This is a genomic window from Pseudomonas sp. SHLD1 (assembly GCF_028640935.1).
GTDB classification, from domain to species: domain Bacteria; phylum Pseudomonadota; class Gammaproteobacteria; order Pseudomonadales; family Pseudomonadaceae; genus Chryseomonas; species Chryseomonas aestiva.
Genome location: NZ_JAQZAD010000027.1, coordinates 1 through 54846, shown reverse-complemented (window position 1 = coordinate 54846; position 54846 = coordinate 1). Strand labels below are relative to the sequence as shown.

The following is a 54846-nucleotide window of genomic DNA, read 5'->3' as shown; positions in this document are numbered from 1 at the left end:
CTGTCAGACGATACCGGCGCCACATTGGAGCCCGCTCGGCCGGATGGCTGGGACCTGGTGCTGCAGCGCGTCTGCAACCTCACCGATGCGTCGATGCCGAAATGGCGTGATGCCCTGGTTACCCTGGGCGTTATGCCGCGGCCGATGGATCTTTCGAGCCTTGTGGTCGCCGATACGGCTGCTTCAGGCGAGACGTCCTTCTGCTTTTAAACCACCCTGGCGGGGCCATCCCGCTGGGGTGGCCTCCGTCCCTTACGATGGAGCGATGCAATGCAACTGAACCTCACCAAGTCGATCGAGCTGTCCAATGCCCACGTCACGCAGGAAGACTTCCTGCTGCTGGACCGGATGGCCGCCGACTATCGCGACACCCTCAAGACCAACGACACGCTCGTGCCAGCGGTGCTCGAGACCCGCGATGGCTATGTCATCTGCATCGGCAGCGTGACTATCGAAGGTCTCATCGAAGCCGGCGCATCGAAAGCCTTCAAGGACATCCTGGACTACTGCCAGAATGCCCATGACGGCGCGATCATGTACCTGGCGTTCGACCGCGACGCTGAAGTCGAGGACGATCTGCCCACGTTTGACTGGTGAATAGGGGCCTTCGGGCCCCGTTCTCTGAGCCCGATTTGCTATAGTCGGCTATAGCAAATCCGGTTCTCGGCCGCCTCCATGTGGAGGCAGCTGCGAAGTGCCAGCTGGGCACTCAAAACACCAGCAGCTCATCTCAAACCCAATGGGGGTCTCTCCCCATCGGGGAAGACTCCCGCCCAAACCGGAGTCTTCACCATGCAAACTGCTCAACCCATCAAGGAAATCGAAACCCTCAGCAAGCTCTTGCTGGTAGGTCTCGACGTCAACATCTGGTCCGGCCGCAAAAAGCTCCGTATCGAGGACCTCGGTCCTGGTGTGGATCTGCCGCCGGCGGAGCTCGCATCGCTGGGAAGCAAGCGGATCATGGATCCCGAGCAGATCAAGCGGTTCGACAACCTCAAGCGCCGCGCCCATCGCCTCCTCGAGAGCGAAGGCGTGCGCTTCCTGGGCGGCTACGGCATCCCGAACGACGCGGCTCCGGCCATCGCGAAGGAGCTCGACGACATCCAGCGCGAGTTCGGCCTTGAGATCAAATCCTTCCTCGACAACTACGACTCGAACTTCGACGCGTGGGCGCAAAAGTGGGATCAGGATCCGAAGTGGCAAGCTGCGATCGAGAAGGCCAAGACCCCGAAAGAGGTCGTGGCCCAACGTTTGGGCTTCCGCTACACCCTGGTGCGCGTGGTGCCCGACAAGTCCGATCCGGCCCTGAGCAAGGGGCTGGAGCAGGAAGTGGAGGGTCTTTCCGGACAGCTGTTCCGGGAGATCGCGGACGCGGCCGAGGACCTGGTGGATGGCAGTTTCGCCAACAAGTCCTCTGTCAGCCGCAAGGCGGTCAGCGCGATCCTGAAGATTCACCGCAAGCTCACCTCGCTTGCGTTCTTGAATCCTGGGATTCATCTGGTCGCCGAGCACATGATGTCCGTTATCGAGCAGCTCCCCAAAAAGGGGCCGTACGAGGGTGGGCATTTCCAAACGCTGCAGACACTCATGCTGTCCTTGAGTGACGAGCGCAACATCTCGAAGCTGGCCACGTCCTTCGCGGCATCTGCTGCGCAGACTGCCGCCACCGGTGGCGTGCCGGCGGCGAGTGTCGTGATCGAACAGGCCCCGGCAGCTGCTGGTGCCGTCGTAGCTTCTGCTGCCGTGATCGACCAGTCGCCGTCCCCTGCGGACGACGGCGGCATGTCCGTTGGCGAGCTGCTCGATGAGATCGCCGGTCAGCAGGCAGCACCTGGTCTTCAAGATCTGAGCTCGGTAGCTGCAGAGCTGCAGGCCCGGGCCATTGACGGGCAGGTGATCGATACCCAGATGTCGGCGTTGGGCGTTGCTACGTCTATTGCCAACATCCCAATGCCGACTACCCAGGACGCCTTGGACTTCTGCATGTAAACCAACCCCCCGGGGGCACCTGCCCCCTTTGGGGGTGGTGTGTCCTCCACTACTGGAGTGACAGCTATGCAACGTTCTCTGAGCAACGCCTTCCCGATCATCGCGCGCTACTTCTGCGACGACCTGGGGGTGCGCATCGAGTTTGGTGGAAACCAGCCGGCAACAAAGGACAAGGTGATCTACCTGCCGGTGCTCAAAGATGAGTCGCCTCGCATGGTCAACGTCTCCCTCGGGTGGACGGCCCATGAGTCGGCGCACATCAAGTACACGGACGATGAGCCCTATGAGCTGGCTAATGCAGAAAGCCCCTTCATGGGTCGCTTTCTGAACCTGCTCGAAGATCTGCGGATCGAGAAACGCATGATGGAAGACCATTACTGCGCCATCGAGCCACTGCGGGTGACTGCCCAGGAGGTGTTCCAGAAGCCTTGGAGCGCCGACGGGAAATCCGAAGCGGTGGTTTTGCACGACGCCTGCCTGATCATCGGCCGGGCGCGCTTGCTCAATCAGCCGATCGAAGAGGTCGCCGTTGTCCTGGATGCTGCGTTGGCCAACACCTTTGGTGCCGGCCGACGCGCGAAAATCCTTGGGCTACTGTCCACGGTCACCGGCTTGCCCGATACCGCGGGGGTGTATCAGCTCGCCCATCGGATACTCGATGTCTTAAACGAAGAGGAGCCTCAGCAGCCCGACGCTGGCGCGGATCCTGATCCTGCGCCGCAAGGTCAGGACCAGGGCCCGCAACAGGGCCAGGATCAAGGCGCTCAGCAAGGCCAGGATCAACCTGGTCAGGGTGAGCAGGGCAACTCCAGCAAGGGCGATCAGGCAGGTCAAGGCGACGCGCAAGCGGCGTCCGGCCAGCCTGGCGCCGATCAGCAGGGCGCTCAGCCAAGCCTGAAGCAGCGGGTGGTAAAGGCTGACTCGCAGGCCATGCAGGATGCGCTTGGGGACGTTTCATCCCAAGCCGCTACCCTGATCGGCGCCAACGCCGGCGGCACAAGCTCCACGCCGAGTTCGGTACTGGCGCACGCTGTCGGTTCACAGGCTCTGCAGCAGGACGTTGTCATCAACGGGCGCGCCGCCTCCATGGGGCTGCGCCAGGTGCTCAACGGCCTCATTCAGGGCAGCCAGAACGCACGGGTCACCGTGCGCAAAACGGGTAATCGTCTGGATACAGCGAGCCTTGCACGGGTGAGGGTTGGGGAAAACCGGATCTTCCGGAAACAGGAACCCGTGCAGCGCACCAATGCTGCTATCCAGCTGTTGCTCGATGGCTCCGGCTCTATGGGTGTGAAGACCGGCGGGCGCAAGCCTATCCAGGTTGCGGAGGAGGCGTGCTTTGCGATGCTTACGGCATTGGAGGGTATTGCCGGCGTTACCAGTGGTGCGATGGTCTTCCCTCGGGGGGATCGGGAGCAGGTCGGTGTTTTGAAACGGCACGGCCAGAACCTGGCCAGCGCAGTGGCAGAACAGCGCTTCGGCCTGACCGCTTCCGGCGGAACACCGTTGGCCAGCGCCATATGGCCGGCCGCCGGCGACCTGTTGCGCGCCAAGGGACAGCGCAAGGTGCTGATCATCAGCACCGACGGCGACCCGCGGAACGTGACCGACGTGATCGATATGGTCGCCCGGTGTCGCGCTTCAGGAATCGAGGTGTTCGCGATCGCCTATGGCGAGGCGAAGGCCACGAACCTGCAGCTGATGTTTGGCACCGGTCACTGGCAGCTGCTGGATGACCTCGGGCAGTTGCGCAGCGCCCTCCAGGCGCTCGTGCAGCGTGTGTTGACCCAGGCCGCCTAACCGCGGCCGCTGATCTACCAACCGCCTAACGGCGGACAACCCACCAGGGGACATACCCCCCTGGTGGGGGGTGTGTCTCCTCCTAACCGGAGGCATACCATGCAACTTGCGCTTTCTTTCACTGAAAGCTCGTTTTGCGAATTTCCCTTACCGCAGGGCTTGCCCAGGCCGCGGGTCAAACGGGCGCCTCGCAAGACGAACACTGCGGTTGATATCGAGCAGCTGTATTTCGACCTGCTGGCCATTCCGGACAGCGAGGTCGACACCTACGTCTGGACTGACGCAGACATCGATCGCGTTCGCGAATACATGCTGCATCACGCGCTGGGCGTTCTGCTGGACCGGCGCAATTCGCTGGCATCTCGGCAGGAGCATTGGGCTTGGGTGATGGACGAGGAAGACTTCGGTCCCTTCTCGTTCAAAACCCTGGCCTACTTCGCCGGCGTCGACAGTGAGTTGCTGCGCGAGGGGTTGGTTCGAACCCTCACCAAGCACCAGGTCCTTGAGCAACTGACGGCTTGATTGCTTGACACCTCCCCCCTCACCGGGGGAGGCTTTTTCTCGAGTCTTATGGGCAGAGCGCCTGGCTGCGCCGATCAGATTCTCCTCGACCTCTGGTGGTCGAGAGATACCCAGCTGGAGGTTTCCAGCACCTATCGTTCCGGTCCGTCCGGAGCATCACACCCTTGGGGGCACGTTCCCCCTCGGGGTGACGTGTCTCCTCTCTACGAGGAGTTCACCATGCGTTATCAACCCACCCAGTCACCTGTGGTCGATGCACTGCTGTTTCCCTATCGTGCTCCGGAGGCTTATCGCACCCGGGCGGATTACGAGCAGCTTGATCGGCTTCAGCGTGAAGCACTGCAGGACCGGCAGCGCGAATTCGCGCAGCGCCTTCACGGGGTCATGCAAGACGGGCCGTGCTCGCTGCGAAGCTTCCCTTCGCCAGCAGCCGATACCACCTGGCAGGATTTGCCGCGGTTCCATCACGCTGCGCAGTTCATCCCGTTTGAAAGGTCGACCCCGGCTGCCGGGCAGGACTATTTCGCGGCGCCGCCGGCGAGCCTTGCTGACTATGAGGGCTTCGACGTCGGCGAGGATCTGCCGGTACCCGCTGAGTCACCTGCTGTCCCGCTCAAGGCGGAGCGGCGGGCGACGGCATCGGCGGCGTCCTCGGACGTCATCGACTGGTCCGACGCAAAGGAAGGGGTAGTCAAGCGGCATGGCCGCTATCGCTATCGGTTCGAAAGGAATTCCTCATTCTCCTACCTGGTTCGCTTGAATACTGGTGGGGACGTGTGGGGAATCGAGCTGCAGCAAGTCGTCAATGAGCTGAACATCGAGGTTGGTGATCGGGTGCAGCTCAAGCGCATGGGAAAGGAAACTGTCGAAGTCGACGAGAAAATCCTCGACGCCGATGGCAACCCGACCGGCACACGCAAGAAGCACGTCACGCGCACCATCTGGCGTGGCCGCATCCTGCAAAAGCACGCCTGATCGCCGCCGGCGACTCCGGCATCAACCTATCCTGAGCGGGCCACTCCCGCGGGGGAGGGGCCGCTCTCTTCATAGGAGCTTCCCCATGACGACTACCCAAACCGTGCCTTCTACTGAGCTCGCGCGAACCATGCTCAACCTTCGGGTGCGCTGGCGCTCGAGCTACCAAGGCCGCCATTCGTTCGACTGCGTTTTGGACGGCGCATCTTGCCGGTTTGAGGTTCAGACCGAGCGCAGGATCCGCGATACTTACTCGAACCTGTCACCTGAAGAATTCGAGCGAGACGTCAACGGGTCGGTCGGCCTGGTGCACTGCGGTTTACCGCTGTCGCTCGAAGCCGTTGCCGGGTTCAACCGGTCACGCTACGACGAATACAAGGCGCAGATCGATCTGATCCTGGCCCAGCCGGAGAAGTATGGCGACTACACGCCGGAGCCTTTTCGGATTTACCTCGGCGGGGTGTGGAGTAAGGAGGCCGGCTGGTCTCGCCTCCACACGTTCAATGAGGTGCTAGCGCTCAGCGGTATCCCAGCTAGTGAAGCGGTAGACGGTACGCAACATCCTTAACCCACTGCGGGATCACCCCGCACTGGGATGGTCCCGCTCCCACCCAGGAGCAAAACCATGAATACCCATCAAGCCCTGCTGGTCTGTCAGCTGCTACTCAAGCGTGCAGGTTCGCGCGTGCGCCTACGGCAGCCCTCGCATTGCGGGACCGATTTCTGGTCCTTCACCGTCGTCGGCCGTGGTCGCCTCGGCAACCGCATCGTGGTCCCGTTCGTTCATAGCTTCCAAGCTATCGGATCCTGGGAATCCTCGATCAGACGGGCCGCAACGCTCGTTGGGGCGGCCTTGGCCAGGCGCTCACCGGATGCCGCCAGCTGGCGCACTACGGTGACATCGGCCAAGTGGTCGTCCGTTTCGGACAGCCTACGCTGCTCAAGGAGTATCACCTGGGCTCGCCCGAGGTGATCCCCAGGCTGTCGCCGACGCTGCGCAAGCTGCTCACGACGGCGCCCGCGGCCGATCAGCTGATCGTGCGGGACCGCAACACCGGTGACGACCTGGTCACCAGCACACTGCCCGGGGAGGACGTCGCTCAGCTGCTGAGCAGCTGCCTCGCCGGCGCCGCGGTTGCAGCGCCTGGGAACGCCTCCCAGCTGATCGCTGAGTATGGTTCGGACCTGTGCTTAGGCACCGGGACTGATCGCGGGATGCTGCTATCCCGAGAGACGCTGCGGCGGACGCGTTCCGCCCTGCTGACTGTTGCGTGACACACCTGCCCCCACCCCGGGGGCAGGCCTTCTACCGAGTCTTTTGAGCAAGCCAAGGCTTGCTGAGCAGACTTCTCCGTCATCGATGTCGGTGCCGCGAAAGCCAACTGGCGCCTGGTTGGCGTAACACTAACCCTTCAATCCGCAGGGGGCGGCCCAGCACATTTCAATGTGCGTTTCGGACTCGCCTATGCGTAGAAATCCCAAGCGCTCATACAACCTGCGTGCGGATGGGTTTGTACGAAAAACACTGAGCATCAATGGCACCTTACGGGCGGAAGCATGCGATTGAAGCTGTCGCAACAGTTCGGTGCCGATGCCTCGACCTTGAAAGGCTTCTGATAGAGCAATGTTCTGTATGTAAACCTGATCATCTTCATCCAGGACCTGAGTGTATCCCGCTATAACGCCGTCCTCCTCAACGACGGATGTGTCGGCGTTTTCGCATTCGGATGAAAAATTTTGACGTTGCCAGGCTTCATTCCAGCCCCACAATTTTTCGATGTGGCACCGAAAGACTGACCTGTGTATATCGAAGAGTGCTGGCTGATCACCGGTAGTTGCCTGTCGAACATTCATGAATACGAATATCCTATTCTGGTGAAGCTTTTTTATCATAATGCAGGCGGGCATCAGCGTCCGTTACGGCCTTGTGTTTATCCAGGAGTTTAAATGGCTATCCGTTGAGTTTGGTTTCGGGCCTTTGCTTAGGGACCGGGACCGACCGCGGGATGCTGCTATCCCGAGAGACGCTGCGGCGGACGCGTTCCGCCCTGCTGACCGTTGCGTGACACACCTGCCCCCACCCGGGGGCGGGCCTCCTACCGAGTCTTTTGAGCAAGCAAGGGCTTGCTGAGCAGACTTCGCCGGTATCGATGTCGATAGCGGGAAAGCCAGCTGACGCCTAGTCAGCACACCACCAACCCAGCGCGGGGCTACATGATCCCGCGTGGGGATCATGGCCTCGCTCCAAGGAGCAGACCATGAACGATCGTACCCTTCACACCCTCATCGCCGCTCTGCGTCTCTGGCAGCTGCACGAGGGCCAGCATCCATCGCCTTTGGTTGATGTGGCCAGCAACGACGGTGAGGTCGACCCGCTCTCCTCGAAGGAGATCGATGACCTCATCGAGAATCGCCTGAATGTCGGCGGCGCCGACCAGGATTCCTGGTTGAGCGTAAAAAGGGAGGGATTTGGTGTCGCTGTCCTCTTGGACGATGGCAAGCCGACCCTCATCCAAGCCACCGGCCTGCCGGCGGGTGCGCGCGTGCAGGTTTTCAACGAGGTCAACCTCGAGCACCTGAGCCTGTATGGCCCTGAGGAGTTGAGCACGCTCGTGTTGCCCACCGGCAACAACCGCATCTACGTCAAAGACGTCACGCCTGAGCTGGAACAGATAGGCAGCGTCGACGACCTGATGCATCTCGCAACGCGCTAGGTCTGGCGCGCCTATGCGCGTGCAGGAGGCCTTGCCTCTCATGCGTAGCGCCGGCTGCAGCTACACCCAATACCCCGATCGCGTGATGAGCGTGATCGGCTAATTCAGCGCGTCCTCTCCGGCGTGTTCTGAGAGTCAACCCTAGCGGGCATTCATGCCCGCTAGGGGCGTGCGTGCCCGCCTCTTTCGAGGTGCATGCATGACCATCATTCTTCAAGCTGCAAGGCTATTGGGACCACGCCAAATCGGCCGACGCGCAAGCGTCACCACCGATACGATGAAGATCCTGCTCTGGGAGCTTTCGGACGGTGCGGTTCTGGAGCTTCACCGCGAGGTGGTCCCCGGAAAGCGGCCGCGCTTCACCCTGGTCCGAGAGCGCGGCGATGGCTTCGACGCCCTGCTGGTGTATTACGAACGCGGGCACGCCCGGGTATTCAGCCCCAACCGCTACGCAGCTGCGTAGACCTTTCCCCTCTGGCCGCCTCGGCGTCCAGAGGGGGCTTTGCTGGCATTGGCCCAGCCGCTTCGCTATAGTCGGAGCGCGCATCGACGCCTGAGCTGGCAGCCCAGCACCCTTCCTGATCCGTTCGAGATGGCTTTCCCAAGCCCAGCTTGCGAAAGCGATCTTTTCTGTCCCCGCATGTGCGGTGGCAGATTCCTCAGCTGACCTGGTCAGCACCTCACCCACCTGCGGGGCTACTGGCCCTGCAGGGCCATAGCCTCGCTTCACTCTGGAGCGATCGGCATGAACCTCTACCACTGCACGTTTGAAATGGCTGATTACCGGGTGACCGCCCAGGTAGCTGGTCTGAGCACGGTCGACGCGGCAAGGCGCTTCGTCGTGTCTCCCTTCGGCAAGCGGCTATTTCGCCACATTGCACCGCGAGCATCGGCGGCCGGCGCCATCATCGGTTTCTTCGATGGTAGCCGGTACGTGATGGCCTTGCCGCTGTGGCGCACCGCGGCGCGTGATCAGTTCGGCAAGCCTCGGTGCCTCGTCTCGGCCTGGAGCCTCACGACTCAGGCCGTCGACGACCTCTGCTTCGATGCTTCGGCGGTTGCCCGTCGCAGCGTCTGTGTTTCCTAACCCCCTGGGTGGCCACGTCCCCCTCGGGGCATGGCCACCTCCTACTCCTGGAGATAGTCATGAACAAAAAGTTTTGCTGTGCCATTTACTCGAAAGGCCTGACCGTGATGGACGAGGTCCTAGCTGCCAACCCGCGGGCTGCTGCGTCCCGCTTTCTGAGCGATGAGCTCGGTAAGTTGGCCGCCGGGCGTGTAGCTATGGGAAATGTGGTTCTTGAGCGTATCCCAGACGATCCAGCCGCAGAGTGGGCGTTCGTGTGGGGTCCTTGTAAATCACCTGCCTCTTCAGAGGCCACTTGGTTTTTCAAGGTTGTCGCTGCAGACGTACCGCTGCGGACCAATGTGGTAGTTCGTCACACTAAGAATGGCGAGGTACTGCTTGAGGCTGACAATCCAGTCGACCTCTATTTTCTAGAAGACGGAGACAGTAACTGGTGTGGCGAATCCAGCCCAGACAGCTGTGTCTCTATAGATGACCGTGATCTCTATGTCAGACGCATGATGTGTGAGGCCACTGACATTACCGACCTACTGGAGGCCCTCGACCACGTGCCTTCCCGCAACTAATCAACAACTCAACCCTATCGGGGCATTACCCCCGATAGGGGGTGTGCCTCCTACAAACGGAGCACATCATGAAATTCCCAAACTCGATCCTGTCTTTCCCGGACCGTGGACCCTGGGGCAACAGCCGCTACCGCGGTAACTGCAGCGGCCACGTCATCCAAGGCTTCTTCGCCACCTATCACCGGCGCAAGGACGGCCTGGCGTTCGATCCCAGCATTGGCGGGGGCACCTCGGTCAAGGTGGCTCAGGAGATGGGGCTGCGTTTCAAAGGTACCGACCTGCACCAGGGCTTCAACCTGCTGCTGGATGATCTGCAGACGTTCCTGGGCGAGCAGGCACATTCGTGCTTCTGGCACCCGGCGTACCTGGACATGATCCAGTACAGCGGGAACGTCTGGGGTGAACCCAATCGGTGGGACATGAGCCGTATGGCGATGAGGGAGTTCGTTGAGGCGCTGGAGCTGGCCTTGATGAACATCCACGACGCGATGGAGCGCGGCGGTACCTACGGCATCTTGATGGGCAATCTGCGCCGGCAGGGGGAGTACTTCAATCTCTCCTCGCTGGTGGAGCGGGTCGCGCCCGGCAAGCTGATCGACGAGCTGATCAAGGCGCAGCACAACTGCGTCTCGGACCGGCGAACCTACAGCGGCAACGTCGTACGCATCGCGCACGAGAAGCTGCTGGTCTTTCGCAAGGAGCGCGGTTCACTGCACTTCCTGGCCAAGATCCAGCAGCGCGCTCAGGCCATGCAGGGCATCACCTGGCGCGCCGCGGTGCGTCGGTTGTTGCAGGGCGGAAAGACGCTGCACCTCAAGGAGATCAACACGCAGCTCGAGGCCTACGCGGCTACCCGGGCGAATAACCACTGGGAGGCCAAGATTCGGCAGGTCGTCCAGGACGAGCGCTATTTCGAGCGCGTCGCGCATGGCACCTATCGACTCGCGGCATGACGATCTAGCCCCCTTCAGCCTGGCTGAAGGGGGCAGAGACCGCTTCGGCAAGAGCAGCTTGCTCAAGCGGTTTCAGGCAGACCCATGGTGGTCTGTTTTGAAAAGCTGGTACCACCAGCACTTACTAAACCGACGGGGTTTAACAACCCCGTCAGGGCGTTGTTATCCCGTCACAACCGGAGATAACAATGTTGAAAAAAATAGGTCTATTGGGCGCATTCGTCGCTCATGTGCTCGTAGGGGTGCTCTTCTTTCTGATACTGGCTTCGGCCGCTCTGCTGCTCGCTTGGTTTACTCACCAGGTCGGCACATTGGAATACGGAAGACCGCTCGTCCCTATCCTTACAGTGCTCGAAAAAGCGGTTCTCTATGGTGACTGTGCGTTTTTTCTGTGGTGGGTGATAAAATCCACTATCAAAGCGTGCAAGAACCTAGACTAAGATCAGTTGATGGGTTGCCTAGCAGCCCTTTAATAGGACATCACCAGAGGAAACAGCTATGAGTGAGTTCATTCGTGGCTTCAAGCGCGGCGCAAGAGAGACCATGTACGGCTATTGGGCGCCCGCCGTGGCTTTGTGGAGACTGCTGTCGAGCACGACGGACGATCTGATCCGGAAGGCTAACCAGGCAGAGAAATAGAGCTTTCCTTCTACATCGGCGGCGGTCCAGGCTTGCCTGCGCCGCTGCACCCGTTCCTGTTGCTGGGAACGCCGATGTCGATCTAGGGCCCTCGTGGCTCTGGATCGGCGGATCGGAAACCGTTTCGCAAAGCAGGCCTTTGCAAAGCGGTTTCAGCGTGGCCAGTGGTGGTCGCGTCGAAAGGCAGCTGATCCTCTATCAGCACACCGATAAACCCTGGCGGGAGCTCTCCCGCGGGGGACTGGTCTCGCCCTCTACCGGAGAGACCATGGAAGTTACCGCTCCCCACCTTGCGAACTATCTCTACTCAGGCTTCGTCTCGACGTTTTCCGACGTCGAGCGTGAACGGCTCTGCCAGGTGTATCCCTGGGCCAGAATCAACTTTGCCGAGGGTGAGGTGGATGTCCACACGAGCTTTCGCGCCCGCCTCACGGATGGGCGCACGTTGCTGTGTCTGTTCCCTGAGGCCCTTGGCGATCACGTGCTGATCGTCGACACCCCGATGGAGCTGCTCAAGCAGACCCTGATACCGCTCGTGTCCATCGAACGCATCATCTACTCATAACCCCACCCAGCCGGGCCTAGTCCCGGTAGGGACGCGGCCTGGCTCTACCAAGGAGCTAGACCATGAATCACGAAAACGCGGTACGTCCCTGCGCTGAAGCGGATGCCCTCAAGCTCGTGCAGTCGCTGCGCGCGCTCGACGCCAAACAGCTGCTGCAGGCCGCCATCGAACGAGGGCTGACCTTCGGTGACTGCATCAACGCTTTCGGTATGACGCCTGAGGAAAGCGTGTTCGTGAGCGCTGCGCAGGCAATGCCGGATGACGACGTCGAGTTCGATGACAGAACCGTTGTGTCGCGTAGCGAGCGGGGTGCATTCGTGCATTGCTGGCACTTCGTGTCGAATGCTGCGGCCGGTATTCCGGAGCCGTCGGAGATGCTGGAGGAGTTGCTTCGCTTCGCTTCCAGCATTGAACAGCCTCAAAGCATGCGATTGCAGATGTTGAGAGGAGCGATGGCGCAAGTCATGGAAGTCCTGGAAGACCAGCTCGACGAGCTTGAGGGCGTACCGTGTGAGGTCTCGCCCATGCGCATTGAGTTTGGCCCCTACGCTTTGGACACTCTCCCCTCGGCGCTCGTCATCGAGTTGGTGAGTGGTGCCAAACCCCAGGGATTCTCTCCGGTTCTCGCGGAGGCGCTGCTCAACTGGATCGAGCACCAGGGCAACCTGCTCGATCAGCTGGCGGCTGAGATGTTCGTAGCAGCGGCCTGAAGCCAGGCCGCGCTGTAAGAATCTTTCACGCGATCATGCGATCGGTGAAGACGATGTAGCTGAGCATCTTCCTTCAGCACTTCAACCCACCGCGGGGATCTCTGTCCCCGTGGGGCAGGGGTCTCTGCATTTTAGATGGAGGCCTGTTATGGGAGACCATAGCAAGAAAGACCCTGCTGTCCGCGTTCCCTGGTACCACCCACTGATGCACTTTGCCGGCCATAGCCTGGTCGGTACCGGCATCTTCCTCATCGTCGCCATGCCGGCGGTGCTGCTGGGATACCTGGTGCACAAGCTGCGGGAGTACAACGTCGCTGAGTTTACGCTCACGGTGCTGTTCTTCCTCGAGCACACCATCCTGGTGGTCGATGCTTTGCTGTTCCTGTCCTACCTGGGCTTCACGTCCTGGAAGGCATTCAAGGAGATCAAAGATGATCACTGAAGGCTCGAAGGTAAGAAGAGCGGTAGCGGAGTTCATCACGGCGGCTCGCGAGGCACCGCGCATCTACTTCGCTCCGTTACGCGGGGCTATAACCGGTGTCACCTTGCAGTGGCGACAGCTGCAAAACTGCCACCAAAACAGTGGCACAAAGCCGTTGTGATGGCACCAGCCCGGGCGTATGCTCGGGACATGTACTGGCGAGGAGCCGACCATGTTCCGACATCACCTGGTGCGTTTCTTCAAAACCTTCGCTGCTGAGTTCGTCAGCGCTGCCAAGCAGGCGCCGGCGATCTACTTCGCACCCCTGCGGGGCGCGATCAATGCGGTGAAGGCGCAAGCTCGTAAGGCTTGAGCGTAATTTTGGCCAGCCTCCCTTCCGGAAGGCTGAGCTTTCACCGATAGACGTATCAGCGGGCCGCAAGGCCTTTCCTCACGGGACTTCTGCTCCCGATGGGGGCAGGGTCCCTCCCAACCAGGAGGTGCACCATGGCCGAGATCATCAATCTGGTGATTGTCGTTCTCGATCTGCTTCTCTGAAGCGATCGCTCAAGCGAGTCCCCGCCCATGCGGCGGGGCTTGCCTTGAGTCTACTGCGGAGTGCCCCTCAGGCAGCCCACAGTAGATTCTCGATGGCGCCATGGTGCGCCTTCGTGATGCAGCAGCTGAGCTCTTCAGCACCGGCCTTTCGTTCTGATTGGCCAACCCCTAACCCGCGCGGGATTCCTCCCCGTCGGGGCTGGATTCCGTGCTTGCCGGAGATCCAGAAATGTCTATTCGCTCTATCCTGATCCACTGATGGGCCACTGGCGTTTTGCTGGTGCCTGTCACCTTGAGTCGGCTAGGTCTGCATAGCTCCTCTCACAACCCGCCCGGGGTCCATCCCCGTCGGGGCCGGATTCCGTGCTTGCCGGAGATCCAGAAATGTCCATTCGCTCTAACCCGATCCATTAGTGGTCCGCCGGCGCTCTGCTGACAACCATCACCTTTGAGTTTGCTGCGCTTGTGCAGCACCTCTTTTCAACCCGCGCGGGCTTCGTCCCCGTCGGGGCCGGACTCCGCGCTTACCGGAGATCCAGGAATGTCTATCAACACCGCGCTTACCACCATGATGGCTCGCCAGCTCGAAAAGCTTGGCTACCCGTCCGACGACGTGCGCTTTTCCCTCGGCTACTGCCAGGGCGATGGCGCAAGCTTCACCGGTACGCTCGACATCGAAAAGCTTGGCCCGCGCCTGGTACCGGAGATCCTTCCGGCGATCTGGAGCGAGCTCAAGGAAAACGCTGATCAGGATGAGGAGCTCACGCTGTCTCGAGGTCCAGATCACTATGTACACGAGCGATCAACGTCCTTGAGTGAGTCTGCGCGCAGCGTCGAAGGCACTGCCGCGGACGTCTATGGCAGCCCGACGCACAAGGTGGCCTTCTACCGCTTTATGAAGGCGCTGGAGGAGGATGTCGTGTCCACCGGAGCGATGCTAGCGCGCATGGGCTATTCGCTCTCTGAGTGCTACATCGAGGAAACCGAGGATTTGCGGATCTTCAAGCTCGATCGCTTTCGCGTGGAGCTCAGCGCCTTCAAGGACCCGTCCTACGATCCTTTCGAGTCGGAAACGACGAATGAGGAGCTCGATGAGCGGATTACGCAGGTCCTGAAAGGAGATCTGCGCTTCTGTGCACTCGAGGCCAGAGTCTATCTGGTCACGAGCGACGGGGAGGGTGGCGACATCCTTCTCGCCGGCAAGCACGTCTACGGCGTGGAGCTTCCGGAGGGTCGGCGCGTTTGCAGCGCCGGCCGCGAGGTCATTCACGAAGCTATCGATACTGCCCGTCAGTATCTCAACTCGCTGTCCCTACCGCGCCTGCGGCAGGCAGCCTGATCCAACCAACCCCAGGGGGGCTTATCCCCCTCTGGGGGCGAAGTCTCTCTGGACCACTCCCCAGCGCCGGGGCTTCCCCAAGCTCCCGTCTCGGGGGGTTCGGGAAGCCCCGGTGCTGGGCTTTACCTGGAGGTCCATGATGAGAAATTTGAAAGCGAGTGTGGTGCGTGACGCGGCAAAGGTGCGGGGCTGGGATTCCATCTTGGAGGATCTGTGCCCTGAGATCGATGCACGCGCATTCAGCAAGGTGGGGCGCCATGTCGCCTGTCCTGTGCACGGCAAGACCGGACGCAAGGGGGATGGCTTCCGCTTCTTCCGCAAGGATTTTCACGAGTCCGGCGGCGGGATCTGCAACAGCTGCGGTGCGTTCCCGGACGGGTTCGCGCTGCTGCAGTGGCTCAAGGGTATCGACTTCGCCGATGCGGTATCGCTGGTGGGTGACCGCCTGGATATCCGCTCTACCGACGACGAGAACGTGCAGGAGCGTGTCAATCGCCAGAGTCTGCCTCAGCTTCAAGCCCGGCGCGAGGCCGCGGCGGCGAAGCAGGCGGAGGAGGACACGATGCTGCGCAACCGGCTGAACAAGATGTGGGCGGAGACCATCCCGCTGACTCATCCTGATGCCGAACCCGCGCGGCTGTACCTGGCCAGCCGCAAGATCCTGATCTGGGATCGCAGCGGCCTCGAAGGCACGGTGCGGTTTCACCGGGGCCTGGCCAGCCACAATGAAGATGGGCGCTTTGAAGGCGAGTACCCGGCGATCGTCGCCAAGGTCTCGAAGGCGAAGATGCCAATCACCCTGCACCGGCACTTTCTCACCGCCCGCGGCGAGAAAGCGCCAGTGGAGAACCCGAAGAAGATGTGCGCCTATCCCAGTGATCGTCAGGTCACCGGTGGCGCCATCTGCACCGGGCAATGGGATGCTCAGGTCGTCGACCTGTGCGAAGGCCTGGAGACCGCGTTTGCGATCGAAACAGGGATGGATCTTGCGGTTCGGGTTTACCCGGCGGTGAGCGCCACCTTGCTGGAAGCGTTTGAGCCTGGGCCGTCGACCAAGCTCGTCCGCATCTGGATCGACAAGGACCGGTCAGGTCGTGGAGAGGAAGCTGCCAAGGTACTGCGAAAGCGGCTTTGGGAGCGGAACATCCAGCTGCAGGTCTTCGTGCCGCCGCTGCCCATTCCGGACGGCGCCAAGGGCGTCGACTGGAATGATGTGCTGTTGCAGCTGGGGCGGATGGGCTTTCCGCAGTGGGCGAGGAGGGCAGTTGCGTGAGCAATTACCTCTTCGATCCGCGGATCGTGCCCACGGCGCCAGGCAGCCACGGTATCGACCCCTTTGCGCCGCCGGCGACGTTTGCCGGCGGCCCGGGGGAGTACCGCGCGCTGGTCAGGGAGCGGTACCGGGAGCATTACGGCCGGTACCGGATCCTGCTGCACGTAAGGGCCGCAGAGGAGGGTGCTGTATTGACCTTCCTCGGACCCTACGCCGCCGAGGCGCAGCTCATCATAAACACCTTGTTCGGTCAGACCGAGCACCCTGAAAGGGTCAGCGCACGCTGACCCTTTTTTTTCGCCTGGCGATCGGCCCAGGTGCCTTTCTATCTAAGAGGGAAAGGGTCCGCGATGGCAGCAGGCGCGATTAAAAGGACCGTATCACGCTCGCAATCAGGCGGTTGAAACCTGACGGCATGTAAAAAAGCCCATCCGACTGAGCGGTGCGAGCAATAACCCGTCGGCCCAAGGGGATTGTGTTCGGTCTGGTTCATAGCTGCTCGGAGACAGCGGAATCGAAGGACTCACAGTCTTTAAGGCAAGAAGTAGCTGTCCGTTGAAAGGAACTCATAAACGAGTTGCTACCACATAGGGCAAATCTACCGCTGCGACGACCTCACTGTGCGTGCTTGCCTTCTACGTAAATCGCTGAACTTCAAATGTCATCAGCTTATTTGCTGGATTCTGGCGGTTTTAGCGCTGACCGGTTGTCAGCATTCTACCGGCCCCGTGTCAAAAAGCTTCACTGGTCCGATTTGGACGCAAACGGTAAGGGAGCCTGCGAAGCTATCCAATGCTGCGCCAGACGAATCCGTTCGTGGCCCAAGCGGCGAAAGCTTGTGGCCTCGACTGCGTGATGGCTTCAAGCTTACGTCCTTGCGCCGGGACAACGACCGCATCGTGCGTCAGAGTCGCTGGCTCGACAGCAACCCTGGCTTCGTTCGCAGTGCCAGCCAGCAGGGCAGTCGCTATCTTTACTACATCGTCGAGCAGCTCGAGCAGCGAGGCATGCCTACCGAGCTGGCGTTGCTGCCGATGATCGAAAGCGGCTACAACCCTCAGGCTCTATCGCCCGCCCATGCCGCAGGGCTGTGGCAATTCATTCCATCCACCGGGGCGCATTTCGCGCTCACCCAGACGGCACTGTACGACGGGCGCCGCGATGTCACGGCTTCGACTCGGGCGGCGCTGGACTATCTATCGCGCCTGCACGGGCAATTTGGTGACTGGCTACTGGCCCTAGCTGCTTACAACGCGGGAGAGGGGCGGATTGCGAAGGCTATCCAGGCTAACCGCAGCAGAGGCTTGCCCAGTGATTACTGGAGTCTGTCGCTACCCAAGGAAACCCAGGACTACGTTCCACGTCTGCTGGCACTTGCGAATCTGATTGAGAAGCCGCTGGCCAGTACCGAGTTGCTCGCTGCGGTGCCAAACCGGCCGTACTTTACCCAGGTCCACGTCGAACCGGGGCTCGACTTGGCTGGTTTCGCCGCACGTGCTGGGGTAGCGGAAAAAGAATTGCACCAGCTGAACCCCGCCTATGTTTGGCACTTGGGGGTAGCGCCTCCGGCGACCTTACTCGTGCCCTCCACCCAGGGGGGGGCGTTGGTCGAGGTTACACATGAAGCGTTGCCGACCCTGGCCATGAAGCGAGACGTACCTGCGCTAGCCCCCTTGATTAAAATTTTCCCGCTCGACGGCGATGCTCCGGCACAGGTGGCCAGTCGGTAGCGGAGCCTGCCTCGACCTTGTCCGGGTGGGCAAGGGGCGCTTCCCGCCGCCATCCGCGGGATTCATCAACCTGGAGATGCTTATGGACGTCAACAGTCTGATCGGCAGCAACCTCAACACTGGCGCCATGTCGCTGTATGAGCAACCCAACGGCCAGGGTAATCAGGGCCTCAAGTTCGCCGTGTCCGACACCAACAACGGCTCTTCGCCGATCCGCTTCGGCGAAGCAGGCGCAGGCCTGCTGAACAATAGCGCGAGCTTCAATTCAGGAAACAGCGGACCAGGTAGCAACTCGCTGGATATCGGCAGCTTCATCGGCGACTTTCAGAAATCCATGGCCAGCTTGGCGGTCCAGGCCTTCCGGGCGATTGGCATGACCGATGACAAGATTGCCAACATGCTCGGTGTACAGGCTCTCCAGGATGCTGGGCCTGCTCAGAAGCCCCAGACCTACGATGTCTCCTCGCTGGCCAACAGCGGGCTCGACCAAGGGACGATGAAACAGCTCAACGATTTCATATAGCGCCTGGGTCGCCTCAGGCGTTGTCGATGGTTTCACCGACAACGCCTGAGCCGTTCAGCCCGCCATAAGGGCGTGCTCCTGCTCGGCTGCCTGCGGCTCCAGCGGGAGGCCGTAGAGCACCACGTCACGCCGCTGTTCCCCAAAGCGGGCAATGTCTGGGAATCGACCCCATAAGGTACCGCCGAGGCCCTGGGCGGTGCGGCGGCTGGCGTCGTTGTGCTCGATCACCCAACCAACTAGGGTTTCGAAGCCGTAGCGCTCGGCCAATACCACTGCGGCCCTTCCCATACGCAGGCCGAGCCCGGATCCCACGAGGTCGCTACGAACGTAGATAGACGCCTCGCCAGTCAGCCGACAGGCCTGACCGCCCCAGCTGAAGCGATTAACGCTCAACCAAGCGACCACTTCGCCGCCGCGCTCGCAGACATACACCGGTCCGCCCTCTTTAACGTAAAAGCTCACGAAGAAGGTCATTTCCTCCAGATTGAGGGGCCGCACGACCGGTGAGCTAACCCCGCTGAGGGCGGTCTCGTTGAATATTTCAGTCATCGTCGGCAGGTCGGCGGACGTGTAGGGGCGCAGGCCGCGAGGCAGTGCCAGATGGGTAATCGAGCGCTTCATACCCTGAGCTCTCCATAGACGTCACGTTTGAGTTGTTCGCGGGCTCGTGACAGGCGCGAGCGCACGGTGCCTATCGGCACGCCAAGGTACTCGGCGGTCTCTTGATAGCTGCCCTCGGACTCAATCGCGCGATGAAGGGTTTCTCGCATGTTGAACGGCAAGTCTTCCATGGCATCCAGGGTGCGGTTCAGAAGACAAAGATGTTCGCATTGCTGGCTGACATCCAAATCGTCGTTCCAGTGCAGAACGTCTTCCAACGGGCTGAGCTGAGGCTGGGCATAGAAGCGGCGAAAATGGTTGCGGATAAGGTTCAGCGCGATGCCGCACAGCCAGGTCTCCGGACGGGCCAGACCTGAGAACTTTTCGCGGTTGCGCCAGGCCTCTAGATAGGTCGACTGGACGATATCATCCGCGTCGGCCGCATTGAGGACGCGCTTGTGCACGAACGCGCGCAGTTTTTGGCGGTGCTCTGCAGCAAGCTGCTGGATCACAATAGTGGGCGATTCGCCGGAAGTGAAAGAAGGCGGAAGGCTGCTCACGAGAAATATCCTTTTTTGGCTCAGGAAGACCGAATTTCGCGGTCATCCCCCTAGAGCAGACGCCGTGCCAAACTGGATTGAATGTTCAAGCCATTGATTCATAAAAAAATTTCTATCGTTCAGTGCGTCGGACGTTGCAGGTCTCTGCAACAAGACACGATTGGCCCGTGCAGCATCCTGCACCTCAGCGTTAACCGGTTCACAGCGCGTGGGCGGGTTCTGGTCGCGGCCTGATACGGTCTTGAGAGCGGCCTTGGAACCGATGCGTCGCTTGCAACCACGCAGTGACGACTTCGGCCATTCCTGCCCGCGACCATGAAGATCGACTCTTCCTATAACGCACGTCTACTCGCTTCCCTAGCCGCGCAATCTGGCCAGGCCCTTGCCGACCTGGCTACGCCCAAGGCACAGGACAGCCGCAGCGCGGGGTTGGAGGAGATCGGCATGGGCTTCAGTCATCACGTCGAGCGCAGCAGCAAGGCGCTCAAGCAGCGCCAGATCCGTACCGCCGCGCGCAACGACCAGGGCGAAGCGAGGATTGCCGAGCGCGATCGCCTGGACGAGGAATACGATCAGCTAGGGCATCCGGGGGAGGAGAGTCTGGGTGAACTCGCCGCACGCACAGGAGCCTGGCTAGGAGAGCAGCCCGAACTTGACGCCCTGGTGGCCCGGACTGGCGGAGACCCGGCTCGCACTGACGTGGTATTACGCCAGGCAGAATCGCTTGCCGAGCGCGCCGGGCGGCGTCAGGAGGCCGAGCGCGCCGCCGCCTACCTGCGGCGCTTGCGCGAGCGCTTCGGACCACAGATTCGGGCTGGTCTGAACATCGCGGGCGCGCTGCGACTTGCCGGGGGCGATCCCGCCCTGCGGCAGGCGGTGCGGCAGCTGTACTACGACACCGTTGTACTCAAGCAGTCTTTGCCTGGAATGCTGCAGGCTCTGCTGGGCCTGTTCGGCGAGGCGCGCTTCGACGAGGGTCTGGCGACACTGCGTCTGGCGTTGGCAGACGATATCGCGGCCGAGCGTCCTTCTCGACCAACTCCTCGTCTGCGCATCCTGCTGCGCGGGCTTGGGCTTTCAGGACAGCTCGGCGCCGTATTACAAGAATGCCGGGCCGCGCTGCAACGTTTGGCCACACGAGGGCCGCAGGAGCAATTGGATGCGGTAGCGCTGCTGCAGCGCCTTTTGGGCTTCGCCGCCGGTGGCCTGACCGCGCTCGAAGCTCGACGCGTGGGCCGTGAGCTGGGCGGAGCGGAGGACGAAACGCAGCTGGTCTCGCTCAATGTGCTCTACCGGCTGGTGCAACACCTGCCATTGCCATTGTGGCAGGACGACAAGCATCGACAGACAGCGTTGGCCAACCTGCTGGCATTGCTGGATGAGCGCAGTCGAGGCGGCCTGCCGGCGCGTACCTCCGATCCGCTGGCAGGGGTGCATCCATGATCCTTATGTCCGGGCTCAATCGCCTGGCGTTCCAGGCGGTAAAGCGCACCGAGGTGGTCGCTGCGAGCATTGTGCTGGGCATTGTGTTTATGCTGATCATGCCGCTGCCGACGCCGCTGGTTGATGTGCTGATCGCGGTGAACATCGGCGTCTCTTGCTTGCTCATCGTCCTGTCGCTCTATCTGCCGCGGCCCTTGGCTTTTTCGTCCTTTCCAGCGGTCCTGCTGCTGACCACCCTGTTCCGCCTGGCACTATCGGTGGCCACCACCCGACTGATTCTGCTGCAGGGGGATGCCGGACACATCGTCGAAGCCTTCGGTAATTTCGTGGTGGGCGGCAACCTCGCGGTGGGCCTGGTCATATTCCTTATCCTGACGGTGGTCAACTTTTTGGTTATCACCAAGGGATCTGAGCGGGTCGCCGAGGTAGCGGCGCGCTTCACTCTGGATGCTCTGCCAGGCAAGCAGATGTCCATCGACAGCGATCTCCGCGCTAACCTCATTGATGTAACCGAGGCTCGACGGCGTCGCGACGAGTTGGGCAAGGAAAGCCAGCTGTTTGGTGCCATGGACGGGGCCATGAAGTTCGTCAAGGGCGATGCCATCGCTGGCTTAGTGATCGTCGTGATCAACCTCATCGGTGGCTTCTCGGTCGGTATGCTGCAGCACGATCTGGGTGCTGGCGAATCCATGCGGCTGTATTCGGTGCTGACCATCGGCGATGGTCTGATCGCGCAGATCCCGGCGCTGCTGATTTCGCTGACCGCCGGCATGATCATCACCCGCGTGTCGCCGGAGAACCAGGCAGCTGGTAGCAACATCGGTCGGGAAATTGCCGCCCAGCTCGGCGCCGAGCCAAAGGCCTGGATCATCGCTTCGGTCGGCATGCTTGGCTTTGCGACCTTGCCGGGTATGCCCACCCTGGTTTTCCTGATAATGGCCTTGCTCACCGGTAGCGGTGGCCTGTTGCAGCTGTATCTGCGTCGTCGACCACCTCAAGAGGCAGCCTCCCAGGCCCCGTTAGCGCCGGAACTCAACGGCCAAGAAGATCTGCGTAGCTTCGAACCAACCCGCGCCTACCTGTTGCAATTCCACCCCGACCGCCGAGACCAACCGGATGTATTGGCTCTTGTGCGGGCGCTACGCCAACGACGCAACAGTCTGGTCACCGGCTTCGGCTTGACCCTGCCTCCGTTCGAGATCGAGTACGCCGTGCAGGTCGAGCCTGACGAGTTCCGCTTCTGTGTGCACGAGGTACCCGTGCTGCGTGCCACCTTCGGCGAGCGGGTGGCGGTGGCTCGCGGGCCCTTGCCCCAGGAGCCGCGTGAGGCTCAACTTGGGCGTGCGGAGCGCGACGAACGCGACTGGATGTGGCTGCTGCCCGATGATCCCTTGCTGCAAGACGAACGAGTGGAAGCGGTCAACGCCACCGAACTGGTTGTGGAGCGCATGGCCCGCGCCCTGTTCGCCACTGGGCCGCAATTTCTCGGCCTGCAGGAGAGCAAGTCGATTCTTGGCTGGCTCGAGGCCGGCCAACCCGAACTGGTACAGGAGCTGCAGCGCACGATGCCGTTGGCTCGCTTCGCTGCGGTACTGCAACGCCTGGCCGGAGAAGGGGTACCTCTGCGTGCTGTCCGGCTGATTGCCGAGGCGCTCATTGAACACGGGCAGCACGAGCGCGACGTGGCTGCATTGACCGACTATGCGCGAATTGCCCTTAAGGCCCAGATCTATCACCAGTACCGCGAGGCGGACGGCTTGCACGTCTGGTTGCTGACGGCAGAAACCGAAGGCCTGTTGCGTGAGGCCTTAAGACAGACCCAGACCGAGACGTTCTTTGCACTGGAGACGCGCCATACCCAGGTGCTGGTTGGTCTGCTGCGGCGTCATTTTCCGCTACGCAACAAGCGGCGCTCGGTCTTGCTAGTGGCCCAGGACCTCCGGGCACCGCTCCGCACGCTGCTCCAAGACGAATTTAACCATGTGCCAGTGCTGTCCTTCGCCGAGTTACAGGGCAGTGCGCAAGTCGAGGTGCTGGGGCGGTTCGATTTGCTTGAGGACGCCGATCGAGAGGAAGACGTAGCGTGAAGGGGATGAGCGAGGCCGGTAGGCTGCAGGAGGGGATCATGTTCGAGTTACGGGTGCTCAGCGGCTTGCAGCAGGGGGCGGCCTTGCCCCTGGTGGACGGTGAATGGCGGATCGGGGCGGCGGACGATGCCGATCTGGCGCTGTACGATCCCGGTGTGCAGGGACGCCATGCGCTGTTGCAGGTGGCAGGCGATCAGTGGACCCTTGCCGCTCTCGCCGGCGCGGCCCTGCACGATGCCGACGGCTGTCCGCAGATGCAGCTGGCCTTGTTGCCGGACGTACCCTTTGCCGTGGCAGGCATTTGGTTGTGCCTGGCGGCAGCGGGCTCGGATTGGCCGGTTGCAGAGCCCCTCCCGGCCCCTTCGCCGCGGATTACCGCTGGTGCGGCGCCGCGTCCCTCCTGGGCTAAGCGCTTGGTGATCGGGATCGCCGTAGTGACTGTGGCTTCGAGCGCCTGGGCGCTGAGTGCACGCAATCCTCCCGCGCCTGAGGCAGAATCCTCGGCGGCTTTGCGCCAACTCGCTGATATCAAGACTACGGCCAACGATGCGCAAAGCGTCCAGGTGGCGTTGCAGCGCTGGTTGCGTGAGCGTGAACTCGCGGCAGGGGTCGTTCTTCAGCCAGGTACCCAGGAGGTGACCCTCAACGGGCGCCTATCACCAGAGCGTCTGGCTGCAGTGCGCCAGGCCGTGGCGCGTTTCCAGGCGCAGCAGCAAGGCCCGGTGACATTGATCGATCGGCTCTCGGCCCGGGACGAGCAGCTCCCGTTTCGCATCGTGCAGATCGTCGGGGGCAAGCAGGGACATGTGGTGACGGCCGACGGGCGCCGGCTGTTCCTCGGTGATCAGCTTGATGGCCTACGCCTGACGGCTATCGAGGCGGGCAAGGTGACCTTCGACGGCGAACGGCGTTTTGAGGTGAGCTGGTGAGCGCGCGGCAGCGACTCACCGATTGGAGCCTGCGGCGACGCGAAGGCTTGCGACACTATCAGCCTGTGCAGGTGCTGGGGCGGGTGCAGCGGGTGAACGGTATTCTGCTGCAGTGCCGCTTGCCCGAAGCCCGCATCGGTGACCTGTGCCGCATCGTTCGTAATGCAGGCCAGCCAGCGCTGTTGGCCGAGATCGTCGGTTTCGATCGCCAGGATGCCCTGCTCAGCGCGCTAGGTGGATTGGAAGGTATTGGCGTCGGCGCAGCTGTGGAGCCGCTCGGCGTCCCCCATCGGTTGCGTACGGGAGAGGATCTGCTGGGTCAGGTCCTGGACGGTTTCGGGCGACCTCTCGATGGCAGCGGGCCTTCGGCCTTCGCCGGCCCCCAGGAGCAGAACGCCGTCACGGTCCTCGGAGAGGTAGTACCGGCCACGGCGCGGCCGCGTATCAGCCGAGCACTCAACACTGGCATCCGCGCCATCGACGCCCTGCTGAGCGTGGGCGAAGGCCAGCGACTCGGCCTGTTTGCAGGAGCCGGCTGCGGGAAGACCACGCTGCTGGCAGAGCTGGCGCGCAACCTGGACTGTGACGTCATCGTCTTCGGCCTCATCGGCGAGCGGGGCCGCGAATTGCGGGAATTTCTCGACCACGAACTGGATGCTGGCTTGCGCGCTCGCGCGGTGCTGGTGTGCGCCACCTCGGATCGGTCCAGCATGGAGCGTGCCCGTGCGGCCTTCACTGCGACTGCCCTGGCCGAAGGGTTCCGACGCCAGGGTCGACGCGTGCTGCTATTGCTGGATTCCCTTACGAGGTTCGCTCGGGCACAACGCGAGATTGGTCTGGCCCTAGGAGAGCCGCTCGGCCGCGGAGGCCTGCCACCATCTGTCTATACACTGTTGCCGCGCTTAGTAGAGCGAGCCGGACTGGCCGAGCAGGGAGCCATCACCGCGCTCTACACGGTGCTCGTAGAACAGGACTCGCTCAACGATCCGGTGGCCGATGAAGTGCGTTCGCTTCTCGACGGCCATCTGGTGCTCTCGCGTAAGCTTGCTGAGCGCGGGCACTACCCTGCGCTCGATGTTTTGGGCAGCCTATCGCGGACCTTCGGTAACGTGGCCGATGCGGCCCAAATCCGCTGTGCTGCAGCGTTACGTAGGCTGCTGTCGGCCTACGACCAGATCGAGCTGCTGCTACGACTAGGTGAGTATCGTCCCGGTCACGATGCCTTGACCGACTTGGCGGTGGAGCGACGTGGCGCCATCCAGTCCTTCCTGCAACAGGAGCTGCGGCACCCGGTAGCCTTCGACGACACCTGGGATGCCTTGATGGAGCTGACCGCCGATGTCCCAGAATGAGCTGCTGGAGCTCCGACCTGTGCGCAGTCAACGCGAGCGCCAGGCCGAGCGTGCGTGGCGTGAGGCCAGTGCGGCGGTCGACCGTGAGCGCCAGGCGCTGGAGACGATCAGTGCGACGCTGACGGCACGGCGTAAGGCCTACCGGCAGGAGCGGGCAGCCTGGCTCGCGGACCAGCGCGAGCGCACCGTGAGCCTGCGCGACGTTCAGCGCCGCGAAGAGTGTGAGCGTGCAGTGTTGCTTGAGCTGCAACACCTGGAGGCACAGCTGGCTGAGCAGCACGAACGTCTGGCACAAGGGCAGCGCGACTGTGAGCAGGCGCAGGTCTCCTTGACGAGTCGACGACGGGCGCTTGAGCGCCTCGACGCCCTGCTCGATCACATGGCGAAGGGGACAGCATGACGCGTAGCACCCCCTCTCCGGTTACCCGTACTGCGTCCACGCCGCATTTGCCACAACGACCGCCCGCCAATGGTCGATCGAACGCAGCGGAACGAGCCGTCTCGGCCAGCCGCTATCGGTCCCAGGAGCTGCGGCAAGAGGTCGACAGCAGCTGGGGTGGCGGCTGGCCCCTTGTCGCACAGGGATTTCGCCGCTTGCTGGACAGCTTCAATGAAGATCCGCGTAGCGACTGCCAAGCCCAGGCTGCAGGATTTGAGGTCGTGCCCGAAGCCTCGTTGGAGGCCTTAGTGGAGCAACTCGAACCACGGCTTGCGCTGGATCGGGCGCCGCGGCTGGAATTTTTGCTGTATCTGCCCAATCTCGGTCGGCTGCGGATCAACGCCGAACGGCGACAAGGTGCGGGCTGGTGGCTGGCACTGACTTGCGACAGCGAACACGCGTGCCGCTTCTTACAGCGGCATGCCGACGACTGCGCGGCGCGCTTGAGTCAGGGGTTGGATGAGCCGGTGGCTCTGGATGTCGACTTGGAGCCCGAGCTTTGACTTCACCTCTAATACTGCCCACGCGTACGGCCTTGGAGTTGGAGGCGCGGCAACGTCTGGGGCGCGGACGCAGCCTGGCTTATGGGCTGGCCAGCGAAGCTGGCCATCTGATCCTCGCGGCGGAGGCCGACGCCACTGTTGACGCAGGTTTCATCCTGGACACCCGTGTGGGTCCGCTGTGGCTTGAGCGCCCGGGCGAACTGCTCAGCCTCCTGGGTGACTGTCCGGTCGTGCCAGAGAACGCCGAGGAAAACGCGGAATGGTACTGGGCGCTGATCAGCGTAACCCTGGCCACGGAACTGGCTGAGCTGTTTGGGGATTTGCGACCTGGCCGCGCGCTGCCGGAAGACGGTGCCCGGCTGGTGCTCCGCCTGACCGCAGTGCGCGGCCCAAGCCGTGCCAGCACGCGTCTGGCGCTAACAGCAGCGACCCTGCTGCGGCTGCTAGCCGCGACGCCCTGGTCCCCTCTGCCGGCGCCAGCGCTGCCAGCTTGGCCACTGCGGCTACCCCTGGTACTGGCTCACCTGGAGCTGTCGCGCCGACAACTCGGGCAACTGGCAGTCGGGGATCTACTGCGGCCTGCAGACACCCTGTTCCAGCCGGACGGCAGTGGTGTTCTGGATCTGGGCCGCTGGCGCGTAGCGGTTCGCCTCGTCCGACTGCACGGCCTAACCGAGCTCGACATTCTATCCATCGAGGAATCAATCATGGATCCCTATGCCACCTCTGATCCACTCGGCCAAGACGATGATCGACCCCTGACGCTACCGGAGGTAGAGGCTGAGCCGTTCGATGACCTGCCGCTACCTTTCACCCTGCGCTGCGGAAATCTGCGTCTCAGCTTGGGTGCGCTACGCGACCTGGCGCCGGGCATGTTGCTGTCGGTACCCGAGGCGACGCCGGGTCAAGCCAGCCTATGCTACGGCGAACGCCCCGTAGCCCAGGGGGAGTTGGTGGAGGTGGAAGGGCGGCTGGCCCTGCAGATCACCCGAGTGGATCTTGCCGGATGAACATCCAGGGTATAGATCCCTTCCTGCTGGCGCTGTTTATCGGCGGTCTTTCGTTGGTACCGTTGCTGCTGATCATCTGTAGCGCCTTCCTCAAGATCGCCATTGTGCTGATGATCACCCGCAATGCCATCGGTGTGCAGCAGGTGCCCCCAAACATGGCGCTCTACGGTATCGCCCTGGCCGCGACCCTGTTCGTCATGGCGCCGGTCGGCCAACAGGTCGCCACAGCACTCAAACAGCATCCGCTGCAGTTCTCGAGCACCGACGCGCTGCAGCGCACGGCCCTGGGTGCGCTGCAGCCATTGCAGGCCTTCATGTCACGTAACGCCGATCCGGACGTGGTCACCCACCTGCTGGAGAACACGCGGCGGATGTGGCCTAAGGAACAGGCCGAGCAGGCCAGCCGCGACGATCTCATTCTGCTCATCCCAGGCTTCATGCTGTCGGAGCTGCAGTCGGCCTTCCAGATCGGTTTCCTGATCTACGTGCCCTTCATCGTCATCGACTTGATCGTCTCCAACCTGTTGCTGGCATTGGGCATGCAGATGGTGGCGCCCATGACCATTTCCCTGCCACTCAAGCTACTGATCTTTGTCTTGGTCCAGGGCTGGACTCGGCTGCTTGACGGTCTGTTCTACTCCTATCTCTGAGGACAACCCGTGGATGTGCTGACACTGTTCAAGCAAGGCATGATCCTGGTGGTGATCCTTTCGGCACCACCGCTGATCGTTGCCGTCGTGGTCGGGGTGCTGACGTCCCTGCTACAGGCCCTGATGCAGATCCAGGATCAGACGCTGCCGTTCGGCATCAAGCTGGTGGCAGTGGGATTCACCCTGTTGCTTACTGGACGCTGGATCGGTGTCGAGTTGCTACAGCTCATGACCCAGGCTTTCGATCTGATTGCCGTGCGGGGCGGTTGAGCCATGAGTTTGACTCTTGAAGCCACCCAGCTGGACTGGTTTGCGGCAGTCGCCATAGGCATGGCGCGCCTGTACCCGGTGGCCTACCTGGTGCCACTGTTCTGCTTCCAGCACGTACGTGGCCTGCCGCGACATGCCATCGTCCTGGCGCTGAGCCTGGTACCGGCTCCGGGCATTCACGTGGGGCTCGGGTTAATGGATGGAAGCTGGTCGCTGTTGGTTGGGCTGCTACTCAAGGAAGTCCTGCTCGGGTTACTGCTCGGGTTGCTGCTCGCCATGCCGTTCTGGCTCTATGAATCCGTGGGTGCGCTGCTGGATAATCAGCGTGGCGCCTTGACCGGCGGTCAGCTCAACCCGGCGCTCGGCAGTGATGCGACGCCCTTGGGACACCTGTTCAAGGAGCTTACGGTGCTGGTTCTCGTAGCCAGCGTCGGCCTGGGCAGCCTGCTGCAGGTGATCTGGGACAGCTATCTAATCTGGCCGCCGATCCAATGGCTACCAGACCTGAGCGCGACCGGTTTTTCCATCTACCTGACACAGCTGGGCGATACCTTTTCCCACCTGGTGCTCTATGCGGCGCCCTTCATCGCGCTGCTGCTGCTCATCGAGTTCGGCCTGGCGTTGCTGAGTCTGTACAGTCCACAGCTGCAAGTTTTCATCCTGGCCATGCCGGCCAAAAGCCTGCTCGGACTGGGCTTCCTGGTGCTGTATCTACCCACGCTGCAAATGGCCATGGCCGAAAGGCTACAGGGACTCGCAGACCTCGGTAAGCTGCTGCGCCTGCTCGTAGGGGTACCACAATGAGCGATGACAGCGGCGAGAAGAGTCATCAGGCGACCCCCAAAAAGCGCCGCGAGGCGCGCCGCAAGGGCCAGGTCAGTCAGAGCCACGACCTAAGCAGCTTGCTGGTTCTGGCGGTAGTGGCCGAGGCAGCGACCTTGATGGCTGACGATAGCTTGCAACGGCTGGGCCGCCTAATGCTGTTTCCTCTGGGCCGGTTGAGACAGCCCTTCACGGCGACCCTGATGGAGACGCTGGTGCAGGCTGGACAGGTGTTACTGGCCTTCTCCCTGATGACAGTGGGGGTTGCGATGGCCATGCGGGTGCTGGCGGCCTGGCTGCAAATTGGCTTTCTCTTCGCGCCCGAGGCGCTCAAGCCGGACTTCAACCGTCTCAACCCGCTCAGTCAAGCTCGGCAGATGTTTTCCGGCCAGGCCTTGATGAACCTGCTCATGGGCCTGCTAAAGGCGGTCTTTCTAGGTGTGGTGATCTACAGCGTAACCCGGCCTGCCTTGGGCGCGCTGATTGCGCTAACGGGTACCGATCTGCCTTCCTATTGGCAGGGTCTAACCAGCTTGTTCCGCCGCATCCTCCATAACTGCCTGGGCGTGCTGTTGGTGCTGGCCATGGTCGACTTCGGCTTGCAGCGCTATTTTTTCGCTCGCCGGCTACGCATGACCGAGCAGGAGGTACGCAAGGAATTCAAGGAGATGGAAGGCGACCCCCACGTCAAGTTGCATCGGCGGCAGCTGGCCCGCAGCCTGGTTGAGCAGGCGCCAACGGCGCAGCGTGAGGTAGAGAAGGCTGACCTTTTGGTCGTGAACCCGACGCACTATGCGGTAGCCCTGTTCTACAGGCCTGAGCAAACGCCGCTTCCCGTCTTGGTCGACAAAGGTACTGACGCTCAGGCAAGACGTCTTATCGCCCGCGCACAGGCAGCGCAGGTACCTGTGATCCAATGCGTCTGGCTCGCGCGGACCCTACATCGCGAACCACTAGGCCACTACATCCCGCGTGACACCCTACAGGCTGTGGCGCAGCTGTACCGCCTGCTGCGTGAGCTAGATGCTAAAGCGCTGAGTGAGGTAATTCAGGCGCCCGATCTTGGACGCTGAAACGGAACCGGGGGCTTCATGAACGCCACCTAGAAGGCCGTACACAGCAGAGGATTACCCTATGCACCCCATCTCGCTTTCCCATACTCGCGGTACCGCGGCACCAACAGCCAGCGGTTCAGTCCAAGGTCCCGGGCTGAGCCAGCGGCCGACACGGCCGCGCCAGGCGGGAGGCCCGCATCTGTTGCAGCGTGGTGCGCGAGCGGCCCGCGGCGCAAAGGTACATAGCGCAGGAACGGCCCATACGGAAGCCAAGGCCCATGCCGAAGCCAACGGCGGAACTCAGACCCATTCGACATATTGGGAACAAGAGCGCCTGCAGGCGCAACTCGCCAGCCATCATGCTCTAAGCGAAAGCTTGCAACGCGCCCAAGAAGGCCTGGTGGACTCCGTGGGGCGTCAGCTGGAAACGATGAAGATCCTGCAACGCTGAAGATGCTGGCTTCGAACAGCCAGGAGTCTGTAGCACTGCGGTGCTGCGGGCTCCTCTCAGCAGGTTCTGATTCATGCCTGGCGAGCGCTACGGACCGGCTGTAACCGATCACGTACTTCGGATACCTGAGCCATGAATCCCAGCACCCAGTCGCAGAAGCGCCGCTCATCGAGCAGTTCCTGCGCGCACAGCGCGCACAGGCGAATGCAGCCCTCCGGGTCCTGAGCGAGCCAGCAGCCGCCAAGCACGTCGGCGCGGAAATTCATCTCGAGCAGCGTGATTGCATCGACAGGGCGCGCCAGGCGCAGGTCACAGTGCAGGATGATGCTATCGCTGTGCTCCGGGCATTCCAGCACCAAGGCTTCCCGTTGCTGGGCGTCATAAAGGGCGCAGACGCCCTGATCCAGGGTCAGGGGCGTGCGCAGACGCGCAGCCAGAGCATCCAGTAAGGGGGCTAGGGTGTTCATGTGCAAGGTCTCACGATGGCGGAGGAAGGGGCGGGTGCCAGGCATTCGAGGCCGGCGAGGGACAGCGCGGCGGTTTCCAGGGACTCGAGCACGGCTGAGTCAGGATTCGGGGGTAGGGCCTGCCATATCACCAGTGCACGCTCGGGATCGAGGAACAGATAGCAGCATGCAAAGTCTTGCGGCCGCTCGAAGCGCAATTCCAGCGCGCGATAGAGCTGGGACCGGCTGACCGCTTGGGGTTCCAGACGCAAGGCGATGCCCTGGGCCTGGGCTTCCTCTTGGACCCGGAACTGGATGCCCGGATGGAGCATCCAGTTAGCCGAGGCTCCGGCGATGACATTGGCCTGGAAGGCCTGGCGGCTGTTGACAATCAACGGCGTGGACAAGGTTCATTCCTCCACCGGTAGTAGGCTGTGGTCATCGGGGTTTTCTGGATTGCCGAGACCGCTGCGCAGGCCTGGTGCCCACCACACAGACAATCGGTCTGGCTGGGATTCTGGCCGTGTGCAAGCGGCGCCTTGGCAGCCGGTTTGGCTCGCGCAGCCACTCAGCCAGAGGGAGGCAAGAAGCAGGATGATGTTTCGGCACTTCATGGCGCTCTTCCTCCTTCGAGCAGCGAGGTCCGCGCCCGGGTGGTAGCGGACGGCGGACGCATGGCGACGAACACCTCAGTTTCCTCACCGGGATCAAGCCAGGCCTTGGGCCAGGCTGCCACGGCCAGGCTGCGGGGCCCGCCGCAGTCAGCTTCGTCCAGGCGCAGGCGTTGATCGCCGGTGTTCCGGACTACGCCGACAGCGACACCGTAGTCCGCGCCGGCCAACCATTGGGCGCGGCTCGCGTCGAGGGTCAAGGGCGTCGGAAGCCGGCACAGCGAGGCCGGCATGTAGGGTACGCTGGCGCTCTGGCTGAACCCTTTTGGGATACGCCCAACGACCACGTCTGCCAGGATGCGGCCAACCTCTTCGCGTCCCACGGGCCGGCGGCCGCCGTGGCGCTCGTCGACGCGAGCCATGGCGGCATCCACCTGGTGGCGATCGCTTTCGGCCAAATAGCGGGCAGGGTCGACTTGGTCGCCGATCAGCCGCGGCGTGAGGATGAAGACCCGTTCGCGACGATTGGTCTGTCGATTGGTAGAGGTGAACAGCAGCTTACCTAGCACGGGAATGCGGCCAAGGACCGGCACTCGCTCGGTGTTGTCGCCAGTTTCCTCGACATGGAAGCCCCCTACTACCAGCGAGCGCTTTTCGCCCATCACCGCCTGGGTGCTCACCGTGCCCCGGCGTACGCTAGGCGTATCCTGGCCGGCCGTAGGGGCTTCGATGCGCCCGTCTTCGATGTCCACCACCAGTTGGATCTGATCGCCCTGGCTGCCTTCGATCGTATGGGGCACTACCTGCAGGCTAGTGCCGGCGGTGATGGGCTGAAAGGTCGCCACTCGCTCGCCGACGGCGCGCAGGTATTCGGTATGGCTGAAGTCGATAACGGCCGGCTGGTTTTCCAAGGTGAGCACCGAGGGGTTGGCCACCACCGAGGCAAGTCCACGCCCTTCGAGGGCACGTAACTGGGCGAAGAAATCGCCGTAGTTCTGGATGAACAGCGTTGAAGTACCGCCCTGCAGCAGTGAGGCGCCAGCGGCGAACTCGCCATGTTGTACGTTCCAGTTCGCCGCCAGCTCGGCCAACTGGGTACGATCGATGTCCAAGATGATGGCGTCGATCTCGACCAACTTGCGCGGTACGTCGAGACTGCGGATCAGGGGTTCGTAAATGCTGCGGCGCTTTGGTGAGTCATACACCAGCACGGCGTTGTTGCGTACGTCAGCCTCGACCCGTATGCGGCCGCCGCCACTGGTACTGACCGGCAACCGATTCTGATTGGGTGCGCCGCGTCCCAGACCGATGGCCAGCTGTTCGATCTGGCCCATGGCGCCGTTCTGCAAGCCCTGAAGGCCTTGCATCACCTGCCCTGGCGAGCCATTGCCCAGCGACATGGCCGGGGCGTTGCTGCGCGCCTCAAGAAGGCCACGTAGGATGCTGGCCACGCCAGGGATCGTGAGGCTCTCCTCGCGATAGCGGATGCTGCGGTCGGCGGCGCTGGCATAGCGCAGGTCGATGCTAATGACCTCCTGCTTCTCTTCCGGCTTCTCTCGCTCGCGGGCGAACTGCCGCACCAGGCGCACATAGCGGGCCGGTCCGGAGACCAGCACCACGCCTTCGTCAGGCAATTCTCCCCAGCCGAAGCGGCTGTCGAGCAGGCCAATATCGCCTAGCGCCTTCTTGAGGTCCGGGACGGCGTCGGGTGAGACCTCCAGCCGAGCGGCGTCTTCCTGGTCAATAGGGCTGACGTACAGGGTATTGTTGTACAGAAACCACTGGAAGCGATGCTCCAGTGCGAGACGCTGTAAAAATGCCTGAGGTGTATCGGTGCGAAGCTTGCCATCGACATTGCCGCTCAGCGTGCCGTCCAACCGCAACTTGAGACCGAAGGTCTGAGCAAAGTCCTTGAGCACACGATCGACGGGTGTCTGTTGGGCCTCATAGGCATAGGGGGTGCTAGCCCAGTCCGTGGGGACGGCGGCACCACTCAAGGGGGCTACTGCAAGGGCGCCGACGAACGCCAGGGCGTGGAGCGTATGACGACCTGCCTTACGCATAGCGCGAGTCCTCAGCAAGTATCGTCGGGCGTAGGCCAGTCCCGGGAATGCGACGGATATGCTGGGCCAGCGACAGTTGCCAGGCGTCTCTCTGGTTGAGTATTACCTCCAGCAAGTCCAACAAATCGCCGGGCAGCGCCGTGCCACGATGTTCGCTTACCAGCCACAGTCGACCGTCCTTAGGGGCACGCGCCAGGGCTGCGGGAAAGCGCTGAAGGCTGGTGTGTGCCAGTTGCAACGCGGCGTCGAGCAGGGCGTCATCGTGGGAGGGCAGGTCAAGGGCGATCTCCAGGCGGGTACCCTGGGCATAGGCGCACACCCGCACCGCCCCGTCGTCGACAATCAGTTCGTAGGGCGCATCAGGCTTGCGCAACCAGAGGCTGAGTTCCGCCTCCAGGTCACGGCATCGCATCGATGATCGCCTTGGCTAGGTTGTGCTGGATGCTGGTCTGTTGCGTCACGGCGGTCATCGCCATAGACATGCCGTTCATGCTCTGCACGAAGGTGCGCATGTCTTCCAGGGAATAGCTATTGGCCGCGTTGAGGGCTGCGGTATCGATATTGGCTTGAGCGCGCTGGAAATAGGCATCAAGGCGATGCTGGGTTGCATCCAGGGAGGGCATGGGTTTACCTCGGCAGGTCAATGTCGAAGCTGAGTGGCGAGCCCTAGACCGACGGTTCCATTCCTGGCTGTTCGGGTAGCTGGAGGCCGTTTACTGCGTGCCTCCAGTCAAGGCGGAAGTCGCCGGTGTCACTACGTAGCATCATCTGTCCCGGCGGTAGTGCGTGGTCCGTCACCAGCTGCCAGGGCAGTTCGGGGCGCGCGGCGCACCAGGTCTGTAACGGCGCCTCCAGGTCTGGGGCGCAATGCAGCTGGCCGGGCAGCGGCGGTTGCCGACTAAGCAGCAGCTGGCGTAGCAGGGCGTCGACGCGCTGTGCCGGCGGTGTTTCGGCCAGCAACTGGTCAAGGGCCGCGTTCACCACCTCGCGGGCGATCTCTTCCAACGCTGCCTGTTCTTCCTGGCGCTGGGCCTGCCAGGCATCCAGTAGCCCCTCGGCGCGTTGCCAGAATTCCCGCTCCAGCTGCCCTAGACGGGTGGCGCATGCGGTTTCGGAGGCGGCCAGCAGTTCGGCAGCCTGCGCCTCTGCGTGCGAGAGCACGGTTTCTGCGCGGCCGCAGTCGGCAAGGAGCGCGCGGGGCAGATGGGTTTCAGGTAGCGTCGCCGCATTGGCGCGCAGCTCAAGCGTACGTCGAGTCAGCATGGAATTGTGGGTTCCAGAGCGAAGTGGGTCTGCTGGGCCTGCCAATAGACGGCATGCCACAGGGCGTTCAGGCGACCGGTGGGCGGCGGGTCGAGCGGTTGGGCTTCCAGAAGCTCAATGCGCGAACGGGGAAACGCCAGGCGGGCACGCTGCCAGACGGCAGGCGGTACCCAGGCACGCAACAGACCCAGAGGGTCGCCGCCTTGTGACAACCACTGGCCAGGACGTAGCGCTCGGGCTACGCTCACGCACCAATCGCGCTGGGCCGGACTCAGGTCCTGCGGCTGCTGCGGGTGGCATAGTGCAACGACCAAGGTCAGGCAAAGGTCGCGCTGCTCGGCTGGGCCACTAAGCAGCGGCGCCATCACGGCGAGCGGTGGCGGTGGTGCTATCGCTGGTAGTGCAAAAGCCTTACCTAATTCGGCGTGGTGCGTACGCGCCAATACCCTTAGTTGCTCGCCGGGTAGACCCGATAGGGCCGGCGGCCACCAAGACGCCTCAGCCTGCAACCAGCCTAGGTGCCACCAGCGGGCCCAGGCGAGGGCGGAGGTATTCACGCGCTGCCGTCTCGGCGGCGGAAGGCCGCCGGTGCAATCACCTGGCCTGCAGGTGCGGATGTTGCGATCACCGCAGGCGTGCTAGCCGGTATCCGGCGCCGACGCCAACCGAGCAGGGTCAGAACGAGTGCGCTCAGCGCCACGAGGCTGACCAGCATCGACCAACCCACCAGTCGCCAGAACGCCAGGTCTTCCTGAGGGATCAGGAATGGCCCGAAGCCTGCCAGCGAAGGCGCCTCGCGGTAGGGGGCCGCCGGAACGAAGACGATGGCCAGCTTGCGGCTGCTTTCCGTCTCGCTGGCCATACCAGGAATGCTGCTGGCGACCAGGCGGCGAATCCGCGGCAGGGTGCTGTCGGGGTCGAGCGCGGGGGTGTGCTTGATGAATACCGAGGCCGAGGCCGGTTGCACCGGCTCGCCCAGGGCCACCCGCTCCGGTAACACCACATGCACGCGTGCGGTCACCACACCATCGATCTGTGACAAGGTGGCTTCGAGTTCTTGAGACAAGGCATAGAGGTAGCGGGCGCGCTCTTCTAGGGGAGTGGAAATCACACCTTCTTTGCGGAAGATCTCGCCGAGGCTGGTGCGTTGCCGATGCGGCAGACCGGCGGCATCCAAAGCCCGCACCGCACGGTTGATATTCTCGGCGGCTACCAGCACGCTGACACCGTCCTTGGCTTGGCGCTTATCAGCAAGGATGTGCTTGTCGGCCAGTTCGGCGACCACCTCATTGGCGTCCTGCTCGGATAGGTGGCTATGCAGTTCCACACGGTCGCCACAGCCAACCAAGAGTAACGTCGCCAGGACGGGCGCGAGGGCTTGGGATGCGAACTTCATTGCAGGTTGGTCAGCTTTTCGACCGCTTGGGAGCCTTTCGCCACCAGCTTAGCGGTCATCACGCTTTCCAGATAAAAAGACGACAACGAGCGATTCGCCTTGAGCATGTCTTCCGGCGTCGCAGTGCGCGCGGCCTTCTGCAGGTCACGGCCAGCCCGGTCCGACAGTCGCTGCAGGGCATCAGAGCGTTGGGACAGCTGGCCAATGATGCGCGCCGCGACATTGTCCGGCACCGCCTGTGCGGTATGTCCGGTGTTGGGGCCAAGGGCAGCCTTGAACCAGGCCACGTCCGCACCTTCCGGCGCCTGGCGCGCGGTAATCTCCATGGGTTGTTCAAGCGAGGCGGGTTGGGCCGCCTGGAGTGCTGAGGAGTTCATGGGAAAGCCTGCTTCTGCCGGGGAAGGGACGCCTCCAGCCAGAGCTGGAGGCAAGGCGGATCAGTAGCGGATCGACTTGGCCGCTTCGGTCATGCCACTGGTGGCTTTGGTAGCCGAATCGACCGCACCTTGGGAGATGCTGTTGACGGTATCGGTCACCATCTTGGTGGACTGGGCCTTGGCGTTCATCGCGGTGGTGGCGGCCGAGGTGGCGTCGAGTTGTTGCATGGCTGCCATCGAGGCGCCCAGGGAAGCTCCCATTGCCATAGTCGTATCTCCGGATGTGAAGGGTAGGGATACCGCCCGCTGGCGGTTCCGGAGACTGAGTGGCAACAGTTGGCCGACCGGTTCCATCGGCATCGTTCAGCCGGCGCTAGCGATATTCAGGGCACGCATGCGGTAGTACAGGGTGCGCCGGCCGATGCCGAGTTCGGTGATGGCAGAATCAATGCAATGCTGGTGACGGCGCAGGCAGTCCTCGATAAGCAGCTTCTCGACATCCGCCAAGCGCTCCTTAAGCTTGCGATTCGGATCCATGCGCCGGGGATCAATATGAGGTAGGGGGGGGAGGCCCAGTACATAGCGCTTGGCAGCCGAGCGCAGTTCGCGGATGTTGCCGGGCCAGTGGTAGCACAGCAATTGATGAATCAGACAGGGCGGCGGCTGTTGCAATGGTCGACCCATCTGGCAGGCCTCAACCCGGATGAACTCAAGGAACAGCGGAATGATCTGCTCGCGTCGGTCCTGCAGCGCAGGCAGCTTGATGCTCACCACATTGAGTCGAAAGTAGAGATCCCGGCGAAAGCGTTGTTCTTCGACCATGCGCTGCAGCGAATTCTGCGCTGAGGCAATTACCCTCATATTCACCGGGATGAATTGGGTAGACCCCAAGCGCTCGACGCCGCGCGCTTCCAGAACGCGCAACAGCTTGGCCTGCAGCGGCAGCGGCATGCTGTCGATCTCATCAAGGTACAGGGTGCCATTGTGGGCGGCCTCGATGAAACCCGCCCGGCTGTGGCGGGCGCCGGTGTAGGCCCCGCAAGTGACACCGAACAACTGGCTCTCAGCGAGACTTTCCGGAATGGCCGCGCAGTTCAGGGCTACAAAGCTGCCGCTGCGACCGGAAAGCTTGTGGATGTGACGTGCCAAAGTGTCCTTTCCGGTTCCCGTCTCGCCGCGAAGCAAGAGGTCGACATCCAGTGGCGCGGTATTACGTGCGATCTCATCGAGATCAAAAGAGGAGCTAGATTGTTGAGCATGCGGCTCTAATTGTTGAGACGTACTCATTGCGTGCCCCTACTGCAATCGACCCGGTGGATAGATACCAGCAACGCGAAGGCAACCGTATAACGTTTGGATACAAATAAACGTGTTCTTCCGCACTTTTAGAGCTTTTTCACGATTCTTACTATTTAGTTAAAGATTCATATGCTTTTCCGCCGCAGTTTGGTTTGAATGGAGGATTGGCCTGGGTCCCATGGCACTTCCCAAATTCTCCTTTGCATCTGAGGAAATAGAAGTAATCGTCCGACCTTTGGGAACCGACACGCCTCGAATTGCCACCGAGCGACTTCAGCTAGGTGGCCGGAGGTGGCGATGAGGCTCAACGGACTGTTTGCGGGTGGCACAAGTCGAGCGGAAGGAAGCAACGGAGCTGCGGCGACCGGAGCGGTACGCCAGCAGCGCCGCGGGCAGGGCATCCTGGGCAGCGTGCGGAGCCTTTTCCAACGCGGTCAAACCGCAGCTGCCCCTGCGATCGCCCTGGGGCAGGTGTCTGGCGAAAGGGGTGTCCAGCTTAACGAGGGGCGCCTTGACCTGGGCGGCAATGGGGCGTCGGAACGGCTTTTCGAGGCGCGCCTGAATCAGCCCCACAAACGCTTCGGAGGGCTGCAGCAAGATCGCCGCGGGCATCGCTTTGCTGATGAAGCAGGGCGAGCCTTTCACTTTCAGCGCACCGCTGGTGCTCAGGCCGTTCTCAAGGCTAGTCTCGCGACGTCTCCGGAACTGGCGCCACCCGGCCCGGCCCACATCGGCCTGATTTGCGGGGTGCAGACGGATGCCGAAGGTCGTCAGGAACGGCTGATGAACGGAGTACGTTATCGCTTCGACCACGCCACCCAGCGTTGGCAACCACACAACGATAGCCGCCCTTACGAGCGTCTGGTGCGGCTGGGTGATGGCCGGCTGCAAGGTATTCCGCGCCACGGCAACCTTCGCGACGTCAGCGTGGCACCCGGCGGCGCGAACGCAAGGCTGCTGCTGGATTCCCAGCACCGTAAGGTCGAGCTGAGCGACGCCGACGGGCGCTTACGCAGCGCCCGGCTGCACACGACCGATGGCCGAGGCCAGCGCAATCTGCTGGCTGAACGGATCGGCCTCGGCCCGGGTGACCGCCTCTATGCCACAGATAGCCAGGGCGACCTCTATGTCCAGGACGATCATCAGGAGCAGGAGGGAACGCTACTCCTGCGCCGCGTCGAGCAGGATCGCCTGCAACAGGCTCTAGGTGGCGCGGTACGGCTGCAGAGCTTCCTGCACGATGACGATGGACACCTGACCGCCGTCGTCCGTGATCGCAACGATCAGTTGCATGCTTGTCCACTGGGCGACAACCATCAATTCCAGCCGGGCTGGAATCTATCCGATGCGCTGGTGACCACCCAGGAGGCCGGCTTGCCGCTGGCTTTCGAGCCGGCACCGAACAAGACCGTGGATCTGGGCGCTCGCGGTCGTTTGGCGCTCAAGGACAGTCACCTCCAGGCGTGGGATACGACCAGTCGCACCTGGGCGCCCACCGAGCACGGCGAGATCACCAGTCTTGACCACGGCCTGGATGGTCAGGCCTATGTCATTCAGAACGGTAAGCTCAAATCCCTGGATACCAAGCGCGAAGCCGTGGTCCTGCCCTTGGGTGTTCCCCACGAACTCGCCCTCACCGACAAGCGAACGTGCATCGAGTTGGGTAGCGCGATGGATGCGCCATCTCACCTGCGTAACTTCGCCGTAGCCGACGCCAAACACTTCATTACCCTGGGTAGGAACGATGCTCTTACCGCCCATGTCGACGGACGCCAGGTCCTGCTGCCGCATCCCCCTGGTGGTGGGCAGATCGTCAATCTTGCGCTGGATCACCGTCAGACGTTGCATGCTCTGGTTTCGACCTCGACCGGCAATCAGCTGTACAGCCTCGGACGTCATCAATGGCAGGGCCTGGCGCCTGCCCGTGAGCAATGGCGGGAGGTACCCTTACCGCGCATGGCACAGGAGGGGCGAGCCAGCCTGCGCACCGGTGCCAGCAAACAGCCCGAGCTCACCGTGCTACGAGAGCATGACGGACAACACCATAGCAACACGCAACGGCTGGAAAACGGCGCTTGGCAACGGGTAACGCCACCGTCTGAAGAGGGCCCAAGTCCCGTGCCGGACAATGGATTGCACGAACGGCTCGCTACCCGCCACCAGAGCCGGCAGGTCCTGGGGGGTAACCTGGATGGTACGAGTAATGTGCTCGGACAAAGCACCGAAGGCGCCTGGCAACGTCAGCGTGATGTACTGGGCTCCTTGCGCGCCCACTGGCATCCGGTGGAAGGACTGGGCAATGCCGCCAAGTCCATCCAGCATCGCTATCGCGGTCGCGACGGTTTGCAGGACCTCTATGCCGAAGAGCAGCGGCTGATGGCGCAGCTACCGACGCTTGCCACGGCGCAGGAACCTGCCCATGCCCTTGACCAACGTCTCGAAGGGGGCCGCCATGACGACCCTTCCAGCAAACTCGCGGCGGCAATCGGTAAATGGGGGGGTGAGCTTGAGGACCACAGCGCCGGACTTGCTCGCCAACTCGGGCAGACGCATCGTGTGCTCGACGATCAGGGGCTACCCAGGGCAGGTTATCGACCGAGACTCAAGACACGTGACGATCTCACTGGGCGGCTTGCAAAGCGTCTATCTGGCGGTGGTAACCAGGCGGTACTTGGACAGTTGGCCGAAGCGTTTCGCCGTGCACCTGGGCGTAGCGAGGGTAAGGCCGAGCGACAATTGCGAGAATTGGAAACGCTGGGGCTCAAGCTGGACTACACCCCAGCCGGTAAGCGCCGCCGGGATGTTAACGACAAGGGGGCGCTGCTTCGCGATGGGCTGGTGCTCAACGCCGAAGTTCTCAAGGAGTTGCACGGACTAACCGACGAATTGGAAGCCCTGCGCCGCAGAGAGCGGCCCGGGGATGAGGACGCCTCCAATCACGAGGCGTCGTTGCGCGACCTTACGCAGCGCTTCGACGCTTTACGGCAGCGGTACGAGGAAAATCCTGTCCAGCACTATGGCCAGACCCACGCCAGCGGGCATCGGCAGCTGGAAGCCCTGTACGACAGCCACGGTCGCCTGCAGCGGGAGCTGGGCAGCGAGCGCCAGGCGCTCGGGCGACTGACGCGCCAGGCGCTGGATGCCCAGCGGACGCCCACCGACCAGGCTTTGGCGACGCAACTGCGTGGCCTTGAATCCGGCTCCACGCTGGACCTGAGCCAGGCGACGTCGGTAGACGGGGCGACGCCCTTTTTCTTCGCTGGGCCGCTGGTGTATCTCCAAGGCGGTGGCGGACAGGAAAAGTCACGTTCGCTATCCCTGGCACGTACCGATGAGGGGCTCAATGTCCAATTGGGCGGAAAAACCGCTCGTAACCTCAATTTCACTGCTGGCGCCGGCCCGGTACTCCCCATCGCCAAGGGGCCTCATTACCAGGTGGGAGCCTTCGCTGGCGGAGAGGCGACCCTCACAGGTGCCCGTACCCAAGGCACCAGTCTTGGCTTCAAGGTGGGTGAAGGGGACGTCGAACGCATGGCGCGCCACCTCACTAACCGGGACGCCAAGCTGCGCGAACTACTCGACATCGGCCGCGAATTCAAGACCACCAGCAGTACCAAGACCACGGTCGATCTGGACCTATGGGGCGGCGCGGACGTGCGTATCAATGTCGGCCAGAACAAGCCCGATCCGGTCACCAGCTGGTTTCGTGCTAGCCTGGGCGTCGGCGCGACGGCTAATGCCCTCCACTATGAGCGAACCCGCGACCAGGCCGCTGGCCCGAGTGGCGAACGTAGCTCGACCCAGGGTGACAATCTGCAGGCCTTGCGCAAGGTCACGGCCGAGCTGCCACGGCTGCGCCCGGCCCAGGTACTGGTGGGGGCCAATGGCCTCGCCAACCGGACGGCGGTGGAGATCAGCTCCAAGATCCACCTCGACCGCGCCCGGACCCGCAGTTTCAACGTCAAATTCACCCCGGCCAAGCCAGTCGAGACGCGAGAGGTCGATGCGCTGCTAACCGCGCTGCAACAAGAGTTTCCCGCCGCCCGCGGTCAGTTGCGTAACATTCGCGGCCAGCACCAGGAGCCGCCCGCATGTCTCGCCGCGCTAGACAACTGGCAGCGGCGTCTGCCGCGCAACGACCGCCGCACTGATCGCCAGCATGCCGTGCTGGACAGTTTGGCCGGACTGGGTCGCCGTCAGCGAGCCGCAGCGGAGGGACGCCGCCAATTCAGTGCGGCCGAAACCAGCGTCGCTCTGCCTTCTGCACGCGGCTGGCTGGCTCCGCTGGCTCAGCCCAGAGGTTTGTTCACACGGCGTCGGGAGGCAGCGCAGCAGCCTTGGCTAAAGGAGCTTGCGCCGGCTAATGCTACGGCCATTCGTGATGTCCTGAACCAAGACCCGCGTTTCGCTCGCCTAGTGGCGGCGCTGGAAGCCAAGGGGACTGCTGCCAAGGTCGTCCTTGAACTTAAGGATGGTCCGCGTCAACGACTGGAAGAGCTTTGTGCGCGTGGTGAGAATGTGGAGCATGCGCTGCGTGCTGAACTGGCGAAGCCAGAAAACCTGCGAATAAAAAGCCTGTCGGTCGATCACAAGGTGACCCGTAGCACCGCCTTCGCCACGCCGCCACTGCTCTTATCGGTCAGCAGCAGCGCGGCCGTCTCCCATACACGCAAGCAGGGCACGATCGAATTCCAATACGGCACTGACCAGGATCGCCCCCTGACCATGAGCCTGGACGGTGAACTTGCGCAGCATGGCGTCGGTACCGACCTGCGCCAGCGCTTGGCCCAAGAGGGCACTCGCTTGCATTACATCGGCCAGGGCAGGGTACCCACTCCAACCGCAGACGAGGGGACGGCGCTGTCCACTGTAGCCGAAGCAAGTAGCGACGCCAGGACGCTGGCGCAATCCGGTAATCGGGGAGGGGGACACTAGTTCGATTCGGGTCTCTAGGACGCTGGTAGCGCTCCCTCCTTGGAGGGAGCGCCTCGCCTAGGCAATATTGCGCTTGTATGAGAGCACTACGTCGGGATCGAGCTGACCGTCCGCGTAGCCGCGCACGTTGGTCGTGACCTTGGGCCGTTTGTCACTACCGAAATCATCCACGATCAGCGAGCGGGTGCCGGTGAGTTCGTCGAGTCCCGGAACACCCTGGTAGCGGGTGGCATGAGCCGACCCGACGAAGGCGACCCATTTTCCGGGCGGCTTTTCCAGGCGGATGCGCTCCGCCGCATAGAAGTTCATTACGCGGATGCGCAGATCGCCATCCTGTTCGGAGGCGCTGTAGGTCGCAGCGGTATCCAACGGAACGACTTTGATACCAGCGTCCTTGGCCGCCTTCACCAGATCGACGAAGCCATAGCGAGATGGCGCTTGCCCAATGGCGGTGTTGCCGCTGTCCTGCAACTTCAAATAGGCCGCCAGGCGCGCCGGCATTGGCGACCCAGTTGGTGCTCGGAGATAGTCGTCAAGGGCCGATCCATGGGAATCCGCGCATAGATGCTCTAAAAACAGGGTGCTGACACCCTGGCGTTTGAGCTCATCCATGTGCTTTACCAGCAGGCGCTTGCTGGCACTACAGCTATGCGCCTCGCCCAGTATCACACCAGACCGTTCATCAAGCAGCTTCTTCAAAACCGCCACGCCGCGCTTACCGTGAAGGTCTGGGAGTGGCTCTGGCCTGGGACGGCCTAACTCCTGATGGTGGAGCAGGTAGCGATCCGCCTTGGTGCCAAGCTTGGCGAGCTTCTCGTGGAAGGGCGCCTCGGGAAATATCGAGCCGCGTAGGTATTCTCGATGCTCAAGGTGGTTCATGTTGGTGGAAATTACTCCGTGGTCACCCTCAACCACACCTGTCATCGGGACGTCGAAATTGGCCAAGCTTCGCTCGATACCGGCCTTGATACGCGCCGTCGCGTCACGCAGTTCGTTTCCCCGCCAGTGGACGCCCGAGGTTCGTACGAGATCGATACTGTTGGTGGGCCGCATCTCTGCCAGACGCGCAAGTTGCGCAAGATTAGCGATCTGCCGCGATCTGCCTGCAGGGCGGACGGGGCGTGAGGTACTGGCAACCGTTTGGGCCGAAGTCGCCGCCTCGCCGTCCGCCAGGATGGCTTGAGTCAGGTTGGTGCCGATTGAGCGTGGTGTGGAGCTGCCGGCCGTGCATTGTGAATCGCCAGCGACCACATCACCCAGGTGCTCGTAGCGGCCGCCGCGCGAACGGTGCGCATGAGATAGGGCAGGTGGATTACTGCTGGACGACGTATCGCTGAGCGCTGTGGTGGGCGGAGGTGAATGAGGAGCGGAGGTTGAAAGTCTTGGAAAGGTCATAGGAAATCCTCGCAAAGGCGGAGACTAGAGGCGCGCACGTTAAGTGGTGCGTTGCGTCTTTGGGTTCCTTGCGAGGCGTCTATCAGTGTTAGTAGATTCATTTGGGAATTATTGTTGTTATCCCGCTTCAGCGTTCAGCGATGGCCGCTTCATTTTGCAGGCCACCTTCCTGCCTTACCAAGGATCGTTAGAAGGACGTTCGCCCCCTTGTGGGTGCCACTGAGCTTTTAATCTTGCTCGGGACATGAGGTCTGTAATCGAGCTAGTGTCGCTAATGCTGTATAAAAAAACATATCCATGGGACCCGTGGAGATGGCCCGCACCCCACCGCCAGCATTGACACCCTATGACCCGCTCGCCGCTAGGGTTCAAAGGCAGGTCATGAGCGCGCCTGGCGTCCGAGAAAAGCACGTCCACGTTGAACGGCGCGAAGCGAGAGACCAGGACTGGGACCAGCTGCTCGAGGCGATCAGCGAGATGGAGGGGGTCATCATTGCCCACCGCGATGACGGTAGCGTCGACCTGTTCTGGAAGGTCAGCTACGACGACTTCTGAGTGATCGTATGACGCGCTAGAAGGTTCGACCCACAACCGCGCTAGAATCGGCGTTTGCAATTTTCGAAAGGCATGGAGACTGGGTTCTAGTTACCTGCCGAGATCCAAAACGATGACCTATAAAGTTTGCAAAGTGAGCACCGCGGCCACGGACGTGCCTGGGGTCTACAGCGTCCTGTTCAATGGCGACGATCGCTTCTTCCGCCGGATCGAGATCCACCTGAGCCGGGACCTGGGCGACAACGTGCTCGACTTCATCGAGCTCTACGGCCTGTGGTGCGCCCTGGTGCAATTCGAGCTGGCCGGGCACCAGCGTACCTGCGGAAACCTGAAGCTCGTGGTGTCGCGCGGCGCGGTGAAGCGCCTGTTGCTCTCGGAGAGCTCCAAGGGCGAGCTCTACGAGACATCGAACGCGCTGCGCACCCAGTTCTTCGGCCTGAGCGGTATCAGCGTCGAGAAGAACAAGCCCTGGACCCTCGAGGAGCATCAGGCCTTCTGCGTTAAGTGGGACGGAACGCCCCCGCCGCAACCGTCGGTAGAGAATCCAGTCTTCGGCAAGATCTATCTGACCCATCACACCCTGGTCGAGTACCTGGACGAGACGAAGGGTGAGTGCAAGCCGGAGAACGTCTTCCCGCGGTTGGCGCGGGTGGTCCGGGATCTGAACCGTGAGGTGGCGCTGCCCGCTGACGTGGTGCGGCACAAGCAACGTCGGCACGCGGGTGGCCAGGACGGCGTACGTTACCTGGGTAGCATGGCCGGCTGGCAGTTGGTGACCCGACCAGCGCCGGACCAGTCCGGCCTGCTGGCCCTCACCGTTTACCAGCGACAACAGTTCTGAGGTCCCAATGTCCCACCGGCTGAAAAGCTACATCGCGCGGCTGCGCACTGAGCTGATGAGCGTGCTCATGATGGCGGAGCCGGAAGTCTGGGAGCAGGTGCGCACCGCTGCCCCTGACGCGCAGATTGACGCGTTGTTCAAGAGCCCTGCTATCAGACGCTTTATCTGCGAGCACGCGTTGGGGCAGGCCGGGTACGAGAAAGACGGCGTTGTTCAACGGCTCAGAAGCGGGGGGCTTTACCAGCTGGAGCGCCTCTCGATCGACTGGGACGAGAATGGGTTCCCGGCGAACGTTCTGCTTTTCGGTCGCCCTCTTTCGAATACAGACGAATCCGCTGCATTCCTGGGCCGCATCAGTGATTTCTTAAGCGTGCCCGCCGGCATCCCAGTCTCAGGGCCTGAGATATTAGACCTGGTGAGGTAGGGCAGTATTTTTTCGGGGCATTGGGGAGCAGCTGAGCTATGTCTCCGCTTCAGAGGGCGGCCAGGCTATTGGTGGTATCCAAATCTCTACCGATGCACATGCTCGAGTCCTGCGTTGCATGGACCCACTCATGCCGTTAGAGGAGCGGTATTAGATCATCTACCGGCAGTAGGGTGATGAATAAACACATCGCCTGCTCCTGGCGCGGAGCCTGCGGCCGGGAGGCGAGGGTGCTTGCGCAGCCTCGACCAACAAGCCGGCAGCAGTACATCTGGAACGCAGCGTGGCCAACGGGTCAAACAAGGTGGCGTGGCCAAAAGTGCGGCGGCACCAGGCTGAGTTTCCCGGAGGCGACAGGGCATGTGCAGTCACTATGAGGCGCCGACGCCGGCGCGATTGAAAGGCGCGTTCGGCGCGCCCGTCGACGAGCAATATCAAGGCGAGCTCTGGCCTCTCTATACGGGACCCTTCGTCCGGCTGAACTCAGCCGAGGCGCAGGGAGATGGCTCACCGGAGTACGACATCTCGGTAGGCCAGTTCGGCTTGCTGCCTGGTTGGGCAAAGCACAGAAAGCTCGGGCGCAGCACCTACAACTGCCGTTCGGAAACGGCCGCCACTAAGAACTCTTTCCGCACCGCCTGGAAAAGGGCCCAGCACTGCATCATCCCTGCAGCAGCGATCTATGAGCCCGACTGGCGCAGCGGTAAGGCGGTGCCCACGCGGATCGAGCGGGCCGACGGCGGCTTGATGGCGATTGCCGGGCTGTGGGAGGAATGGAGCGATCCAGACGGCAAGGGGCGCTTCAGCTTCACCATGCTGACCGTCAACGCTGACGATCACCCCTTCATGAGGAACTACCACCGGCCTGAAGATGAGAAGCGCATGCTGGCGATACTGCCGAATGGCTCGATCAAGGACTGGCTGACGGCGCCAGCCGAAGCCGCGAGCGAGTTTCTTCGTCAATATCCCTCAGATCGCCTGCGCACCGCTTAGGTAGTAGGGTACAGCCTGTACTCCATAGTGAGGGGCGCGACCGAAGGCACCGAAACCCAGCTGCGAAGATCAGCCATGCACGACGCCCGCTACCTGATGGTCAGTACCGCTCGACGCCGAGGCTACCAGGATTACCTGGCCGGGCTCGGCGCCCCCTTCCCGTACCCAACCCACACAATTCAGGCGATTGAGTGGAGGGATGGCTGGGTGATCGCCGAGCGGATCTTGTGTGAGCTGGACGAGGAGACCCCCGTCTCCGGCTTTTGAAATCCGAGGGTCTTGGCCATGCTGGGTGCGCTGGATCTCAAGGAAAGCGCTGTGAATTCATACAGTTAGTCATGACACTCATAGTGACTACCGAACTCCTCGTATAGCGCAGCCAGTGCAGGCGCTGACACTCTGAAGTCTAGTATAGCCATCGTACCTACTAAATAGTCTTTCACCATCTCTTCCTCAAAGTAATAGTGCTTGAAGAGATATAGCGAACTAATGTCCTCTTGGATATGGGATAAAATACCAAGCCTAATATTAGGGCGCAGTTTAGTAAGAACGATTTTGGAGAAGAAGAACCTACGAAAAACGTCCATGTACCTTTTTATATTAACCTCTTTCCAGGCATGCTCTTTAGCTTCTTGTACGGTAGGGGACGGGATACCGTCTCGTATTAGAGATAATAGACTGATGCCTTGCAGAAAGGGGATGAGATCGTTGTAGAACATGTCCTGCCAATCGCCGTCGACAAGCTCACGTTGGTCACTAGGAAGCAGTTGGCTGTAATATCGATGCAGGTTGCCACCCAGGTTGGCCATAGTGCTGACAAAATCGAACAGGTCAGTGATCTCCCTAAACTTTACGTTCTCTGTCCGGATGGTCTCCGTCATCTTTCCCACTTGGGTTCGACACTCTTGGGCAAAGAAAGCTTGGCGTTCTTTTAGTTGAGCAGCTGCAGCTTCTCTCTTGCTTACCAAAACCTGATGAATAGCGACGATGAATGCACCGAGTGTCCCAAGCTGACCTACTGCTTGAATAGCGTCATTGAAGTTAAGCCATAGCCCGGCTTCCTTGAGATTGTGCTTTTCGAAGTATATCCCTATCATTATAAAGACGCTGCTGGACAGAGCAGCTGCTACCCACTATAGCCGGCTAAAGGGGCCTTTATTAAGTCGGATTTTCAATTCGATCCCTGAAATTTTTGATGTTGACTTCAAGAGCAGTGTAGCGGAATCGGGGCAGCGAGCGCCGCTAGCGTATCCACTAATACCCCGCTGCATGGTGGCCCGTTCTACCTAACTAGCCCCTTCCCCCCCCCGAGCAGATCAAGAGGTGACACATGGAAACCGAGTCGATATTCGTGACACACCGCGCCACCATCCTGCAGCAAGAGCGCTTGCAGGCCCCTAGTGTTGCACCTCTACGACAGCAACGACTGGCCCTTCAATCTGGGCAACCAGCTGACCCAGCTGGACGCCGGCACCTTGAGCACCGCGATCGCGCTGATGATTTCCTACCACCGTCACGGTGAAAACGATCAGGCCTTCCTCGCCCTGGGCCGTCAGCTGGCGGATTACCGGAGCGATCAGAAGAGGCAGCTCGATGAGCGTCGGGCTGAGCGCGATCAAGATGGACGGCTCATAGACCCACCCAGTTACGACGCCCCTCGCCGGGATCCAGGACCTCGCCGCTGACGCGAAATGTGTGGGTCCGACGTCTTGTCGCGGCGAGCGTCGACTTCGCATAACACACCTTATGTTAAATCAGACGCTCCCTCTAGGCCTCTCGCTTGACCGTGACCAAGGAGCTCAAGAAAGCCACGATACGCGTGCGGCGCACCTCTTTGGCAAGAAGCTATGCGCCTATTGCTTACACAATAGGCGCATAGCCGTTGAGATCGCTGGTCTTGTTACGGTGATCAATAGCGAACAATGAGTGCCGACCTTTTAACGAGGACTATTTGTCGTCCTGGTCAGGATCCATCTGATTCAATTCCTTTCTAGCTTTTTCACTGTCCTTCAGTAGCCGTGTCGTCTTCTTTTTGGTAATCGGCGTACCCTTAAGACTGTCTTCATAGCTCATGACCATGCCTTGTACATGAGCGACTGTGTATCGATTCGAATTGCCAAGCTTTTTGCTGGTGTCGGTAAGAATCGAGGCGATCGCCGGGAATGGGATGTCGGCCTTTGCCAGCGTATAGGCCCGTTCGGCCGCATGACCAGCGCGATTGACCGGACCAGACAGCTTTTCGAGGCCTTCAGTCAGTTTGTCCTTCGACTTATCCAAAAAGTCTTTCATCGATGCCTCCTGGAGGCGCGTCTGCAGAGTCAATATAGGACTGCTCATCCCGCGCAAGGCAATGGGGGATCTCAGGATGAACACGCCTACCTAACAGGGTTCAGGTGCACGAACAGAAATTACGATGCATTTCAAAAAAAACTTGCCTGTTATCTATCGCTTAAACGAAAATATATTGTCGGTTCATTTTCTTATTCAAACAATAGGCATATGTCGCAAATGGCTCCCGAAGAATTTTTAGAGGCTCAGAGAGCGGCTATGTTCGTAGCCGAGCAAGATGCCGCTCAGATAATTCACAACATTGGAAACCCTCTTGATCTGGAAATCCGATTCATAGACAAAGAGGCAGTTATAGTCCAGGCTAACTGGAACGGTGCGAAATACAGTTTTGAATGGCATAGGATTGCTTCTTATAAGTATCTGCACGCAGAAGTCATTGATTTTGCCATTTGGTATAGAGGGACTCTTTGCGGTTTATGCTGTGCATTCGTTTCAGGAGATCAGGTGCTGCTAGACACGCTTCAGGGTTGTCCTGATGACGACCATCCACTGAAAGGTTATGTGGTTAAGCTAGCGATTTATGTGCTTTCCACTTATGGAAAGCTGATCGGAGCTACAGAGATAGCTATTCCACAACCTCTTGAAGGCGCGGTTCAGGTCTATCTTACAAACGGTTTCACCTACCACGGCGGCGTCCTTGAATACCAGATATAAAGGGTATAACGTGAGAGCACATGCGGAGGGTTTAACCATGACCAGAACCACTGAGAAGCGCCCCAAAGATTCAGTACGGGAATCGCCTGTAGAGGTTGCACTGCGTCGTCTCTCTGCCAGCGGCTTCAGGCAGAAATTTTTTCAGCAGGATTCCACCGCTGCGTACGAGGCCGAGAAGGCTATGGAGGGCGGGGATTTCGCAGGCAATGTAGCTACGTCGAAGAGACGTCGCTAAGGCAATCACCCCCAAAGCGCACTTCGGTGCGCTTTTTTTTGCCGGTAAAAACCTGAGACGCGCGGGCGCCGGCACACTCGACCCATAGGGTATCGTGGTGCCCGAATACCGCGGCGTAGCGTTCTCAACTCACCTGCCTTTGTAACGGTTGGGCCGATGAAAAGGACCTCTGCCCTGAGATCTCATGTGTGCCCTCTGCGTCCATCGCTTGCCTTAGGACGCCAGCGCGTGAGCCAGGCATCTGCCCTGCGATCGGTAGGCCTCGAGTAGATGGCCACCGCTTTTCCGGGAGCGAGCGTTATTTGCGCCCTAAAAGGGAGTGAATCGAACGCTTTTGGTCCGCGCGAATCCCTAGCCTTGTGTGCATCGAATTAATACTCCGGATGCGCGCATGTCCTTGTCCGTCGCTACGCCCGAAGCTGTCACGAGCTCGTTTACCCCCACATCCAGCCTATCGGGCCTCCTAGACACCTACGGCGATGTGATGACGCCGGAGCAGATAGCGGAGGCGCTGGAATACAGCGTCGGCTATGTCCGCAAGAAGATAGGCTGCGCCAAATTCCAGCACCTCCCCTGGGTAGCAGCCATCGCCCCACACCGGCGCCGGCAAGGCCTCAATTGGGTCTACGGCACGCAGGGCGTTGCGTCCTTCCTGGACAGCCAGCGTAGCTCGCTGGAGAACATTCGCGCCCCATCGAAGCATCTACCCAAGCTCCTGCAGGCGTATGGACCGTCGATGCCGGTCGCCCAGGTGGCTGATGCGCTCGGCTACAGCGTTACCTACGTCAGCAAAAAAATCGGCAATGCCGACTATCAGCACCTGCCGTGGGTAAGCGCGATCGGCTCGCACCGACGCAAGCGAGGCTCGCGCTGGGTGTACGCGACCGTCGCAGTCGCCTTGTACCTGGACGATAGGAAATGAGGCGCGCGCTTTTGGCTGTAGCCGTCGCTGCAGCGCTCTGGCCGGGAGCATTTTCAGGTATCGCGAGCGCGGCGGATAACGTCGCGGATGGCGTGAAAGATTCTTTCGCTGCGCCTGGTAGCGAAAGCTTCTACCGCGGTAAGGCAGAGGGCTGGTTTTGGTACAAGGATCCGCCCGAGGAGGAGCCGGAGCTCGAGGTAAAGGCGCCTACCCCGCCTCCACCCCCGCCTGCGCCCATCCAGAAGGCTGAGCCACCGGCCGCTCCGCCGGCGGCGCCAGGGCCGGAACTGTTCAGCGTGGCTTGGATCAGGGACAACCTGCCCAAGTACCGCGATCGCGCGATCGACAACCCGACCGATGCCAACGTGCAGGCCTACTACTACCTGCAGCGCGTGATGATGGACAAATCGTCCAAGTTCTCCGAGCGCTCCAGCCAGGTGATCATGCGTGATCCGTTCCTCGACGAGGACAGCCGGCGGCCGGTGGCCACCTACGCTGCCAATGCGCTCAATCGGGAAGTCTCGAACAACCGGGACAAGGTGCTCAAGGGCCTGGCCAACAAGGTCGGGCTCTTCTTCTTCTTCAAGGGCAACTGCGTGCTCTGTGCTGAGCAAGCGGCCGTGCTGCAGTCGCTCACCGCGGCCACCGGCATCCGGATCATCCCCGTCTCGCTGGATGGCGCGCCCCTCGACAACGGGCTTTTCGCGAATTACCGCACCGACGATGGCCAGGCCAAGAAGCTAGAGGTCTATCAGGCCCCTGCCCTCGCCCTGGCGATCCCGCCGGGCCGCACCGAGATCGTCGGCTACGGCGCCATCACCCTGGACGTGCTGTTCAACCGGGTCCTGATCGCTGCGCGCGAAGCCTCGCTCATCGACCAGAAGACCTTCGCCTCCACGCAGCCCTTCTTCGACAACGGCCTGCTGACCCTCGAGGACAACGACGGGCTCAGCCAGGACCAGATCGACCAGGACCCCGCCGCATTCGTTGATCGCATGCGCCGCAAGCTCGCCCGCAAGACCATAGATGGAGAGGTGCCCCATGAGGCGCAGCAGTAAGCAGTCGTTGTGCGCAGCCGTGCTGGTTGCGGCCCTCGCCCCCCTGGGCGCCTACGCCAACATCGAGAGCCAGCTGGACTCGATGTTTAACTCGATGTCCAACAGCACCGACCCGGGTATGTACCAGACGGCGACCCGGGGCGTGGTCAGCGGTGGCTCGATGCGGATCCGGAATCAGATCGCAACGGCGCCGGTGGTCTCCTTCCGACCGCCCTCCTTCCAGGCCGGCTGCGGCGGCATCGACATGTTCGCCGGCTCCTTCTCGTTCATCAACGCGCAGCAGTTCGTTCAGTCGCTGCGCTCCATCGCCTCCAACTCGGTCGGCGTAGCGTCGGGCTATGCATTCAAGCTGGCGCTCAAGGCCATGGGGCCTACGGTGGAGAACACCATCGCCAACCTGCAGGAGACGATGCAGGACCTCAACGGCCTCATGTCCAATAGCTGCCAGCTCGCCCAGGGCCTGGTGACGGACGCGTTCTCCGCGTTCGAGGGCAAGGACAACATGCAGACGGCCACGGGGAACACCGTGAAAGGCCTTGCTGACAGCTTCGGCTCGCTGTTCTCCGGCAGCACCAACTCGAAGTCGCCGACGGAAGAAAAGAGCAAGGCCGGCAACTTCGTCAGTTGCGAGGACACCGGCAACGTCGTCTGGTGCGCCATGCAGCAGTACAACAGCCAGCAGTTCTTCAAGTACGGATCTCAGCAGACCGACGAGATGATCATGTCCTTCACCGGCTCGGTCGTCATCACCGGTCTGGTGGACGCGGCCGATGGCAAGGGGCAGGTCCCCGAGACGAAGCCGGTGATGCCCACCGGCATCGCGCTGCAGGACATCATCGAGGGCCAGAAGACCGAGACGGTGCAGATCTACTCGTGCGGCGGAGACAAGGCCGCGTGCCTTACGCCCAGCACTCAGTCGATCGCTTTCGACGGCTTGGCGGAGAAGATCATCAAAGGATTCAACGGCTCGACGAGCTCCGTCGGGATCGTGAACAAGTGGGCGACCAATACAGGGACGTTCACCAACGATGAGCAAGCCATCCTCAACATGATGCAGAAGCCGGGCTTTGCCGGGATGGTCCAGCGCCTGTCGCAGGGTAGCGAATCGATGGCCCGCGGCTTCGTTTCTGCCCACGCGAAGATGCTCGCGCTCGAAGGCGCGTATTCGCTGGTGAAGTCCTACATCGACACGGCTGAGACAGTGATCACCCGCAGCAAGATGGTCGACAAGCTAGGCAAACCTGCCGGCGAATTTATCGGTACCGCACGGGATCGTCTGGTACAGGAGCACCAGGCGCTACTGAGCCGCTACGGCAACGAAAACGACCTGGTCCTCGATTACGAGGCGCGCATGAAGGTGCTGCCCACGCCCGCCGCATTCATCAACGTCGAAAAACCTGTGCAGGGAGCTCAGTAATGGAGTTCTCGATCTACTCGGTCGGTTCGGCGACCTACCTCGAAAGCATCCTCAACGCGGTGGCCATGATCTCGGGATCGGGCAGCATCGAATCGTTGGCCAAGGTCGGTCTGTTGATCGGCACCCTCTTCCTCGGCTTCCAAGCGGTATTCAAGAACCAGGCTATCCCTTTCCAGCAGGTGGGCGTGGCCCTGATCCTGTACATGGCGCTCTACGGCCCCACCGGCCGGGCGGTCGTGGAAGACGTTTATGACGGCACAGTCGTGGTCGTCGACAACGTGCCGATCGGACCGCTGTTCGTAGGATCCGTGGTGTCCAACATTGGCTACAAGCTGACCAGGGAGATGGAGCAGGCCTTTTCCACACCGGCCATGACCACCTACGGGTTCGCCGACCCCCTCACGACCTTGATGAAGGTGCGCGGCGCCACCCGCAATGTCTTGGCGATGCCGTCTGTGATGGGTGACACCCGGGCCGGCGGAGACTTCGTACGGTCGTGGATGACCTATATCAAGGAATGCACCCTGGTTGGGGTGGGCCGCAACGTGGCCGCCTACGGGACACTGATGCGAAGCAACAACCCCGTCGATGCCATGAGGTTCGAAAGCCAGGTATACGGGACCGAAATCTTTGAGGGCAACACCGGCGTTGGTACCTATTACACCTGCTCCGAAGCGCACACCCGGCTCAAAGCCCTCAGCGCTTCCACGCAGAGCGGCATCATGGATGATGTGGCGAAGCTGGCGTTCCAGAAGCCCGGCAAGACCGTCACCGGTGACGATGTCACCACCCGGGTGGACGACGCGCTGCGCGGCTTGAATCTCCAAGTGGCAGACGCTCGTGCCTTCACCATGGCCTCCGTGCTGCTGCCGATCTTCGAGCGAGCGCCGGCACAGAAGGCCCTCGAGGATCAGCAAGGCGCATACGCCATCATGCTCAGCCAGGCCCAGGCGCAGCAAGCCACTCAGTGGGCTGCCGAAGGCTCGATGTTCACGCGCTACGTCCGGCCGTTCCTCACGTTCTTCGAAGGCCTCATCTACGCCATCACCCCGATGATGGCGTTCCTCCTGGTGATGGG

Annotated in this window: 63 protein-coding genes (1 of these 63 only partly in view); 45 read left to right on the top strand and 18 right to left on the bottom strand. The window is 61.5% G+C overall.

What is annotated here, in order from left to right:
* From PVZ77_RS19340 to PVZ77_RS19305, 8 genes are all read left to right on the top strand, one after another.
* A protein-coding gene (locus PVZ77_RS19340) for a hypothetical protein (RefSeq protein ID WP_257706735.1) crosses the window boundary here: on the top strand, positions 1 to 210 show its final stretch. It extends 255 nt beyond the left edge of the window; the window shows 210 of its 465 coding nt (coding positions 256–465); the start codon falls outside the window, past its left edge; it ends in the stop codon at positions 208 to 210.
* 60 nt (positions 211 to 270) lie between these two features.
* Positions 271 to 597: a DUF5983 family protein gene (locus PVZ77_RS19335; protein ID WP_257706736.1), complete on the top strand. Its 327-nt coding sequence runs from the start codon at positions 271 to 273 to the stop codon at positions 595 to 597.
* Positions 598 to 792: 195 nt separating this feature from the next.
* Positions 793 to 1989, top strand: a complete 1197-nt coding sequence (locus PVZ77_RS19330) for a DUF3150 domain-containing protein (RefSeq protein WP_273808370.1) — start codon at positions 793 to 795, stop codon at positions 1987 to 1989.
* A 66-nt stretch (positions 1990 to 2055) separates the two neighbouring features.
* Positions 2056 to 3789, top strand: coding sequence for a VWA domain-containing protein (locus tag PVZ77_RS19325; protein WP_273808371.1), 1734 nt, complete (start codon positions 2056 to 2058; stop codon positions 3787 to 3789).
* Between the two features lie 99 nt (positions 3790 to 3888).
* Complete coding sequence (locus PVZ77_RS19320) at positions 3889 to 4311, top strand: hypothetical protein (RefSeq protein ID WP_273808372.1); 423 nt, start codon at positions 3889 to 3891, stop codon at positions 4309 to 4311.
* Positions 4312 to 4530: 219 nt separating this feature from the next.
* On the top strand, positions 4531 to 5286 hold the full coding sequence (locus tag PVZ77_RS19315) for a hypothetical protein (protein WP_273808373.1): 756 nt from the start codon (positions 4531 to 4533) through the stop codon (positions 5284 to 5286).
* Positions 5287 to 5371: 85 nt separating this feature from the next.
* Entirely contained in the window at positions 5372 to 5854 is a 483-nt protein-coding gene (locus PVZ77_RS19310) for a hypothetical protein (RefSeq protein WP_273808375.1), read from the top strand.
* A 341-nt stretch (positions 5855 to 6195) separates the two neighbouring features.
* Positions 6196 to 6561: a hypothetical protein gene (locus tag PVZ77_RS19305; RefSeq protein WP_273808376.1), complete on the top strand. Its 366-nt coding sequence runs from the start codon at positions 6196 to 6198 to the stop codon at positions 6559 to 6561.
* Between the two features lie 129 nt (positions 6562 to 6690).
* On the opposite strand, the gene PVZ77_RS19300 is transcribed toward PVZ77_RS19305, so the two are convergent.
* Positions 6691 to 7140, bottom strand: a complete 450-nt coding sequence (locus PVZ77_RS19300; RefSeq protein ID WP_273808377.1) for a GNAT family N-acetyltransferase — start codon at positions 7138 to 7140, stop codon at positions 6691 to 6693.
* 404 nt (positions 7141 to 7544) lie between these two features.
* Between PVZ77_RS19300 and PVZ77_RS19295 the strand changes: the two genes are divergently transcribed.
* The 15 genes from PVZ77_RS19295 to PVZ77_RS19225 all read left to right on the top strand — a co-directional run bounded on the left by PVZ77_RS19295 (position 7545) and on the right by PVZ77_RS19225 (position 18364).
* On the top strand, positions 7545 to 8000 hold the full coding sequence (locus PVZ77_RS19295) for a hypothetical protein (RefSeq protein ID WP_273808378.1): 456 nt from the start codon (positions 7545 to 7547) through the stop codon (positions 7998 to 8000).
* Positions 8001 to 8199: 199 nt separating this feature from the next.
* Positions 8200 to 8463 (top strand): hypothetical protein, encoded by a 264-nt coding sequence (locus tag PVZ77_RS19290; protein WP_273808379.1) that lies wholly within the window; start codon positions 8200 to 8202, stop codon positions 8461 to 8463.
* A gap of 282 nt (positions 8464 to 8745) precedes the next feature.
* Positions 8746 to 9087, top strand: coding sequence for a hypothetical protein (locus PVZ77_RS19285; RefSeq protein ID WP_273808380.1), 342 nt, complete (start codon positions 8746 to 8748; stop codon positions 9085 to 9087).
* 59 nt (positions 9088 to 9146) lie between these two features.
* Positions 9147 to 9653: a hypothetical protein gene (locus tag PVZ77_RS19280; RefSeq protein ID WP_273808382.1), complete on the top strand. Its 507-nt coding sequence runs from the start codon at positions 9147 to 9149 to the stop codon at positions 9651 to 9653.
* 68 nt (positions 9654 to 9721) lie between these two features.
* The gene (locus PVZ77_RS19275) at positions 9722 to 10606 is read left to right on the top strand and encodes a DNA adenine modification methylase (RefSeq protein WP_273808383.1); all 885 of its coding nucleotides are present in this window, start codon (positions 9722 to 9724) and stop codon (positions 10604 to 10606) included.
* A gap of 498 nt (positions 10607 to 11104) precedes the next feature.
* Entirely contained in the window at positions 11105 to 11245 is a 141-nt protein-coding gene (locus PVZ77_RS19270) for a hypothetical protein (RefSeq protein WP_156522274.1), read from the top strand.
* A 268-nt stretch (positions 11246 to 11513) separates the two neighbouring features.
* Positions 11514 to 11810 (top strand): hypothetical protein, encoded by a 297-nt coding sequence (locus PVZ77_RS19265; protein ID WP_064307007.1) that lies wholly within the window; start codon positions 11514 to 11516, stop codon positions 11808 to 11810.
* A gap of 62 nt (positions 11811 to 11872) precedes the next feature.
* Complete coding sequence (locus PVZ77_RS19260) at positions 11873 to 12520, top strand: hypothetical protein (RefSeq protein WP_273808384.1); 648 nt, start codon at positions 11873 to 11875, stop codon at positions 12518 to 12520.
* A 148-nt stretch (positions 12521 to 12668) separates the two neighbouring features.
* A complete protein-coding gene (locus PVZ77_RS19255) occupies positions 12669 to 12962 on the top strand; it encodes a hypothetical protein (RefSeq protein WP_064307005.1) in 294 nt (97 codons plus the stop codon).
* A 211-nt stretch (positions 12963 to 13173) separates the two neighbouring features.
* Positions 13174 to 13314, top strand: coding sequence for a hypothetical protein (locus PVZ77_RS19250; protein WP_156522273.1), 141 nt, complete (start codon positions 13174 to 13176; stop codon positions 13312 to 13314).
* A 726-nt stretch (positions 13315 to 14040) separates the two neighbouring features.
* Positions 14041 to 14838, top strand: a complete 798-nt coding sequence (locus PVZ77_RS19245) for a hypothetical protein (protein ID WP_273808385.1) — start codon at positions 14041 to 14043, stop codon at positions 14836 to 14838.
* Positions 14839 to 14977: 139 nt separating this feature from the next.
* A complete protein-coding gene (locus tag PVZ77_RS19240) occupies positions 14978 to 16111 on the top strand; it encodes a DUF7146 domain-containing protein (RefSeq protein ID WP_273808386.1) in 1134 nt (377 codons plus the stop codon).
* Positions 16108 to 16398, top strand: a complete 291-nt coding sequence (locus PVZ77_RS19235) for a hypothetical protein (protein ID WP_273808387.1) — start codon at positions 16108 to 16110, stop codon at positions 16396 to 16398. Before PVZ77_RS19240 ends, PVZ77_RS19235 begins: the two co-directional genes overlap by 4 nt.
* A gap of 612 nt (positions 16399 to 17010) precedes the next feature.
* Complete coding sequence (locus tag PVZ77_RS19230; RefSeq protein ID WP_273808388.1) at positions 17011 to 17841, top strand: transglycosylase SLT domain-containing protein; 831 nt, start codon at positions 17011 to 17013, stop codon at positions 17839 to 17841.
* A gap of 82 nt (positions 17842 to 17923) precedes the next feature.
* The gene (locus PVZ77_RS19225) at positions 17924 to 18364 is read left to right on the top strand and encodes a hypothetical protein (RefSeq protein WP_273808389.1); all 441 of its coding nucleotides are present in this window, start codon (positions 17924 to 17926) and stop codon (positions 18362 to 18364) included.
* 54 nt (positions 18365 to 18418) lie between these two features.
* Here PVZ77_RS19225 and PVZ77_RS19220 read toward each other — a convergent pair whose 3' ends face one another.
* Positions 18419 to 18985, bottom strand: coding sequence for a GNAT family N-acetyltransferase (locus tag PVZ77_RS19220; protein WP_273808390.1), 567 nt, complete (start codon positions 18983 to 18985; stop codon positions 18419 to 18421).
* Entirely contained in the window at positions 18982 to 19548 is a 567-nt protein-coding gene (locus tag PVZ77_RS19215; RefSeq protein ID WP_273808431.1) for an RNA polymerase sigma factor, read from the bottom strand. The genes PVZ77_RS19220 and PVZ77_RS19215 overlap by 4 nt, the downstream gene beginning before the upstream one ends.
* Before the next feature lie 291 nt (positions 19549 to 19839).
* Here PVZ77_RS19215 and PVZ77_RS19210 point away from each other — a divergent pair, with 291 nt between their 5' ends.
* The 11 genes from PVZ77_RS19210 (at position 19840) to sctU (ending at position 30102) form a co-directional block, all read left to right on the top strand.
* A complete protein-coding gene (locus PVZ77_RS19210; protein ID WP_273829836.1) occupies positions 19840 to 20967 on the top strand; it encodes a TyeA family type III secretion system gatekeeper subunit in 1128 nt (375 codons plus the stop codon).
* A complete protein-coding gene (sctV, locus tag PVZ77_RS19205) occupies positions 20964 to 23054 on the top strand; it encodes a type III secretion system export apparatus subunit SctV (protein ID WP_273808392.1) in 2091 nt (696 codons plus the stop codon). Before PVZ77_RS19210 ends, sctV begins: the two co-directional genes overlap by 4 nt.
* Positions 23055 to 23092: 38 nt before the next feature.
* Positions 23093 to 23983: an FHA domain-containing protein gene (locus PVZ77_RS19200; protein WP_273808393.1), complete on the top strand. Its 891-nt coding sequence runs from the start codon at positions 23093 to 23095 to the stop codon at positions 23981 to 23983.
* Entirely contained in the window at positions 23980 to 25335 is a 1356-nt protein-coding gene (locus tag PVZ77_RS19195) for a FliI/YscN family ATPase (RefSeq protein ID WP_273808394.1), read from the top strand. Before PVZ77_RS19200 ends, PVZ77_RS19195 begins: the two co-directional genes overlap by 4 nt.
* Positions 25322 to 25735 carry a hypothetical protein gene (locus tag PVZ77_RS19190; RefSeq protein ID WP_273808395.1) on the top strand — a complete coding sequence of 138 codons (414 nt, stop codon included), beginning with the start codon at positions 25322 to 25324 and terminating at the stop codon, positions 25733 to 25735. Before PVZ77_RS19195 ends, PVZ77_RS19190 begins: the two co-directional genes overlap by 14 nt.
* Before the next feature lie 194 nt (positions 25736 to 25929).
* Positions 25930 to 26277, top strand: a complete 348-nt coding sequence (locus tag PVZ77_RS19185) for a type III secretion system HrpP C-terminal domain-containing protein (protein WP_273808396.1) — start codon at positions 25930 to 25932, stop codon at positions 26275 to 26277.
* Positions 26278 to 26309: 32 nt separating this feature from the next.
* Entirely contained in the window at positions 26310 to 27287 is a 978-nt protein-coding gene (locus PVZ77_RS19180; protein ID WP_273808397.1) for a FliM/FliN family flagellar motor switch protein, read from the top strand.
* Positions 27284 to 27937 carry a type III secretion system export apparatus subunit SctR gene (gene sctR / locus PVZ77_RS19175; protein ID WP_273808398.1) on the top strand — a complete coding sequence of 218 codons (654 nt, stop codon included), beginning with the start codon at positions 27284 to 27286 and terminating at the stop codon, positions 27935 to 27937. Before PVZ77_RS19180 ends, sctR begins: the two co-directional genes overlap by 4 nt.
* 9 nt (positions 27938 to 27946) lie before the next feature.
* Positions 27947 to 28207 carry a type III secretion system export apparatus subunit SctS gene (gene sctS / locus PVZ77_RS19170; protein WP_273808399.1) on the top strand — a complete coding sequence of 87 codons (261 nt, stop codon included), beginning with the start codon at positions 27947 to 27949 and terminating at the stop codon, positions 28205 to 28207.
* A 3-nt stretch (positions 28208 to 28210) separates the two neighbouring features.
* On the top strand, positions 28211 to 29011 hold the full coding sequence (sctT, locus tag PVZ77_RS19165; protein WP_273808400.1) for a type III secretion system export apparatus subunit SctT: 801 nt from the start codon (positions 28211 to 28213) through the stop codon (positions 29009 to 29011).
* Positions 29008 to 30102 (top strand): type III secretion system export apparatus subunit SctU, encoded by a 1095-nt coding sequence (gene sctU / locus PVZ77_RS19160; RefSeq protein ID WP_273808401.1) that lies wholly within the window; start codon positions 29008 to 29010, stop codon positions 30100 to 30102. Before sctT ends, sctU begins: the two co-directional genes overlap by 4 nt.
* A gap of 504 nt (positions 30103 to 30606) precedes the next feature.
* Here sctU and PVZ77_RS19155 read toward each other — a convergent pair.
* The 11 genes from PVZ77_RS19155 to PVZ77_RS19110 form a co-directional block, all read right to left on the bottom strand.
* Positions 30607 to 31002 carry a type III secretion system chaperone gene (locus PVZ77_RS19155; RefSeq protein WP_273808402.1) on the bottom strand — a complete coding sequence of 132 codons (396 nt, stop codon included), beginning with the start codon at positions 31000 to 31002 and terminating at the stop codon, positions 30607 to 30609.
* Positions 30999 to 31388: a transcriptional regulator gene (locus PVZ77_RS19150; protein WP_273808404.1), complete on the bottom strand. Its 390-nt coding sequence runs from the start codon at positions 31386 to 31388 to the stop codon at positions 30999 to 31001. Before PVZ77_RS19150 ends, PVZ77_RS19155 begins: the two co-directional genes overlap by 4 nt.
* Before the next feature lie 3 nt (positions 31389 to 31391).
* Positions 31392 to 31595 (bottom strand): HrpT family type III secretion system protein, encoded by a 204-nt coding sequence (gene hrpT, locus PVZ77_RS26155; RefSeq protein ID WP_414206449.1) that lies wholly within the window; start codon positions 31593 to 31595, stop codon positions 31392 to 31394.
* Positions 31592 to 33655 carry a type III secretion system outer membrane ring subunit SctC gene (gene sctC / locus PVZ77_RS19145; RefSeq protein WP_273808405.1) on the bottom strand — a complete coding sequence of 688 codons (2064 nt, stop codon included), beginning with the start codon at positions 33653 to 33655 and terminating at the stop codon, positions 31592 to 31594. The genes hrpT and sctC overlap by 4 nt, the downstream gene beginning before the upstream one ends.
* Positions 33648 to 34067 carry a hypothetical protein gene (locus tag PVZ77_RS19140; protein WP_273808406.1) on the bottom strand — a complete coding sequence of 140 codons (420 nt, stop codon included), beginning with the start codon at positions 34065 to 34067 and terminating at the stop codon, positions 33648 to 33650. Before PVZ77_RS19140 ends, sctC begins: the two co-directional genes overlap by 8 nt.
* A complete protein-coding gene (locus PVZ77_RS19135; protein WP_273808407.1) occupies positions 34054 to 34278 on the bottom strand; it encodes a type III secretion protein in 225 nt (74 codons plus the stop codon). Before PVZ77_RS19135 ends, PVZ77_RS19140 begins: the two co-directional genes overlap by 14 nt.
* 43 nt (positions 34279 to 34321) lie before the next feature.
* Positions 34322 to 34918 carry a type III secretion system stator protein SctL gene (gene sctL / locus PVZ77_RS19130; RefSeq protein ID WP_273808408.1) on the bottom strand — a complete coding sequence of 199 codons (597 nt, stop codon included), beginning with the start codon at positions 34916 to 34918 and terminating at the stop codon, positions 34322 to 34324.
* Positions 34919 to 35471: 553 nt separating this feature from the next.
* Positions 35472 to 36314 carry a type III secretion system inner membrane ring lipoprotein SctJ gene (gene sctJ / locus PVZ77_RS19125; RefSeq protein ID WP_273808409.1) on the bottom strand — a complete coding sequence of 281 codons (843 nt, stop codon included), beginning with the start codon at positions 36312 to 36314 and terminating at the stop codon, positions 35472 to 35474.
* The gene (gene sctI / locus PVZ77_RS19120) at positions 36311 to 36640 is read right to left on the bottom strand and encodes a type III secretion system inner rod subunit SctI (protein WP_273829835.1); all 330 of its coding nucleotides are present in this window, start codon (positions 36638 to 36640) and stop codon (positions 36311 to 36313) included. Before sctI ends, sctJ begins: the two co-directional genes overlap by 4 nt.
* Positions 36641 to 36751: 111 nt before the next feature.
* Positions 36752 to 36952, bottom strand: coding sequence for an ATP-dependent helicase HrpA (locus tag PVZ77_RS19115; RefSeq protein WP_273808432.1), 201 nt, complete (start codon positions 36950 to 36952; stop codon positions 36752 to 36754).
* Positions 36953 to 37054: 102 nt separating this feature from the next.
* Positions 37055 to 37978: a sigma 54-interacting transcriptional regulator gene (locus PVZ77_RS19110; RefSeq protein WP_273808411.1), complete on the bottom strand. Its 924-nt coding sequence runs from the start codon at positions 37976 to 37978 to the stop codon at positions 37055 to 37057.
* Positions 37979 to 38287: 309 nt separating this feature from the next.
* On the opposite strand from PVZ77_RS19110, the gene PVZ77_RS19105 reads away from it, so the two are divergent.
* Positions 38288 to 42925, top strand: a complete 4638-nt coding sequence (locus tag PVZ77_RS19105; protein WP_273808413.1) for an AvrE-family type 3 secretion system effector — start codon at positions 38288 to 38290, stop codon at positions 42923 to 42925.
* Between the two features lie 57 nt (positions 42926 to 42982).
* Here PVZ77_RS19105 and PVZ77_RS19100 read toward each other — a convergent pair whose 3' ends face one another.
* Positions 42983 to 44320, bottom strand: a complete 1338-nt coding sequence (locus PVZ77_RS19100; RefSeq protein ID WP_273808414.1) for a membrane-targeted effector domain-containing toxin — start codon at positions 44318 to 44320, stop codon at positions 42983 to 42985.
* Between the two features lie 312 nt (positions 44321 to 44632).
* Between PVZ77_RS19100 and PVZ77_RS19095 the strand changes: the two genes are divergently transcribed.
* The 5 genes from PVZ77_RS19095 (at position 44633) to PVZ77_RS19075 (ending at position 47400) form a co-directional block, all read left to right on the top strand.
* Positions 44633 to 44875 (top strand): DUF1654 domain-containing protein, encoded by a 243-nt coding sequence (locus PVZ77_RS19095; protein WP_273808415.1) that lies wholly within the window; start codon positions 44633 to 44635, stop codon positions 44873 to 44875.
* Between the two features lie 112 nt (positions 44876 to 44987).
* Complete coding sequence (locus tag PVZ77_RS19090) at positions 44988 to 45716, top strand: hypothetical protein (RefSeq protein WP_273808416.1); 729 nt, start codon at positions 44988 to 44990, stop codon at positions 45714 to 45716.
* A 7-nt stretch (positions 45717 to 45723) separates the two neighbouring features.
* Entirely contained in the window at positions 45724 to 46140 is a 417-nt protein-coding gene (locus tag PVZ77_RS19085) for a hypothetical protein (protein ID WP_273808418.1), read from the top strand.
* A gap of 360 nt (positions 46141 to 46500) precedes the next feature.
* Positions 46501 to 47133 (top strand): SOS response-associated peptidase, encoded by a 633-nt coding sequence (locus PVZ77_RS19080; protein ID WP_273808419.1) that lies wholly within the window; start codon positions 46501 to 46503, stop codon positions 47131 to 47133.
* 75 nt (positions 47134 to 47208) lie between these two features.
* Positions 47209 to 47400: a hypothetical protein gene (locus PVZ77_RS19075; RefSeq protein ID WP_273808421.1), complete on the top strand. Its 192-nt coding sequence runs from the start codon at positions 47209 to 47211 to the stop codon at positions 47398 to 47400.
* A gap of 65 nt (positions 47401 to 47465) precedes the next feature.
* On the opposite strand, the gene PVZ77_RS19070 is transcribed toward PVZ77_RS19075, so the two are convergent.
* From PVZ77_RS19070 to PVZ77_RS19060, 3 genes are all read right to left on the bottom strand, one after another.
* Positions 47466 to 48230, bottom strand: a complete 765-nt coding sequence (locus tag PVZ77_RS19070) for a hypothetical protein (RefSeq protein WP_273808422.1) — start codon at positions 48228 to 48230, stop codon at positions 47466 to 47468.
* A 300-nt stretch (positions 48231 to 48530) separates the two neighbouring features.
* Positions 48531 to 48752, bottom strand: coding sequence for a hypothetical protein (locus PVZ77_RS19065; RefSeq protein ID WP_273808423.1), 222 nt, complete (start codon positions 48750 to 48752; stop codon positions 48531 to 48533).
* 328 nt (positions 48753 to 49080) lie between these two features.
* Positions 49081 to 49422 carry a hypothetical protein gene (locus tag PVZ77_RS19060; protein WP_273808424.1) on the bottom strand — a complete coding sequence of 114 codons (342 nt, stop codon included), beginning with the start codon at positions 49420 to 49422 and terminating at the stop codon, positions 49081 to 49083.
* 219 nt (positions 49423 to 49641) lie between these two features.
* On the opposite strand from PVZ77_RS19060, the gene PVZ77_RS19055 reads away from it, so the two are divergent.
* From PVZ77_RS19055 to PVZ77_RS19035, 5 genes are all read left to right on the top strand, one after another.
* Positions 49642 to 50136: a hypothetical protein gene (locus tag PVZ77_RS19055; RefSeq protein ID WP_273808425.1), complete on the top strand. Its 495-nt coding sequence runs from the start codon at positions 49642 to 49644 to the stop codon at positions 50134 to 50136.
* Positions 50137 to 50762: 626 nt separating this feature from the next.
* Positions 50763 to 51293 (top strand): hypothetical protein, encoded by a 531-nt coding sequence (locus tag PVZ77_RS19050; protein ID WP_273808427.1) that lies wholly within the window; start codon positions 50763 to 50765, stop codon positions 51291 to 51293.
* Positions 51290 to 52351, top strand: a complete 1062-nt coding sequence (traF, locus tag PVZ77_RS19045; protein WP_273808428.1) for a conjugal transfer protein TraF — start codon at positions 51290 to 51292, stop codon at positions 52349 to 52351. Before PVZ77_RS19050 ends, traF begins: the two co-directional genes overlap by 4 nt.
* Positions 52335 to 53768 carry a conjugal transfer protein TraH gene (locus PVZ77_RS19040; RefSeq protein ID WP_273805349.1) on the top strand — a complete coding sequence of 478 codons (1434 nt, stop codon included), beginning with the start codon at positions 52335 to 52337 and terminating at the stop codon, positions 53766 to 53768. The genes traF and PVZ77_RS19040 overlap by 17 nt, the downstream gene beginning before the upstream one ends.
* Positions 53768 to 54846 (top strand): conjugal transfer protein TraG N-terminal domain-containing protein (locus PVZ77_RS19035; RefSeq protein WP_273808429.1); only part of this gene is annotated, 1079 nt, incomplete at its 3' end. The genes PVZ77_RS19040 and PVZ77_RS19035, both read left to right, overlap by 1 nt.

Excerpts from the sequence above, each read along its gene's own strand:
- PVZ77_RS19135 (WP_273808407.1), bottom strand. The coding sequence starts at position 34,278 with ATGCCCTCCCTGGATGCAACCCAGCATCGCCTTGATGCCTATTTCCAG.
- PVZ77_RS19095 (WP_273808415.1), top strand. The coding sequence starts at position 44,633 with ATGGCCCGCACCCCACCGCCAGCATTGACACCCTATGACCCGCTCGCC.
- sctC (WP_273808405.1), bottom strand. The coding sequence starts at position 33,655 with ATGCGTAAGGCAGGTCGTCATACGCTCCACGCCCTGGCGTTCGTCGGC.
- PVZ77_RS19070 (WP_273808422.1), bottom strand. The coding sequence starts at position 48,230 with ATGATAGGGATATACTTCGAAAAGCACAATCTCAAGGAAGCCGGGCTA.
- PVZ77_RS19040 (WP_273805349.1), top strand. The coding sequence starts at position 52,335 with ATGAGGCGCAGCAGTAAGCAGTCGTTGTGCGCAGCCGTGCTGGTTGCG.
- PVZ77_RS19285 (WP_273808380.1), top strand. The coding sequence starts at position 8,746 with ATGAACCTCTACCACTGCACGTTTGAAATGGCTGATTACCGGGTGACC.
- PVZ77_RS19090 (WP_273808416.1), top strand. The coding sequence starts at position 44,988 with ATGACCTATAAAGTTTGCAAAGTGAGCACCGCGGCCACGGACGTGCCT.
- PVZ77_RS19275 (WP_273808383.1), top strand. The coding sequence starts at position 9,722 with ATGAAATTCCCAAACTCGATCCTGTCTTTCCCGGACCGTGGACCCTGG.
- PVZ77_RS19250 (WP_156522273.1), top strand. The coding sequence starts at position 13,174 with ATGTTCCGACATCACCTGGTGCGTTTCTTCAAAACCTTCGCTGCTGAG.
- PVZ77_RS19210 (WP_273829836.1), top strand. The coding sequence starts at position 19,840 with ATGAAGATCGACTCTTCCTATAACGCACGTCTACTCGCTTCCCTAGCC.
- PVZ77_RS19280 (WP_273808382.1), top strand. The coding sequence starts at position 9,147 with ATGAACAAAAAGTTTTGCTGTGCCATTTACTCGAAAGGCCTGACCGTG.
- PVZ77_RS19290 (WP_273808379.1), top strand. The coding sequence starts at position 8,200 with ATGACCATCATTCTTCAAGCTGCAAGGCTATTGGGACCACGCCAAATC.
- PVZ77_RS19220 (WP_273808390.1), bottom strand. The coding sequence starts at position 18,985 with ATGAAGCGCTCGATTACCCATCTGGCACTGCCTCGCGGCCTGCGCCCC.
- sctL (WP_273808408.1), bottom strand. The coding sequence starts at position 34,918 with ATGCTGACTCGACGTACGCTTGAGCTGCGCGCCAATGCGGCGACGCTA.
- sctU (WP_273808401.1), top strand. The coding sequence starts at position 29,008 with ATGAGCGATGACAGCGGCGAGAAGAGTCATCAGGCGACCCCCAAAAAG.
- hrpT (WP_414206449.1), bottom strand. The coding sequence starts at position 31,595 with ATGAAGTGCCGAAACATCATCCTGCTTCTTGCCTCCCTCTGGCTGAGT.
- PVZ77_RS19325 (WP_273808371.1), top strand. The coding sequence starts at position 2,056 with ATGCAACGTTCTCTGAGCAACGCCTTCCCGATCATCGCGCGCTACTTC.
- sctI (WP_273829835.1), bottom strand. The coding sequence starts at position 36,640 with ATGGAGATTACCGCGCGCCAGGCGCCGGAAGGTGCGGACGTGGCCTGG.
- PVZ77_RS19190 (WP_273808395.1), top strand. The coding sequence starts at position 25,322 with ATGTCCCAGAATGAGCTGCTGGAGCTCCGACCTGTGCGCAGTCAACGC.
- sctJ (WP_273808409.1), bottom strand. The coding sequence starts at position 36,314 with ATGAAGTTCGCATCCCAAGCCCTCGCGCCCGTCCTGGCGACGTTACTC.
- sctV (WP_273808392.1), top strand. The coding sequence starts at position 20,964 with ATGATCCTTATGTCCGGGCTCAATCGCCTGGCGTTCCAGGCGGTAAAG.
- PVZ77_RS19295 (WP_273808378.1), top strand. The coding sequence starts at position 7,545 with ATGAACGATCGTACCCTTCACACCCTCATCGCCGCTCTGCGTCTCTGG.
- PVZ77_RS19100 (WP_273808414.1), bottom strand. The coding sequence starts at position 44,320 with ATGACCTTTCCAAGACTTTCAACCTCCGCTCCTCATTCACCTCCGCCC.
- PVZ77_RS19200 (WP_273808393.1), top strand. The coding sequence starts at position 23,093 with ATGTTCGAGTTACGGGTGCTCAGCGGCTTGCAGCAGGGGGCGGCCTTG.
- PVZ77_RS19240 (WP_273808386.1), top strand. The coding sequence starts at position 14,978 with ATGAGAAATTTGAAAGCGAGTGTGGTGCGTGACGCGGCAAAGGTGCGG.
- PVZ77_RS19245 (WP_273808385.1), top strand. The coding sequence starts at position 14,041 with ATGTCTATCAACACCGCGCTTACCACCATGATGGCTCGCCAGCTCGAA.
- sctR (WP_273808398.1), top strand. The coding sequence starts at position 27,284 with ATGAACATCCAGGGTATAGATCCCTTCCTGCTGGCGCTGTTTATCGGC.
- PVZ77_RS19255 (WP_064307005.1), top strand. The coding sequence starts at position 12,669 with ATGGGAGACCATAGCAAGAAAGACCCTGCTGTCCGCGTTCCCTGGTAC.
- PVZ77_RS19260 (WP_273808384.1), top strand. The coding sequence starts at position 11,873 with ATGAATCACGAAAACGCGGTACGTCCCTGCGCTGAAGCGGATGCCCTC.
- PVZ77_RS19300 (WP_273808377.1), bottom strand. The coding sequence starts at position 7,140 with ATGAATGTTCGACAGGCAACTACCGGTGATCAGCCAGCACTCTTCGAT.
- PVZ77_RS19265 (WP_064307007.1), top strand. The coding sequence starts at position 11,514 with ATGGAAGTTACCGCTCCCCACCTTGCGAACTATCTCTACTCAGGCTTC.
- PVZ77_RS19315 (WP_273808373.1), top strand. The coding sequence starts at position 4,531 with ATGCGTTATCAACCCACCCAGTCACCTGTGGTCGATGCACTGCTGTTT.
- PVZ77_RS19050 (WP_273808427.1), top strand. The coding sequence starts at position 50,763 with ATGTCCTTGTCCGTCGCTACGCCCGAAGCTGTCACGAGCTCGTTTACC.
- PVZ77_RS19140 (WP_273808406.1), bottom strand. The coding sequence starts at position 34,067 with ATGCGATGCCGTGACCTGGAGGCGGAACTCAGCCTCTGGTTGCGCAAG.
- PVZ77_RS19310 (WP_273808375.1), top strand. The coding sequence starts at position 5,372 with ATGACGACTACCCAAACCGTGCCTTCTACTGAGCTCGCGCGAACCATG.
- PVZ77_RS19105 (WP_273808413.1), top strand. The coding sequence starts at position 38,288 with ATGAGGCTCAACGGACTGTTTGCGGGTGGCACAAGTCGAGCGGAAGGA.
- PVZ77_RS19320 (WP_273808372.1), top strand. The coding sequence starts at position 3,889 with ATGCAACTTGCGCTTTCTTTCACTGAAAGCTCGTTTTGCGAATTTCCC.
- PVZ77_RS19080 (WP_273808419.1), top strand. The coding sequence starts at position 46,501 with ATGTGCAGTCACTATGAGGCGCCGACGCCGGCGCGATTGAAAGGCGCG.
- PVZ77_RS19085 (WP_273808418.1), top strand. The coding sequence starts at position 45,724 with ATGTCCCACCGGCTGAAAAGCTACATCGCGCGGCTGCGCACTGAGCTG.
- PVZ77_RS19330 (WP_273808370.1), top strand. The coding sequence starts at position 793 with ATGCAAACTGCTCAACCCATCAAGGAAATCGAAACCCTCAGCAAGCTC.
- PVZ77_RS19055 (WP_273808425.1), top strand. The coding sequence starts at position 49,642 with ATGGCTCCCGAAGAATTTTTAGAGGCTCAGAGAGCGGCTATGTTCGTA.
- PVZ77_RS19060 (WP_273808424.1), bottom strand. The coding sequence starts at position 49,422 with ATGAAAGACTTTTTGGATAAGTCGAAGGACAAACTGACTGAAGGCCTC.
- sctT (WP_273808400.1), top strand. The coding sequence starts at position 28,211 with ATGAGTTTGACTCTTGAAGCCACCCAGCTGGACTGGTTTGCGGCAGTC.
- PVZ77_RS19155 (WP_273808402.1), bottom strand. The coding sequence starts at position 31,002 with ATGAACACCCTAGCCCCCTTACTGGATGCTCTGGCTGCGCGTCTGCGC.
- traF (WP_273808428.1), top strand. The coding sequence starts at position 51,290 with ATGAGGCGCGCGCTTTTGGCTGTAGCCGTCGCTGCAGCGCTCTGGCCG.
- PVZ77_RS19075 (WP_273808421.1), top strand. The coding sequence starts at position 47,209 with ATGCACGACGCCCGCTACCTGATGGTCAGTACCGCTCGACGCCGAGGC.
- PVZ77_RS19335 (WP_257706736.1), top strand. The coding sequence starts at position 271 with ATGCAACTGAACCTCACCAAGTCGATCGAGCTGTCCAATGCCCACGTC.
- PVZ77_RS19270 (WP_156522274.1), top strand. The coding sequence starts at position 11,105 with ATGAGTGAGTTCATTCGTGGCTTCAAGCGCGGCGCAAGAGAGACCATG.
- PVZ77_RS19225 (WP_273808389.1), top strand. The coding sequence starts at position 17,924 with ATGGACGTCAACAGTCTGATCGGCAGCAACCTCAACACTGGCGCCATG.
- PVZ77_RS19115 (WP_273808432.1), bottom strand. The coding sequence starts at position 36,952 with ATGGGAGCTTCCCTGGGCGCCTCGATGGCAGCCATGCAACAACTCGAC.
- PVZ77_RS19110 (WP_273808411.1), bottom strand. The coding sequence starts at position 37,978 with ATGAGTACGTCTCAACAATTAGAGCCGCATGCTCAACAATCTAGCTCC.